The following is a 56,750-nucleotide window of genomic DNA, read 5'->3' on the forward strand; positions in this document are numbered from 1 at the left end:
TGAAGGCATTCTGCGTTGTCCAATGATAGCTAGTAAAATTCCGTCAAGCTTTAGGGACCAAAACAAGGGAGGGGATGGCATTTTCTTGGGGAGATATAAACTCTCAAATGGTAAAGAGATTGACGCTACGCTCATAGGTGAGTCAAAGATATGGGAGGAATTTTCTAGCGCATTAAAAGATTCGTTAGAGTCTATAAATAGATTCAACTATTGTAAGAGCAAAAGCAATTTCATTTTACAAGAACTGATAGTGGCAAAGAAAAATTTGTTCGATAATATCGTTGAGGTGGAATCACTTTATAATTGTCTTACTGTTGGTACACCTGAGTACAATAAAAGGACATTAGTTCATCCAGTTTTGATCATGTATGATACTAGCGCCATAAACAATATCGAGAAAAAAGCATCGGATAATGATGATGCAGAATCAAAAATTACTGATTACATAAAAGAAAGACATGTTAAACATGTTGAATTGATAAATTCGAAATTAAAAGATTATGAAGATCTTGAAAAAGTGTACCTGGATTTTTTTATTATACCAGTTAAGAGTGTAGAACAGTTTAAAAACGCGATGTATTACTGCATACATGGCGTTCAATGGGAAAAGTGAGGTTTTAATGCACAGTTATGCAGAAGTGTATCAGAGTGAAGAGCTTGATAGTTGTATATGCTCATTGTTATATAATTTGTTGTGCAAAAGATATAAGCTGACATTTCAAGAAGTAGAGCTTAAAAGAGTACGTAAATCTGGATGGCTTGCCTCGATTTTGGCAGATAGTTCAGAAGAATCACATAGGCATAAATCGCAAGCCTTTGCAATACTTTTGCACCTGACAGGAAATAATAATCCTGAGTATGATAAGTTGTCCTATGTTATCTTGAGTAGGCTCGGCAATCTCGCAATAACAAGGTTGATTCCGTCTCTTTATTTACCAGATTTGGACAACCAAATCAGATTAGAATTTGGCGATATTTTGAACCTTGAAATAGCTTATGAGCGTTCAAAAAGAACTATAAGTAGTGGTAATTCACAAATATTAACTACCGATTTTCAGCTAAGTCTTTGGCAAAATCTTAAGTCAGATAAAAACATATCTATATCGGCTCCTACCTCATCTGGTAAATCATTCATACTCCAAAGTTATATCAAAGAAGTAATATCACATACTCAAAAATTTCACTGCTTATACATCGTCCCAACAAAAGCCATGTTGTCTGAGGTCAGTAATGACCTCAGAAATGCTCTTGAAGGTGTTAGTGTCAAAACAGCCTACCTTATAGGAGAGGTCATAGAAAATGACTTGGGGGAAAGACTCAATGAATCAGATGATGATAAGATTATTTACATTTTAACACCTGAACGGTGTTTAAAATATCTTGAACATTCCGCAAGTAGCAGTTTTAGGCCAACTATTATTTTTGCTGATGAAATCCAAAATGTAGAAGACGAAAAGGGACGCGGCATTCTCTTTGAATATGTTTATGAGCAATTGGCTCGACAATTCGCAGAGGCTAAGTTTATATCTGCAGGACCTTTTATAGGTGAGGCAAGAACCCTTTTTAATAACATTTTTGGACTTGATTGCACCGTCAGTAAAACACTGCTTGCACCAGTTCTTCAAGTGAAAACAACTGTTAAGAGTACCGCGGACAAAAATGAACTTATTGTATACGCGAAAGAAAGCAAGACTAATACTAGAGCAGTAGTGGCAATGCCAGTTGATTATAATTTGAACTATGAATTGAAACGTAATAAAGGTACAGGTATAGCTAGAGTTATTCATTCATTAGGAAACATCGGCCAAAGTATCGTTTACTGCTCACGCCCTGATTATGCCGAAAGCTGGTGTCTTCGGTATGCGCAATCGGACACTCAAAGTGCTGATTATGATGAAGTATCAGATAACGTGAAGGAACTGATAGAGTATTTGGTAGAAGAAATACATCCCAAGTACCACCTGATAGAATGCTTAAAAAACAAAGCTGCATTTCATCACAGCAAGTTACCAGACGTGGTTCGCAGCGAAATCGAAACATGTTTTAAGCTGGGTCTGATTAACACCATTTATTGTACATCGACATTACTTCAAGGCGTTAATCTACCTGCCAATAATCTTTTTGTTTCATCACCGTATAAAAAGAATATCGCTTTATCCAAGTTCGATTTCGGCAATCTGATAGGAAGGGCTGGTCGAATCCGCGACTCATTGTACGGGACTATATATTGTATAGAGGATAACGAAAACCCTTGGGCTGATTCATATTATGATGTGCCGTATGAAAGGCCTATAAAAAGTGCAACCTTTAAATGCCTAACACACATTGAACCTATAATGAAAAATATTTATTTGGATGCAAATGGAATTAAAGAGAGTAACATCAGGAATATAGTCGTTTATTTGAGACATAAATATATGGAGGAAAGCAGCAATGGTTTTGAACAATTTTTGACTAAAAGAAGTGTTCCTGAAGGTGAGCGTGCTAACATAATTAGTGCTTTGAATGATACTATGTGCGGTATGTGGCTACCAGCTCAAATTTTGAGATTAAATCCTACTGTTGATCCGTTGCTACAGAACAAATTATATAAAGAAATTCTGTCTGATGGTATTGAAAAGTGGGTTGTAAATATAAATAGTAATTTTTATAAAATAATTGGAAAAACAGAATTACATAATTACAAATATGAAGAATACAGCTTTTACTGGCAATTTAACTCGATATGTACAAAATTGGACCTTATATTTGATATTAGTAAAGAGTCATTTTTTAAACATGACATTTCATTGACCATAGAAAGTATTGCATATTATTCTTATAGGTGGCTTCAAAATCGTACTTTAAAAGAAATTATTGACAGTACACTAGACTTCGAATGTTACAAGAAAAGATGTATAAATATAGACAACGATGATGAAATTAACAAATCCATAAACAAAGTAATAAGCATCCACTCCAAAATTGTCACTTATTTGTTGGTGAAATATTTTAAATTATTGTGTGACATTCTCAAGTTCGCTATGAATCATGAGCAGCTGGAAAAGTACAAATTTACTTTGTCTTTGCCAGTCATGCTTGAGTTAGGTACCACTGATCCTTTAGCTATTAGACTAATGTCAGCTGGTGTGCCTCGAAGTGTAGCATTGGCAGTTGTTAAATCTTATAAGGCATGCCGTCGCGAAGAAGACATTCTTGATTGGATTAAGCAACCACAGTGTGCTGATAATCTTAAACCTATATATCTAAGGTATCTCAAACATAATAGGTACATGTAAGATGATTTTTTGAAATCTTTGAGGACACAGCATTCCATGAGTTGATCCACAGCACTGGTCATGCAAACAGGGTAGGGAGGAAAGGGGTACTGGAACCTTCTTACTTTGGGAGTCATGAGTATAGCAAGGAAGAATTGGTAGCTGAGATGGGAGCTGCTTTCCTATGTGGTGTAACGGATACAGAAAATAGGACCATTGACAATTCAGCAGCCTATATAGCTGGATGGCTTAAATCTCTCAAGAACGATAGAACGCTAATCGTGATGGCAGCGGCCCAGGCTCAACATACCAAAGATTACATATTTAACAGGAAAGGAGGTGAAGACGACTAAGACTCAGCAGAATAGACCTAGCAAGAATCCCACCTCAGCAGACCAAACTTTTCCATCCACAGTAACATACCTCTCTCTCATTATTCAGAATCATTCGCAGTAATTATCTGTAATCTCACAACTCCTTTTTTAGTTGGACCCCACAGGGATTATTACCCGCCAGAGACATTTGAATCAAGTGCAGCGCCAGAACCATAGAGCCAAGCCACCAAGAGCCTGGCTTTTTCTATTTCCAAGGAGGTAGTCCAATGTCTATGACACCGATCACCCCAACCCTCAAGCTCCACACCCACCAGGACAACGATGGAATTTACATCAACAGCATGATCATGAAGCACAAGGGGAACAATTACCACCTCTACGTTGGAACCAACGACATCATCTACATCTACAGCGAGAGCATTGCCCTGTATGTTCTCACCGTAAACAAAGAGCATGGAATCATCGGGCTAAACGCCTATATGCCACCAGAGCCATTCCCCATCAACAGCTTCTACATACACTCATCAAAGGAGATCAAGGACCTATTTGGCCTACAGTGGGAGCAGCTACCTGCACTCAACATAACCCTGAAACTCATCAACTACCTGATGTAAGGAGGATTACCATGACCATCGACACCTTATTCGGACCAGAAGAAGTACCAGCACCTAAGCCCAGGGTTATCAAGCTCAAGACCATCAAAGCCGTCTACCAGACCATCACCGTCAACGACACCATCACCGAGTACCTCAAGCCCAATACCCGCTATACGTCAGCATCCCAAGTCTTCGACACCTTCAGCTTTCTCAGGCATGAAACGAAAGAGCACTTCATAGCTCTGCATCTTGATGGGAAGAATCGAATCGTGTGCTGCGATATGGTAAGCACTGGCTCCCTTAACCAGAGCATCGTTCATCCTAGGGAAGTTTTCAAGACGGCCCTTCTATCATCGGCAGCAGCAGTAATCCTCATACACAACCATCCGACAGGAGACTCGACACCCTCTACGGAGGACTTTGAGATAACTAAACGGCTGAGAGAAGCAGGAGACATGATCGGAGTTCGTGTTTTGGACCACATCATCATCGGTGACAGCCATTACTCATTTACAGAAAGGGGGCATATATGAAATGCGAGTATTGCGGGAGGACACTAAGGTATGGGGATACGATTCATGGCATCAAGTATGGGACGTTGACCACTACCGGATTCAAGGCAGCATCAGACTCAGCGGTAACGGTGATATGCGGACCATGCGGGAACAAGGTTTACCAGTATGTGTACTCCTCACTTGACACCAAAGCATTGAGCTACCCAACTATCTTCAAAATGGTAACCGAGCTTACCTCCCTTATGAAGAACGGATATAAGCTGATCCAGCACATAGCTAACCTTCCAGCAGCAGACCAAAGAGCCCTTAATCACCTCGTTTCTACCTGTCAGCAAATCAAGTAGCCCCTCCACCAGTAATCCTTCCAAAGTAAGCTTTTGCTAATCCCGCTAGTAAAACCCATATCCATCTGCCTCTAAGTCTAAACACCCGCCACTAGTCAAATTTGGAAGCCGAGTAGCCATTCACACCACTCAGTAATCCCACCACTAATAAGCATCACAACAACTAAGGGCCATAGGCTCTTTTTATGTACCTAAGATCAAAGGAGGTATCACCATGGCAGTCTACAAACGAGGAGCTAAAGCAGTGTACTACATGAACTTTATTGTTGATGGAGTCAGAGTCAGCAGGAGTACCGGCAAGTTCAGTAAGAAGGATGCCAGATTAGTTGAAGCGGTCGAGAAGAAGAGGATGATGGTAGACGGTGCATTGTCTCCGAGGGAGAGAGCAGCAAGGATGCTCTTGAGTGTTGCAATCCAGAGGACCTACGATGAGAGGTGGAAGGACAACAAGGACGGACTCAAGGCTAAGCGATTAGCTGAACGTGCAATAGACCTGATAGGAGACATCCCCCTCAGCAAAATCGAGGACGAGACCATCAAGCGTCTGGTGAAGAAGTTGGAGGACTCAGGTGTCAAAGGAGCCACCATCAACCGATACCTTGCAACGATAAAGACCCTGTTACGCCATCACCAACAACCTTGGGAACATATCAAGCTTAAGAAGGAGAGCAAGGGCAGGATTCGGGTACTGTCCAAGGAAGAGGAGGTGACGGTGGTATCTCTGCTACGGGATAGTGATCACGGAAAGAATAGGAGCTATTACCCGGAAGCGGCTGACTTGGTAGAGGTCCTGGTGGATACAGGATGCAGGTTGAGCGAGATCTTGAACCTCAAATACGAGGACATCAACTGGGATACCAACCTCATCAGCATCTGGATCAACAAGGGAGACAACCCCAGGAGTATCCCGATGACCAAGCGGGTAAGGGGGATACTGCTGGCAAGGCAGGGACGTAGTTCTGTTAAGCCCTTCACGCTCGACATTGACCAAGCACAGAAGGCATGGAGTTGGGCAAGGAAGAGGATGATGCTCGGTGGCGACAAGGAGTTTGTCATGCATGCCCTGAGGCATACCACGGCGACTAGACTCCTTGCCAAGGGTATCGACATCTACACGGTAAAGAGTTATCTTGGCCATTCCACCATTCAGGTGACGGAGCGGTACGCACATTTGTCCCCTGGTAAATTGGCAAATGCAGCTGAAATACTGGATGAGTTTTGATCGCTAAGGCTGGAGGGGCAATCCCCCTTGCCCCTCCAGTCACATCAACATCTATGGAGTTGTATGAACTTACCATCAGAGCAATTTGAAGTCTTAGCCAACTCTCTCCGTATTTTTCCTGAGCGAATATTGCAGTTGGGGTATTACGTAAATGAGGTGCGAGACCCAGAGGAAGGTATTGCTAATATTGAAGCTGCCTTTAGAGATGTACTGAACCAGTTCTATGGAATGATGGGAACCCTTAAAGATTCAGGCGCAACGCAGTCATTGTATGAACATACAGCAATTACTACGTTGCTTTGTCTTAGGCATTCAGTCCAGCACCATTCTGGTAATGTAAGGAATATGTTCCGAGATGTAATTTTAAATCGCATGGATATCAAACTTGTTCAAATAGAGTATGGAGCCTCTGATAAGGATAGAGGCCGGTGTCCTTTTCCTGTTAGTATTACTTGGTATGAAGATTCAGTAATGCATAGTAATTATGCAAAGAAATGGGCAGAAATTGCAAGGTTTCTTAACTTAATAGAACTACAGCGCCAAGCACGTAACCAATCTATTCCGTGGGATAACATATATGTGGATGCAACCTCGATAATTACAGAGGCAGTTGCAACTCTGTGTAAATTGTATAGTGGGCACTTTTCTCCTTCAGGGTATGACAGTAGAGTGTATTATGGTCATTTTATAAATGTCGAACCACTTAATATGTCTGATGTAACATTTATCTGAGGACACCTTCCTACTTGTAATAACTTAGCTATTATTTTTAAAAATCTGCTACTTGTGCTGTTTTTTAAACAGATACTATGCATCCCGCTTCAATCAGAGGACAAATAATGGATTTCAAAATATTAAATGATAAGTTTCTGAGGGCAATCAATCAAGTCCTAGAAATGGATAGTCATCTCTTGGTACACGATATTAACGAGCCATGCATTTCTCACAGATTGGCCATGTACTTGGCTAATGAATTCCCGGATTTCGACGTTGATTGTGAATACAATGGTGATGTAGATGCTGAAAAAGGAAGAAAATACATAAAATTATTGCGCAGTACAGCAGAGGTTCTTGGTCTTGTAGAAGATGCAGGGCAAGCCGGCGAGGTTGTCAACAGATGCATATATCCCGATATTGTCGTTCACAAAAGAGGTAAAAATGGTCCTCATAACAACCTGCTCGTCATTGAGGTTAAGAAAACTTCAAATCCTATCACTGGGGATTGGGACGCAGAAAAACTGAGACGGTTTACATCTGGGGAGTATGAAAACCACTTTGAGTATATGTACGGTGCGTTTGTGAAGTTCACGGTAGGGGGAGATATTGGTTTTGAGCTTAACTGGTTTTCTGGTGGTGAACGTTGGGAGGGGAAATGACCATTGATCGCAGCATCATCCAAGTATGCTCACCCTGAGACCTGGTAACGAGGTTGATACTGCACTTACAGTTGGGAGTTGATGTGTCACCCTTTTTTTACTATATCTATAATGTCAACGTCATAGGAATGTATATCTGATGAAGTGGTTACCAACACAATTGACATAGAAATAGCAACAGAGAAAGTCTCATACTTATGACAAAATAAGCCATCTATTTTACGTCCGAGATATGACCTAACACTGTCATGGTTGTGGTAGTCAATTGAGTTGATGTCAATTCTAGATTTAATATTACTTTCAAAAGAAACTGATAAGAAGAATTCACCAGAGGACAGTATAGCCGATTTGTTAATGTTAAAGTTGTTGATGTTGTCAACTTTGCTGATTGATACGGAATTGATGTTGATTGGAAGTCCTAAATATTCAAGGATGACTTGTTTTTTTGTACTTTTGGTCAGAGCTGTTGCTAAATTGTTATGCAGCCACAAAGGCAGTGGATGCTGATCGAACCCTATGTCAGACAACTTGGCATCTATACTTTTAACACTGGCTAGTTTCGGATAGATAAAAGCTTCATTGAAGTCCTTCACTGACCTGAAAAGGGTGACGCTATGTCGATCATGCAATTCTTCCTTTAATTCAGCAGCAATACCTTCATTGTCACCAAAGTCAGTGACGTTATCGGTGATAAAGGCAACATCATTGTGTCCCATTACCGCCAACTCAGTCGTGACCAAAGCTTCTTTGATTGTTTCCCATATCAGACAGTCACGATATCCTGTCCCCTTTGGTTTGAATGGAAGCTTTCGAGCAAGGTCTCTCTGGACTACTATGTGGTGAGCTATGGTAGGGTAGGGAAGTTTTTTTATTTTGTGCTTCCGGAAGGTGTTGACAAGAGATGTGTTATACTTATCTCTATAGTGTTGCAGAGCCTGGGCGTCGATGTCGTTTGATATAGGTGCTTCTAACATTTCATCAAGTTCAGACATTGCCTTAGAGATGATGTTTAGCCTCGAAGAAACCTCTTCGGTAAATTTGTTAACCACTTCATCAAAAACTACCTGAGGCACGCAAACTATTGACTTTATGAGGGCGATATTGTCTAGCATCACCGAAGTCTGAGGCTTTGTCAGGTAAAAGTCTTTAAAGAAGATATTGGTATCAAGGACTATTGGCATTGAATAATGTCTCCATCTCGCCTGTAGCTTGTTCGCAAGGTATCATATTGAGCTCTGCGAGACAACAGGCCAACGTTGATCACAGCAGATTCAGGTAACAGAGCGGTATGCTCACCTGAGACCCGACATATTGGTTACAGCTGCGGAAGCTCTGGAAATGTGACTTCGTAAGTAAGTGCTTGTTGTCCTATTGAAAATAAGATAGAAATCTGGTTACACTTTTGGTTACACAACACCCACTAAAAGCAGGGTGAAGGTCTTGTGAGTATCTTTGATTTTAGCTAGGTAGCTAGAAGTATCAAGCGGTTACGGTGATCCCGTCATTCCCAGGTTCGATCCCTGGCGCCCCAGCCAATAAAAAGAAGGGCCAGCTTGCAGAGCTGGCCCTTTTGTCGTGTCGACGCCCTGTGTGCTTTGATGGAATTCATAAGAGCGTTTGCGCGTCACCTCAAGCCCCTCCACTCTCTGCGGCATCCCTTTGCTGACACTCTCAAGCCGCTACACGTACCATAGACGTTGATAGCTGACTGATGGGACACGCAAAAACAGCATGACAAAAGGGAGGTATGGCAACATTGGATCCCTTTCAGCGTCCCCCGTAGCTTCCTCTGTAGAGGACCATCGCCCCCCCGCCTAAAAATGGCCCGTCACCTTCGTTAATCAGGTACTAGGTCTCTCCGATAAAATAAATGTCGCTTATTACGGTGTAATCATAGACCGCGGCTGAGTCGGTTTTTTGTGTGTAGAAAAATGGATGCAGATTATTAGCACTGGACGCGAAACCGTCGAGTGGAACTGTGGCGTCTGGTGATTTAGAGTGTGAATATAAACCCTTTACATCGGAAATATAGACTCTCAAATCCCCAGGACGAAAGTCCATTGCATGTATTCTGCGTTGACCTATTGCCTGGGTTAATTGGCCATTATTGTTCACCAATACATCGATAACTTTTAAACCGTTAATCTTTCTTACAGTCCAATTACCAGCTGAACCATTGTCAGCTCTGTATAGACCAATGGATTTAGTACCAACTGCGGGAGTAAATGGATCAGCAGGGTTGTTAGTTAAACCGAAATACACAGTCTTGCCGCCAAAACTCGGAGTAGATCTCGTAGAAGTCTCTTGAAAATAAAAATACAATTTACAATAAGAGCCACCTTGCATAAATATGTTTGGCGTCGTTATCGTATGAGATGAATTAAAGGATGTTTGCGCGAGCGTCAACTGATTGCGGCCACCGCCAGTTGAGAATGAAGCGGGGTTTGTTCCCCCACCAACTGTGACCTCCTTGATATATTGCTGCGTGTTAGCGGCCAATGATGCTGTAACCGAAGTGGTGTCTCTCCAGTCTATATGGACATGAGGCTGAAACAGGTTTAAAGGGGTCTTGAACATGTTAGTATACTGTGCCTCTTGCGGACCCCATACAATATCCTGTTCAGGGCCAACCTGGATAAGAGTGTTCAGTGCCTTATCGTACGGCTGGACACCCCACAAGATAGGTTGAACTGGATTATGCCCATCGTTGGCGCCCCGCAAAAAGACATTTTTATCCAAATACAGATCATTGCCGATGATTTGCACAGGTGCCGCTATTGCAGGCAGTGCGGTTATGGTAATTACAAGTAAGGCAAGAAGGGTGTCATTCATAGCCGTTCTCCTTAAAGTGTCTGCCACGTAGTTCCTTCTTTCAGTATTAGAGTACGGTCGCCTGGATTTAAGTCAACGCCGGCTAAAGCAATATGGGGGCATTTTTTTGAGTTTCACGCGTCCGAATGGCGTGCCAGTCGCCTGCGGTTGCGCCGCTCCCCTGCAAACCGGTTTCCCTCAAAACATCGGCTCTCCGCGCGCCGTCCCGGCAGGCCGACAGCCGGCACCCTAAAAGTCTGGAAGGACCGGCCGCAGACACGGTGAAGCATCTTTGACTACATCGAGCCGTTCTACAACCGGAAACGGATTCATTCCTCGCTGGGTATAGGATCCCAAACTCCCCGTTATCGCCTTGACCTTCTGCCTGCCGCTTCGCCCTCGGATTGGTGCCCGTGCTAAAGTTCTATAATGTGACGTCGATACGTTAAGTGCCTGAAATGACGCCTGCATGGATGGCCGGAACGTGGCTGGAACCAAGATCGCGGTCCGTATCGGCCGGGATCACGGTCGAATATTTTGCGCACCAGGTGCCGTCAAGGGAGAACCAATGGACATTTACATGCAGTCAGCCATCGAAGAGGCAAAAAAAGGACTCGCGGAAGGCGGCATTCCAATCGGATCGCTGCTTGTGCACAAGGGGATCATCCTTGAGCGAGGACACAACCGGCGTGTGCAAAAGGGGAGCTCGATTCTTCACGGAGAAATGGATGCACTGGAGAATGCCGGACGGCAGTCTGCACAGGTCTACCGGGAATCGGTGCTCTATACGACCCTGTCCCCCTGCTCCATGTGCAGTGGAGCAATCCTTTTGTACGGTATCCCGCGGGTTGTTATCGGCGAAAACAGCACGTTTATGGGAGATGAAGAGCTGCTCCGCTCCCGCGGCGTGCATGTGGATGTGCTGCAGGATCAGGAATGCGTCGCTATGATGCGTGCGTATATCAAGGAAAAACCTGCACTGTGGAACGAGGATATCGGGGTGTAGCTGGATAACTGCTAGCCTGACCACCTTGCGACAGCAACTGACCACGTCTGCCACTTACACGGTACTCCCCTCGCCGGTGACGCAACCACGCCTTATAGGTCCGGAAGGCAGGGATAGTCAGGAAACAATAAGAGCCGGCTCGCAGAGCTGGCTCTTATTGTTTGTCGCGTCTGTTGTGCCCCCTTAGATGGCCATCATGCTTATGAAGTTGGACCAGGGCCCCGTGGCGTGCGAGCTTACCGCCCTGATCCTGAAGTAGTACAATCTGCCGGGCGTCAGGTCAGTCATTTCAATGCGGTTGACGCAACCTGAGGTGATATGGTGCCTCCAGTTGCTTTCCGTGAGAGGATCACCCTCGCAGATCCAAATCTCATAGCTCTTGGCCCCTTTGACCGCAGAGCCCCGCGCAACGATTATTTGTCCCTCGTAGACCAGTCTAAAGTTTTCCGTTGCGCCAAGGCCTGCATTGGCTCCAAGTTTAGTGATGGGTTGTTGCTGCACTAGATCAAGTTTCTGCGGGATGTTTGAGTCGTATTTTCCGGTCAGCAACGCCACGCCGTGCAACAAGTTGATGATGTTGAGAGCGTAGTTACGCGCCGACGCGAGTTCCTCCTCCTTCTCAGAGGCACCACCCAACACCTCGCTGAATATGCTGCGGTGTCGCTCGTGAGCCTGCTGAATCTTTTCGAGATCCGGCATCAAGGTGTTAATGCTTTCCAGGATGGACGGATCCTTGGCCAAGTTAGTAGCGAGTTCTCCGGTCTCACGGATCACGTCCTCGCCGCTTCCGCAGTCCTGTTGTCTGTAGTCTGGTCCTCACCTTTTCACTGGTGAGGCCCCAACCCGATGCCATGTTTTGGACTTCGGGAAGTTTCATCTTATGATTTGAATCTTATTTTTACTCCTAGTGTTCCGTACTTTCCATAGCGGATAAGAGCCGGATGTACTGGGTATCTGCACGATGATCGACGGGGCTGCTTGTGGCGGGGCTGTGTAGTGCTGGAGCGGATATGGACGGTCGATGGAGGCAGGGACGCGGTCTGGACATGTTCGAGTCGTTCGCCGGGGGCAGTCGATGAAGCAATGCGAGCATCTCAAGTTGCAGCGGTCCGCGGGGGCATGGAAGCGTTGGATACCGATCGAATGAAGTTTCCACAGTGGCATTGCCGATGGCCATACTCGTTCCTCTATAAACTGCTAACCATGTCGCAGCGTAACCGGGAGTCAAGCTGTGGCGAGTTGTTCGGGCAGAAGTTGATAAGGGAGGCGTGAATACCTAAAAGAGGGAAAATGCGAGGAGGAGTGGAGAACGGCTGCCCCCACGTGCGGAGGGCAGCCGAAGCGGTTAAAGCTGTTGCAGGAGTTCGCTCACCTCAGGGGTGCGCTTGCCTCCCTGGCCGGACAGTATGCTCTTGGGGGTGATGTCTTTGCCGTAGAAGGAGGCATTGGCTTCGTCGTCGATCATGAGGGCTGCGCCGTTAAGGGCGATGCCGGCGAAGAGCCCGCGGCTCCTCGAGTAGGAAAGGATCTCGGCCTTCAGGGTGACGTCGGTGGCCCCTTCGGCACTGCGGCCTACCGGACCTGCCGCCACGGACGCGTCGGCGCCCAGGGTGAATTTACCTTTCAGAGCGCCCTCCACGCTCTTTTTGGTCTTGAAGACAAGGATGAGGTCGGTGGATTCCGCCCCGATTTGCCACCCGAGGCTTCCGCCCGCAATCTTGATGAAGACCGGATCGGTCCAGTTTCCTTTTTCATCACGGACCGTCAGCACTCCCGTGCCGTACCTGCCGCCGACCACGAACCCTACCTTGATCACTCCTGGAATCACCATGACCCCCTGGGCGTTCTGGAGGAGCGCGGGTGGGATGCTTTGCTCAGGGATGGCCTTGATCGCCTTGACTACTTCGATGCAGTCCTCGATCTTCCGCGTCTCACCGGCAGCGAAGGCCGGCGTGATGCTCGTCCCCAACAGCAGGGTAACGATCGCCGCGGTAATCAGTCTTATCGTTCTCATGGATGATATCCTCCTTTGTTGTCACTCAAATACTACAGGTAAATGATACGCCTCCACCCAACTTCGGGCGCGGCTTTTAATTCAGGCATAAAAAAGCCGGGTGCGATATCCTGAATCGCAACCCGGCTGTCTCGTTAGTGACTGGCTCTCTGCCCGTTTATGAGCCGTGTTCAGGTTCGTCGTGGCTGGGAATCGAGAAATCTGCCGAACTCCGCGTCGCTCTCGCGCATGTGGTTGGTGACCCAAGAGCACAAAAACCAGAGCAGGTCAACGCACCCCCTTGTATCCAATCCGCTTCTTTTTTTCAGCAGGGCTATCTCGGTTTGGAAGTGCCGATGCTCTTCCTTGTGAGCGGCGAGTTTCGGATAGAGAGTTCGCTGCATCCAGCGTTCCTCGCAGTTGAACTGCTGAATCGAAAAATCGATCAGGATCTCCAGTACCCCGGGTTCTAACGTGTTGTTTTCGCGGAAATGGTCGTAGCTTTTGTTGAGATACTGCACCAGGTGACGGTGGTACTGGTCGATCTCTTGTATGCCAACCAAATAACAGTCCTTCCATTCAATAATAGGCATACAGCCTGTTCTCCTGTTCTAGAAGTCGTGCCCGGTCGTCCCCCCGCGAGGGACGGACCGGGCACATAAGGATCACTGGTTGGGTGTCAGGGTGATCTCACCCAGAGATGTTTCGTGGCCGGCGGTGACCGATACCGCAGCCGACGAGTACAGGGCGAAGCCGTTCGCGCTTATGAAGGCCTTGTAGCGGTCAGTCTCGCTGGTGCTGGCTGGAACGAAGGCGGAGAAAGGCGCCTGCCACTTGCCGCTTGTATAGGTCGCGAAGATCTGGCCGGCAGCGATGGGGTTGATGTCGTTGGTGGTCCCGCGGTGCTTGACGGAGACGGTGGCGCTGCTCCAGTTGACGGACGGGTTACTGACGTTGCCTGCGATGGAGCCGAAGCTTTCCAGCATCTCCTGCATCTGTATGAGCCTTATCCCGGTGGGCTTGAAGTTGTATTGTCCGCTGTTGCCGCGCTTGACTACGGCCGTGTTGGGGTCGAAGTCGATCATGACGGCGTTGATGACGCCCGGCTTGACCTCGATTGGTCCGAGGATCTTGAGCCCTGATTGCTGTCCACTTGGCGTGGTTAGCGGGATCTTCGTGTTGGGATCACTCGCCAGGACGAGGTAGTTGACCGGATCCTGGTTGCCGCCCGGGTTCGGATCAAGAATGAGGCGAATCTGGCTGTAGGTGCCAGCGGGGAGGGTGAGGTCGCCCAAGGTTTCCTGGCTGAAGCGCAACTGCATCACGTCCACCGACCTGGCGGTGGTGTAGCTTGCGAATACGGGGAGGGCAGGGTCGTTGTCGGCGGCGTTTTCATGCCCCGCGGGAACGAGCCTTATCTCACGGATGGATATGAAGAGGTTCTGGAATTCTTCGCTTTGACGGTCGGTGATGGCAAGCTTGAGTGTTCCCTTGCTGGTGCTGCTGCTGCCGCCTCCGCCGCATCCTCCCAGGTACAAGAGGGCTGCGGTGACGGTGCAAAGGGCGATGAGCAGGTAACGGTAGGAAACAAAGATCTTTCGCATGGTGATGTCCTCCTTTTGTTTGGAGATCCGCTGTTAGTCACGATGATGCTTTTTGTGTCCTTTCTTCTTACCGTGGTCGTGGTGGTCCTTCTCCTTTTTCTTCAGGTAAACCCGCTGGTGGTCCTCTACGTAATAAGGGCGCCCGGAGTCGTAGTAGATGTGTACTCCCGGGGGGGCGGGGATGTAGCCGTTTAGCTGGATGTTGACGCCGACGGTTCCTGAGTGGCCTGTCGTCGGGGTTGCCAGCATGAAGCAGGTGAGAGCTAGGGCAGCTAGTGAGGTTGAGGGTGGTTTCATGCGCATGTCGGATTCCTTTCGGGATGGTATTTGCCCCGTCTTTTGTATCCCGAGTTCAAGCAGGGAATTCTCAGTCTCTGTCTCAAACTCCGCGCAATAAAAAAGCCGGGGCCTAATATCTATTGATATTTCGGCGACCCGGCTGTCTCTGTGAGACCCTGTAGGCTTTCCGTCCCATCCTCGCGGATGGTTTAGTATTGTCGTCTATCGGTGCTGTTGCGGTTTTCGCAGGAACGATAACGCAAGGCCTGTACCCTGTCAAGCGAGCTTTTGCTTGTCTCGGCTGTTTCCTACTGATCACAAGCAGATAGGGGTGAAAAAGACTAAAGTTTCCCGGAGCACTGCCGAACTTTTAATACTGTAAGTGATGCCTTTTGTTGTTCTGTTTATTCCAGTGTAGTACGAGGGGGGAGTATGGTGAGAAGTATCCTTGATATCGGCAACGCCAAGTACAAGATAGACAGGCTCGCGCTATGCCGTTTCAGGGAGGAAGCACGTCGCAACGCCGATGCCGGTGCGGATGAGAGAAAAGGCGAGCCGTGCGACGTACGCCCATCCATTGAGGAATCTCTCGACTACGTCTTCATGGAAGTTATGCAGTTGTACAACGAGTATGCACGTACGGAGAGCCTGGACGTTCTCGTCCGGCTGAAGGACAAACTGGAACAGGTTTCGTTGATGTACAAAAGCGTGGCGCTTGCCGAGGAGGTGCTGAACATCAACAGTTGTCTTCCCTATGAGAGACGGGTTCCCTCCTCTACGCGTTCGGACGACTTCGGCGGCCACTAGCATATAAAGAGTAGCCCTGACTTCTTCAGTTGCAGTGAGCGACAGCAGGTTCGGCTACGGTCTGCTGGTTGCATCCCGCCTTTTCCTGCTGGATGCTTTCCCATTCCTGCGCGAGCTTATCCGGTTCGGTCGTGATCCTTCTGATCAGTTCCAGAAGGGTCTGCTCCGCATTCCCCTCGAAGGCGATGAACTTCACCCCCATCATCGAGAAGAAACAGTGCACCACGCCGACCGTCACAACCATGGGGGCTTGCCCGGGCGCGACCTCAATGGAAAGGGTGCAGGATTCGTTGAGCGGGACCATCAGGCACTCGTCCGCACTGATGAGCGCGCCGCGCAGCGATATGTTTTCAATGCGGCAACGATATTTCATATCATGATGCTTCAGTTCGCCGGGTGCCGTGTGTTTGACCCGGTGAAAACGCCGCTGGTTCATGGGTGAAGCCCTCCTCGCATGCTATGGGATGTTCGGCAGGTTCCTTATCGACCATGATCCATACAAACTGTAGCCGATTTTGTCAACATACAGTTCTGCAACAAGTTTTTTGTGCGGCTCCCGCACGGGACGGGGCGGAGGGCGTTGCTCGCAGGCGAAGTGTGTCGGCATGAAGATGGCTTCGGTGGCGGCAGGTTTTCCGTTGACTTCACAAGGCAAGTATTGTATTAAGTAGCGTTTCCTGGATTTGGGATGCGGATTCCTGAGGTTTCGGCTGGTACACACGCAGCTAATTTATAAAGAAAAGAAGCAGAGAGGGCCGGTGCGTTAATGGAAAACAAGATCAGGGTGTTCAGCGGTAACTCGAATCCGGTTCTGGCGGAGAAGATCTGTGACTGCCTCAAGGTGCCCCTTGGCAAGGCCAAGGTGAGAACCTTTTCCGATGGCGAGATCATGGTCGAAATCGGCGAGAACGTTCGTGGGCGGGATATTTACGTGGTGCAGTCGACCTGCTGCCCGACCAACAACAATCTGATGGAACTGCTCATCATGATCGATGCGCTGAAGAGGGCTTCGGCCTCCACCATCACCGCGGTCATGCCGTACTACGGCTATGCGCGGCAGGACAGGAAGGCCGCCCCGAGGACGCCGATCAGTTCCAAACTCGTAGCCGACCTGATCACGACGGCGGGCGCCCACAGGGTAGTCACCATCGACCTGCATGCCGGTCAGATTCAGGGCTTTTTCAACATCCCGGTGGACAACCTCTACGCCGCGCCGGTGCTTCTCGCCCACCTGAAGAGCCGTTTCGCCGACGATCTGGACAACCTGGTCATGGTTTCTCCCGATGCAGGCGGTACGGAGCGCGCAAGGGCCTTCGCCAAGAGGCTTGGCTGCACTCTCGCCGTGATCGACAAGCGCCGCACCGGTCCGAACGTCATGGAGGTCATGCACCTGATCGGTGACGTGAAGGGGAAGAACGCCATCATCCTCGACGACATGATCGACACCGCAGGGACCCTGACCCAGGCAGCCCTCGCTCTGAAGGAGCACGGCGCTGCCAACGTATATGCCTGCGCCACCCACGGCGTCCTTTCCGGGCCGGCAATCGAGAGGATCAATAACTCCGTCATCGAGAAGGTGGTCATCACGGACACAGTCCCGCTGGGAGAGAAGGCTGAACAGACCGAGAAACTGAGAGTGTTGTCCGTGGCCGACCTTCTGGCTGAGGCGATCCGCCGCATCCACGAGGACGAATCCGTCAGCTCCCTTTTCGTGTAGTACCAAATATAAAACTGTCATTGGAAGATCAAATACCAAGATTGACATCGGAGGATGTATGAGTAAGCAGGTGCTGAACGTTGAACTGAGAGAAAAAACCGGCAAGGGTATCTGCCGTCGTCTTCGCGCTGCCGGCCGCGTTCCGGCCGTCGTGTACGGTAAAGGTTTCGAGCCGGTCTGCATCTCCCTCGGCCAGAAAGAGCTTTCCGAAGCCATCGCAGGCGAGGGCGGCCGCAACCACATCCTGACCCTGCAGGGCGTTCCCGCGCTGGAAGGCGCCAACGTCATCGTGGCTGACCTGCTGCGCGACTCCCTGAAAAACACCCCGCGTCACGTAGACCTGCACAAGATCAACCTCGCCGACAAGGTGAAGGTGCACGTGAAGCTGAACCTCGTTGGCACCCCGGCCGGCGTCAAGGCGGGCGGCTTCCTCGATTTCGCCATGCACGAAGTTGAGGTCGAGTGCCTTCCGGTTCACATCCCGTCGCACATCAACGTCGACGTCCTCGAACTCGCCATCGGCCACTCCATCCACGTGGGCGAGATCAAGGCTCCGGTGGGCACCGCCATCCTGAGCGATCCGAAGGCTCCGGTGGTCAGCATCCTCGGCCGTAAAGCTGCCGCTGAGGAAGAGACTGCCGCCTAACCAGGACCGCTATGGCTGCAAAACTGATCGTAGGGCTCGGCAACCCCGGGCCCAAGTACACATGGACCCGCCACAACGCGGGTTTCATGGTTTTAGACCGTCTCTCCAGCCAGTCCGGTATCTCCGTCACCAGGAAGGCCTTCTCAGGGCTTTCCGGTGACGGGAACTGGGCGGGTGAGCGTGTCTATCTCCTCAAGCCGCAGACCTTCATGAACCTCTCCGGTCGCTCGGTCGCCGAGGCGCTCCGCTTCTACAAGTTGTCCCTCTCTGATCTCATCGTGATCCACGACGACCTGGACATCCCTTTCGGCAAGGTGCGGCTCAAGGAAGGTGGCGGACATGGCGGGCACAACGGGCTTCGCTCGCTGGCCCAGGAATTAGGTTCCACTTCCTTCGCCCGTGTGCGTGTCGGTATCGGACGGCCGCTGCACGGCGACGTGGTGAACTTCGTGCTCACGAACTTCGCCAAGGAAGAGATGAACGAACTGCTTGAAGTGCTGGACACCTCCCTGGACGCCATCGAGATGGCGATGAAGGAAGGGATGCCGAAGGCGATGAGCATCTTCAACGCCAAGTAACGACTCAAAAGGATAAATCATGGGCTTTAACTGCGGCATCGTAGGTCTCCCCAACGTCGGGAAGTCGACCATCTTCAACGCACTCACCTCGGCAGGCGCCGAGTCCGCCAACTACCCGTTTTGCACCATCGACCCCAACGTCGGCATCGTGTCCGTTCCCGATCCGCGCATGGACAAGCTCGCCGAGATCGTGCACCCCGAGCGCATCCTGCCCACCACCATCGAATTCCTCGATATTGCCGGGCTGGTGAAGGGCGCAAGCCAGGGCGAGGGGCTTGGTAACAAGTTTCTCGGACACATCCGTTCCGTCGACGCGATCCTGCACGTGGTGCGCTGTTTCGAGAACGAGAACGTGGTACACGTGAGCGGAAGCGTTTCCCCGGTGCGTGACATCGAGGTGATTCAGACCGAGCTTGCCCTGGCCGATCTGGATACGGTGGAAAAGCGCATGCTGCGCACCGAAAAGCAGGCGAGAAGCGGCGACAAGAAGGCGAAGGAAGACGTGGAGTTCTGCCAGAAGGTGAAGGCGACCCTGGAAAAGGGACTTTCACCGCGCAATCTCGCGGAGAACGAGGACGAGAGGCTGATCCTGCGCGACATGCACCTGATGACCGCAAAGCCCGTTCTTTACGTTGCCAACGTGGCCGAGGACGACCTGGAAGGGAAACACCCCTACGTCGAGGAGGTGCGCCAACTCGCGGCCAAGGAAGGCAACGGCGTCGTGTTCATCTGCGGCTCCATCGAGGCGGAAATTTCCGAACTGGAGGGCGAGGAGAAGCAGGCCTTTCTCGAGGAGATGGGTCTTGCCGAATCCGGCCTGGACCGTCTGATCCGCTCGGGCTACGAACTGCTAGGCCTCATCACCTATTTCACCGCTGGGGTGAAGGAAGTGCGTGCCTGGACCATCACCCGCGGGACCAAGGCTCCCGGGGCGGCCGGCGTGATCCACTCGGACTTCGAAAAAGGGTTCATCCGCGCTGAAGTTATCGCCTACAAGGACTTCATAGCCTCCGGTGGTGAGTCAGGCGCCAAGGAGAAGGGACTGATGCGTCTTGAGGGGAAAGAGTACGTGGTGCAGGACGGTGACGTCATGCACTTCAGGTTCAACGTGTAATTGTGCGCGGGGGAGGGCGGATGATCATTCGCCCCTACGAACCCCTCGGGTAGGTCATGGCGACTGTAGGGGTGAATAATTATTCGCCCGCTTTTGCCATTTTGCTTGTCAAAGTTTGAAAACTGTAGTAATAAGCAGCGTTCACCAGAACGGCCCATGGCCGTATCTCCTTGCTCCGGGTCGGACCGGGGCTAAATTAACCGTGAGGAGGCTTAACAATGAGCAGGATGTACGAGACGATTTACATCGTCCAGCCGGACCTCGGTGATGAAGAGATCAAAGCTCTTTCCACCAAGGTACAGGACGTCATCGCCAGCATGAACGGCGATTTCAAGAGGCTTGAGGACTGGGGCACCAGGAAGCTGGCCTACCCGATCAACAAGAACCCGCGTGGCCGTTACTTTTACCTCCGTTTTGACGCCGATGCCCCGTTGATCGCAGAGCTTGAGCGTCGTCTGCGTCTTGACGACAAGGTGATCAGGTACCAGAGCGTGAAACTCGAGCAGGAAGTGGTTGCCCCGGCAGCCGCTCCGGTTAAGAGCGCCGAGGAAGGGACCGAGGAAGTGGCAGCCGCCGCTACCGAGGCTCCGGCCGAAACGACTACTACGGTGGAGGAATAAAAGATGGCTGACGAAAGAGCACCCCAGAGAACCAGCAGCGGGCCGAGGAAGAAGCGTCCGTTCCAGCGTCGCAAGGTCTGCCGTTTCTGCGCAGACAAGCAGGTTAGCATCGATTACAAGGATCCCCGTACCCTTCGTTACTTCGTGTCCGAGCGCGGCAAGATCATCCCGCGTCGTATCTCCGGTAACTGCTCCAAGCACCAGAGGGAAATCACCGAGGCGATCAAGCGCGCCAGGAACATCGCGCTGCTCCCGATCGCAGGCAGCCACGCGACCGCGTAAATGCCGCTACCGGTGAACCCTCCGCAGGGTAAGGTTTTTGATGTGATCAAGGGGAGCGTTGCCACGGTAACGCTCTTCCTTGCTTTCGTCTACCTCCCCGTGGTCGGCACGATCCCCGGGCTTTTCGCCTCCGCCCCAGCCGTTTTCTACACTTTGAAGCGGGGGAGGGGAACTGGTCTCGGTGTCGTCCTCGGAAGCTGCGCGCTTCTTTTGGCGATTGCCGATCCGGCGGCCACCGCGATCTACCTTTTGCAGGCCGGCGTGCTTTCCATGGCGCTTCCCGAGTTCCTCGCCCGCGGTAAAGGCGGGGCCCGCTCGGTGATCTACGCGGTGGCGGTCAACGTCTCCGTGTTGCTGGCTGCAGCCGTCGTCTACGGTCTTGCTACCGGCGCAGACCTGCAGGCGAAGATCACCAAGGGAGTGCAAAACAGCATCAACCAGACCGCGCTTCTTTACGAGAAAGCGGGAGTCAAGGGCGATGATCTGAAAGCGCTCAATGACTCGATGCACCAGGCGGGGCAGTTGGTGGTAACCATCTACCCGGCCATGGTCACCGTGGCCTACGGTGTCATCGCATGCATGAACCTTTTGCTCGTTGCGGGCATCGTTTCGCGCATGGGGATGCCGCTGCAGGTTGGTGACTTCAAGAAGTACAAGAATCCGGAGCCGCTCGTCTGGCTGCTTATCGCGGCCGGGTTTTGCGCGCTGGTCCCTGAGAACATAGTGCACCTCTCGGCCTTGAACGTACTGATCGTTCTGGGTGCGTTGTACTCGACCCAGGGGCTCGCCATCATCAGCTTCTTCTTTCAGAAGCTGGCGGTACCGGTCTTCATCAGATTGTTGGCAACCCTGCTCCTCGTTTTCCAGCCCATGATGGTGCTGGCAATCGCGGCGCTTGGGATATTCGATCTCTGGGCGGACTTCAGGTCCCCCAATAAACAGGAAAACCTGTAACTAATCAGGCTAGGAGGCAACACATGAAGTTGATTCTCAAGGAAAACGTTGAAAATCTCGGTCACATCGGCGACATCGTCAAGGTAGCCCCGGGCTACGCAAGGAACTACCTGCTCCCGAAAGGGTTCGCCATCGAGGCTACCGAGAAGAACGCCAAGGCGCTCGAGCACGCCAAGCGTCACCTCGAATACAAGAAAAACAAGGTTCTCGAAGCTGCCAAGCAGCTTGGCGCCAAGATCGAGGCAATCACCCTCAACCTGGCACACCAGGCCGGTGCGGACGACAAGCTTTTCGGCGCAGTCACCAACATGGAACTCGCCGAGCAGCTGATGGCGAAGGGCGTGGAAATCGATCGCAAGCGCATCGTGCTTGACGAGCCGATCAAGCATCTGGGCGAGTTCACCGCCATCGTTAAGCTGCACCCGGAAGTTGCAGCCAACCTGAAGGTCGTGGTCACCAAGGCCTAGGACCGCTGCAAAGCCGAACCTATCTGTAATAATAAAGGGCCGCCTCCTGTGAGAGCGGCCCTTTTTATTTTGAAGATAGCCGTATGGGCGCGCTACGGGAGATAATCGCCCGCCCGTACCTGCGCTGCACATTGGGGGACCCGTGAATATCGAGAAACATCACAAACAGGAGATCGCGTTGCGTCAGTTGGAGACGGCGTTGCTTCTGTACTTCGCCAAGAAGGATCTCTTCAGTGTCATCACCCTGGCTGGTGCCGCAGAGGAGATTCTTGGGCAGTTGTTGCAGGTCGGTGCCGGCGAAAAAGAAACTCCTTTCCGCTCTGTGCTGAATCTCTTCCGGCCGGCACGGGCCTCGGTCCGCGGGGAAAGTCGTCCAGCGCATGAGACCGACCTCTTCGTGCACATGGATGTGCGCAACGAGGCGGAATTTCTACTGGGACGGGCGATAGACGACTATCATGCCTTGACCGGAGAGTTGAGCGGCAACATGCAGAAGTTCAACGAAGAAGTGAGAAGCAGGCGAGGGTAGGGGATGGGAACATCCCTTCTCCCCCTTCGCGGGCCGAAGCGCTACGGCGCTCAGGTTCGGTGGGAGAAGGGATGTCTTGCCGGTAATTACTTTTTCAGCGTCGCGTCCTGAATCAGGACCTTGTAACGGTAGCCCGAACCGAAGTCGAGGTTGTTGTAGAGGGTGCCGGTAATGGTCACCACATCTCCCACTTTTGGCAGTTCTTTCGAAGTCACCACGAGGTTGTCGGTTTTCTTGGCCTTAGAGCCGGTGCCGTCCTCCAGGTGAATCCAGTTCTTCTTCATGATCCTCTCCGCGACATTCACGACGCGGCCTTTGATCACCACCTGTTTTTTTTCGAGTTTCTTACTCTTGGCGAACACTTCGGCGATGGTGTACGCATTGGCGCCCTTTGCCTTGGTGACTTTCTGGCTCTTGGGAGCTGGTTTAGCTGCCTGGGCGGTTGCTTTTTCTTTAGTCGCTTGCTCCTGCTGCCCACCGGGCGCACCGGGAACGCCCTGGTGCAGCGCCTTTATGGCGGACGGGCTCAGTTGCATCTTCTTCGCATCGCTCGGCCCCGCCGAGAAGATGACCTGGTCGAACTTGCGGTTCAGCGCCTTGCTGCTGAAGTTCTTCATGGCGAAGCCCGGGGTGAGGGTAAGCTGCTGTCCCACGGTGATCTTGCTGAGCGGTATCGCCACCCACACCCTTTCCGGTCCGTTTTGCAACAGCAGGTAGGTGTATCCCCCGCCGTCCATGGTCTCCAGGACCTTGCCGGAAAGGGGGATCTCTTTCCGGGCGGTGTCCGACGCGCCGGCCTGATGAGCGGTCAAGACGGCGAACATAAGCAGCAGGAAGAGGTGTTTCAGTACTTGGTTCATGTAATGACTCCTTAGAGGGATCCTTTTGCTCCCGGCAGACTACTTTTTTCCTTTCTGAATAACAAGTCTTTTTCTGGGGCCTCCCCTCTAGTGCAGACCGCACCATGGGTCTTGTTTCGGCTCTGCTTGCACAGGCTGATTATCCAGTTATATTTGTTTGCGACAATTAGCTTTTGCTTATGTGTTTAGCGTGGGACGAGGGCAGCAAACTTCTAGGCTACAGGAGGCGAACATGGATAAGAAGCTCGGCGTATTGCTTGTGCATGGAATGGGGACGATGTCCGACGATTTTGCGCACGATACGGTACAGGAGCTGCGCGAACGGATTGCGGGACGCGGCCTGAATCGTGAAGAGATAGCCTGGCATGGGGTGTATTGGGCACCGCTGCTCTCGGCGCGGGAACACCAACTCTGGGTGGACCTTGCCGCGAACAACGACCTGAACTGGGCCAAGTTGCGCAAGTTCTTCCTGAGCGCCTTCGGTACCGTGAGCGCCTACCACAGCCAAAGCGGCAGGCCGGGCGGGTTTTACGACACGATTCATGGCCTTATCCATGATGCGGTTAAACAGCTGCGCGTGAAGCTTGGCGACGACGACAAACCGCTTGTCGTGGTTGCCCACTCCCTCGGATCACTGTTCATGAGCGACTATATCTGGGACCGGCAGATGGGGTATGGACGGGAGCGCTACGGAGCCACGCCGTTCGAGCGGATGGAGACGCTTTCCGGCATGGTTACTTTGGGGAGTACCATTCCGCTTTTCTGTGTCGCACACGAGAATCCCGCCTGCATCGAGTTCCCGCCGCCGACCCTTCCTGAGCCGCTTAGAAAAAAAGCGAAGTGGTTGAACCTCTACGATTCCGACGACGTGCTCGGCTGGCCGCTGAAGCCCCTCGGCACGGGCTATGCCGCGGCGGTGAAGGAGGACATCGAGGTGAGCGTAGGCAACATCCTCACCTCCTGGAACCCGGGCAACCATGCCGCCTACTGGAGCGACGAGACCGTCATCAAACCGATGGTCTACCTGCTGAGTACCCTGCTTGAGGCGGTGCATGCGCCCCCCAAGATAACCGGGGTCTGATAGGAGGGCGATGTTTCTGTGCGCAATAAAAAAGGCGCTCCATATGGAGCGCCTTTTCTTATCTGAGGCGGTGATCTCTTAAACGATCTTCTGCATGCCGGTCATGGCTGCGCGCAGTTCGGCGCCGACTTCCTCGACGAGGTGGTTGCGGATTTCAGCGTTCACCGCGACCAGAAGCTGGTTGTCGACGCTGTTGTCCTTCACGTCGAGACCTTTGCCGATCACGTCGGTGCCGACCTTAGCCATGAACGGCTTCAGAAGCGGTACGCAGGCGTGGGAGAAGAGGTAGCAGCCGTACTCAGCGGTGTCGGAGATGACGCGGTTCATCTCGTACAGCTTCTTCCTTGCGATGGTGTTGGCGATGAGCGGGGTCTCGTGCAGCGACTCGTAGTAGGCGCTCTCCGGCTCGATGCCGGTCTCGACCATGGTCTCGAAGGCGAGCTCGACGCCTGCCTTCACCATGGCGACCATGAGGATCGCCTTGTCGAAGTATTCCTGCTCGGAAATCTCGCCGGCAGCCTCGGTCTGCTCGAAGGTGGTCTTCCCGGTCTCTTCGCGCCAGGTGAGGAGCTTCACGTCGTCGTTGGCCCAGTCCTGCATCATGGTGCTGGAGAACTCGCCGCTCATGATGTCGTCCATGTGTTTCTGGAACAGCGGACGCATGATGTCCTTAAGTTCGCTGGCGAGCTTGAAGGCAACGAGTTTTGCCGGGTTGGAGAGGCGATCCATCATGTTGGTGATGCCGCCGTGCTTCAGTGCCTCGGTGATGGTCTCCCAGCCGAACTGGATGAGCTTTACGGCGTAAGGGGCGCCGATGCCGTTTCCGACCATCTTGTCGAAGCAGAGGAGCGCGCCCGCCTGCAGCATGCCGCAGAGGATGGTCTGCTCACCCATGAGGTCCGACTTCACTTCGGCGACGAAGGAGGACTCGAGTACGCCGGCACGGTCGCCGCCCTGTGCGGAGGCGATGGCCTTTGCGATTTCGAGGCCGTCACCCTTGGGGTCGTTCTCGCCGTGCACCGCGATGAGGGTCGGAACGCCGAAGCCGCGTTTGTACTCGGCGCGCACCTCGGAGCCCGGGCACTTCGGTGCTACCATGACGACGGTCAGGTCCTTGCGGATCTGGGTGCCTTCCTCGACGATGTTGAAGCCGTGGGCGTAGCTGAACACGGCGCCTTGCTTCATAAAGGGGATGACGGTCTCCACCACCTTGGTGTGCTGCTTGTCAGGGGTGAGGTTCATGACGATGTCGGCGGTGGGGAGGAGTTCCTCGTAGGTGCCGACCTTGAAGCCGTTGTCCGAGGCGTTTATGTAGGACTGGCGCTTTTGCTCGATGGCGTCTTTCCTGAGGGCGTAGGAGACGTCAAGCCCGCTGTCGCGCATGTTGAGGCCCTGGTTGAGACCCTGTGCGCCGCAACCGACGATGACGATCTTCTTGCCTTTCACGTACTCGCAGCCATTGGCGAATTCGGATGCGTCCATGAAGCGGCAGGTCCCCAGTTCCTGCAGCTGACGGCGCAGCGGCAGGGTGTTGAAATAGTTCTGTCCCATCGTTTTCTCCTCCTGATTATATTGCTGGTGTGGTTACAAGTCTGAAAGTGTGCTGACTGTATACTATATTTAACATTGCGTAAATTGATTTGTTGTGCATATTGTGTTGCGTGTGACGCAATGAAGACGCGTGGTGATGGACCTTGTGTGCCTTGCGGACGCCGTGGATGGAGAAGAAGAAGGAGACTTTTATGGATCTGCGGGAGCTCGAAATATTTCTTACCCTGGCGGAGCTGAAGCATTTTGGCCGCGCGAGCCAGGCGTGCAACTTGAGCCCCTCGGCGCTTACTCGCACCATCCAGCGCATGGAGGAAAAGCTGGAACAGCCGCTCTTCTTGCGTGATAACCGCACGGTCACCTTGTCGCCTGCGGGGGAGCGCCTGAAGGCTTACGCGCGTCTTTGCCTCAACGAATGGCAAAGTCTCCGCTCGTCGATCCGCAATGAGCAGGCTGTCACCGGCTCCCTTTCCATATACGCTTCCATCACCGCTGTCTACAGTCTCCTCCCTGAACTACTGGAATCTTTCAGGGAGCGGTACCCGGAGGTGCAGCTTGAGTTGAGGACTGGCGCCGCGGAACAGGCTGTGGCCCAGGTGCAAAGCGGGGAAATCGACCTCGCTGTGGCGGCGTTCCCGGATGGAACACGCCCAAACATCGAGTTCCTCCCCATCGTTACCATCCCGCTTATCTTCATCGCCCCACGTGTTGCGGGAGCGGCCGAGGTGCCGGTACCCGGCGATCGGCTCGACCTTTCCCGCGCTCCGCTCGTGCTGCCGCAAACCGGCCTCTCGCGTCGACGTTTGGATCAGTGGCTAAAGGAGCATCGCATCACCCCCAATATCACCTCGGAGGTCTCCGGGAACGAGGCGATCATCGCCATGGTACGTCTTGGCTGCGGCGTGGGCATCGTCCCGCAGCTCGTGCTTGAGCGCAGTCCCTTCCGCGATGAGGTAGTGGTGCTCCAGGACGCACCTGTGTTGAAGCCGTACCAGGTTGGGCTTTGCACCAGCAAAAGAAACCTGCAGCGGGCAAGCGTGAAGGCTTTCTGGCAACTGGCTGAGGAGCGGTCGATGTCGGTTTAAAAATTAAACACTCAACGCTTTTCCCTGTTGTACCTGACTCTGGTTTTGCCTGGCTTCTGTCTGTAGCTCTTTGCGACTCTGCAGCTTTGCGTGACATGGTTTTGGTCTTGCCTTCATTTCTCCCCTGTGCTATATAAGTTCGCTGTTCAAAATTCACACGCCATCACAGTCGTGTCGGTGGTGCCCGCTCGCGGGTTCCGGCATTAACTGGTGGCGGAGGGAAAACCAAAAGGAGAGTGTAAAAATGTCGAACATCACCATGAAAGAACTGCTCGAAGCCGGCGTCCACTTCGGACACCAGACCAAGAGGTGGAACCCGAAAATGAAGCCGTACATCTTCGGCGCTCGTAACGGGATCTACATCATCGACCTGCAGAAGACCGTCAGGCTCTTCAAAAACGCTTACAGCTTCGTGACCGAAATGGCGCAGGCTGGCGAGACCGTCCTCTTCGTCGGCACCAAGAAGCAGGCTCAGGATTCCGTGGCTGAAGAGGCACAGCGTTGCGGGCAGTTCTTCGTCAACGACCGCTGGCTCGGCGGCATGCTCACCAACTTCTCCACCGTGAAGCAGAGCATCGACCGTCTCAAGCGTCTTGACAGCATGATCGCCGACGGCACCATCGAGGCGTACACCAAGAAAGAGCAGCTGAAGCTCGGCAAAGAGCGCGAGAAGCTCGAGAAGACCCTGGGCGGCATCAAGGGTATGGGCAGGACCCCGGGCATGCTCTTCGTGGTTGACCCGAAAAACGAGGAGATCGCCGTATCCGAGGCGAAGAAGCTGGGCATCCCGGTCGTCGCCATCGTCGACACCAACTGCGATCCGGACAACATCGACTACGTCATCCCGGGCAACGACGACGCAATCCGCGCCATTCGTCTGCTGACCAGCAAGATGGCTGACGCCGTCCTCGAAGGTGCCCAGGCTCGCAACGCCCGTCTCCAGACCGGCGCCGAGGAAGAAGTGGCCTTCACCGAGGGCGAGGTTGCCGAGGAAACTCCCGCAGAAGCCTAAGGCTCCTTCGGTCACCGTACCGGCATCACCTTTTTAAAAAATCTACATCACTAAGAAGCCCGCGCCGAAACCGGTGCGGGCTACTGTGGAGGATAACGTGAGCATTACAGCTGCACAGGTAAACGAACTGAGGAAAGCAACCGGCGCAGGCCTCATGGACTGCAAGAAAGCTCTGACCGAGACCGACGGCGATCACGAGAAGGCGATCGACTACCTGCGTACCAAGGGCCTGGCCGCCGCATCCAAGAAGGCCGGCCGCGCAGCGACCGAGGGCATGGTTGGTTCCTACATCCACGCAGGCGGCAAGATCGGCGTCCTGGTTGAGGTCAACTGCGAGACCGACTTCGTCGCCAAGAACGACAACTTCCAGAACTTCGTGAAGGACATCGCGATGCACATCGCAGCGGCCTCCCCGCTTTACGTGCGTCGTGAGGAAGTGCCCGAAGAGCTGATCGAGCGCGAGAAGGCGATCTACCGCGAGAAGGCCAAAGAGAGCGGCAAGCCGGCGGCCATCATCGAGAAGATCCTCGAAGGCCAGATCAACAAGTTCTACGGCGACATCTGTCTCCTCGAGCAGGCCTACGTGAAGGACCCGGATAAGACCATCCAGACCTTCCTGAACGAGACCATCGCTTCCATCGGCGAGAACATGAGCATCCGCCGCTTCACCAAGTTCGTACTTGGCGAAGGGCTCGCCAAGAAGGAGAGCGACTTCGCGGCAGAGGTCGCCGCGGCGGCCGGCGTGTAACACGTCCCAAAGGGAGCCGGCCATGAAAATGGGCGGCTCTTTTTTTATCTGCAGCAAGGCAAAAAGCCCTGCGCGGGCGGCGTCAAGCCCCGGCAGGCGAACGGGCTCTGCCCGAACCTGTTCTGCGTGAAGGCTTTTTGCCGTCTAAAAAAGGCAAGGTGACTACGATGGCAGAACCCTATTACAAAAGAGTACTTCTCAAGCTTTCCGGCGAGGCCCTCGGCGGCGACCAGGGGTACGGTATCGATCCCAACACCATCACCGCGATCGCCCGCGAGGTGAAGCAGGTGGTTGAACTGGGCGTCGAGCTGTGCCTCGTCATCGGCGGCGGCAACATCTTCCGCGGCGTGGCGGCCTCCTCCAAAGGGATGGATCGCGCGAGCGCCGATTACATGGGGATGCTCGCCACCATGATCAACTCGCTGGCCATGCAGGACGCCCTCGAGAAGGTCGGCGTCGACACCCGCGTCCAGTCCGCCATCGCCATGGCCGAGGTTGCCGAGCCCTACATCCGCAGGCGCGCCATCAGGCACCTGGAAAAGGGAAGGGTGGTCATCTTCGGAGCCGGCACCGGCAACCCCTACTTCACCACCGATACTGCGGCGAGCCTCAGGGCGATGGAGATCGGCGCCGACGTGATCCTCAAGGGGACCAAGGTCGACGGCGTCTACTCCGCAGACCCCGCCAAGGACAAAAATGCCACCAAGTACGGTACGCTCAGCTACCTGGAGGTCCTGAGAAAAGGGCTTCAGGTCATGGACGCGACCGCCATCTCGCTGTGCATGGACAACAGCCTTCCGATCATCGTCTTCGACGTGACGACCGACGGCAATGTCGTGCGGGTTGTCACGGGCGAGCCGATCGGCACTCTCGTGAAAGAAGGAGAATAGCATGATCAAGGATGTCATTGCCGACATGAACGTCCATATGGACAAGAGCATAGATTCCCTCAGGAAGGACTACCAGAAGGTCCGCACCGGGCGCGCCAGCACCTCGCTTCTGGAGGACGTCAAGGTGGACTCCTACGGGATGCTCTCCCCGCTCAACCAGGTGGCGACTCTTTCCGTCCCCGAGGCCAGGACCATCACGATCCAGCCGTGGGACAACAAGATGATCGGTCCCATCGAGAAGGCGATCATGAACGCGAACCTCGGGCTCACCCCAGCCAACGACGGCAAGGTGATCCGCCTCTGCCTTCCGCCCCTCACCGAGGAGCGCCGCAAGGACATCGTGAAGCAGCTGAAGCGCGACGCCGAGGAAGCCAAGGTGGCGCTCAGGAACATCCGCCGCGACGCCATCGACAAGCTGAAGAAGCTCGAGAAGGACAAGCAGATCTCCGAGGACGACCTGAAGCGCGCCGAAAAGGATGTCCAGGACGGGACCAACAAGTACGTTTCCAAGGTCGAAGAAGTGCTGGCTCACAAGGAAAAAGAGGTGATGGAGGTCTAACGGACCGAGGCGCGAGGGGGAGGTAACTCCCTTTCGCGCTGCCGCCCGGCCTTCGCGTTCACAGGCAAACCCCCTATTCAAGGGGCTTTTTTGTTTTCAGGATGCTCATGGACAAACGCTTAGACCCGAAGAAACTCCCGCAGCACCTCGCAGTCATCATGGACGGCAACGGCCGGTGGGCCAAGCAGCGCATGCTGCGCAGGATCGTTGGACACCAAAAAGGAGTGGAGACGGTGCGGGTCATCGTCGAGGAGTGCTCGCGTCTGGGCATCGGTTACCTCACCCTCTTCGCCTTCTCCGCCGAGAACTGGCTGAGGCCGAAGGCCGAGGTCAAGGCGCTCATGACGCTTTTGAAGCAGTACATCCGCGCCGAGACCGGCCGCATGATGCAGAACGACATCCGCTTCAACGTGATCGGCAACCGGGGCGATCTGCCGCCGGATATCGATCGGGAAATCCAGTCGACCATCGACAAGACCTCCGGCAACAAGGGGATGCTCCTCACCCTGGCCCTTTCCTACGGCAGCCGCCAGGAGATGGTGTCCGCCGCCAGGAAGCTCGCGACCGAGGCCGCCGCCGGCAGACTCGATCCTGCGAGCATCGACGAGCGAGCCTTCGGCGCATCGCTCTTCACCGTCGGGATTCCGGATCCGGACCTTCTCATCAGAACCAGCGGGGAGATGCGCATCAGTAACTTCCTGCTTTGGCAGTTGGCCTACGCCGAGCTTTACTTCACCGACGTTAACTGGCCCGATTTCGACAGAGAAGAACTCATGCGCGCGTTCCGCGACTTCCAGTCCCGCGAGCGCAGGTTCGGCATGACCAGCGAGCAGCTGGGCCAGCTGCCTGCATAAAAAGGCTAAAGCCTTGCAGGGGCAGGTGCCCCGAAGGAGTCCGCCATCAAACGACTAATCACCGCAGCCGTCCTGCTGCCCCTCGTGATCCTCTTCATCCTCAAGGCGACGGTGTTCCAGTTCTCGCTGCTGGTATTCCTGCTCTCCCTTTTGGGGCTCGACGAGTTCTACCGCATGGCGCTGCCGCATCGCCGCGCCGAAGGCCGGGGTGCCGCCTTGACCGGTGCCGCTTCCGTCTTCGTCATCTTCTCCGGCAGCCCCGTTGTCCCGCTTCTGACCCTTACCGCGCTGGTGCTCGCCTTCTCGCTCGTGGCGCTTTTCCGGCTGAAGGAGATCAGACAGGCGGCTCCCGACGTGGCGCTTATCCTCACCGGCTTTCTCTACGTGCCGCTTCTTCTGGCGCACCTCGTGCTCGTGCGTGCGCTGCCGCACGGGATCTCCTGGCTGTTCCTCATCATGGTGATCGTCATGGCCGGGGACAGCTTTGCCTACTACGTCGGCTCCAGTATCGGTAAAACCCCGCTCTACCCGGCGGTGAGTCCGAAAAAGAGCGTCGAGGGGGCCCTGGGGGGGCTGGCCGGCAGCGTGAGTGGTGCGGTCATCGCAAAGTTCACCTTTTTCCCTGAGCTTTCCATCGTCCACTGCTTCGGGGCCGCGCTCGTTTTGGGCGTGCTCGGGCAACTGGGCGACCTGTTTGAATCGCTCATCAAAAGGAGCTGCGGCGTGAAGGATTCCGGCTCCATCATACCCGGTCACGGCGGCGTTCTCGACCGGATCGATTCCATCTTGTTTGCGGCACCTGCGGCGTACTACTACGCCTACTTCCTGTTCTAAACGGCGTCAGAAGGCCCGGCCGCTCGCCCGATTTTTCACGCGGGCGTGCGTAATCCGGCATCGGCGTCGGTTGACTTGAGACGTCTGCGAGGGAAAATGAAAAATCTTACGATTTTGGGCTCGACAGGGTCGATCGGGGTCAGCACCCTCGAAGTGGTGGCGGCCCACCCCGACAAGTTCCGCGTGGTGGCACTCACCGCGGGCTCCAACCTTGAACTTCTTCAGCAGCAGATCGAGGCCTTCAAGCCGGACCTGGTCTCGGTGCTCACCGCCGAAAAGGCGAAAACGCTCAGCAGATCCTTGAGCGGGAAGAAACCCCAGATCATGTACGGAGTCGAAGGGCTCATCGCGGCGGCCACCGCCGCCGAGAGCAACATGGTCGTTGCGGCCATCGTCGGTGCGGCCGGCCTCATTCCGACCGCCGCCGCCATCATGGCGGGCAAGGACGTTGCCCTCGCCAACAAGGAGACCCTGGTCACCGCGGGTCACCTGATCATGAAGATGGTGCGTGACAAAGGGGTGCGCCTCTACCCGGTGGACAGCGAACACTGCGCCGTCTTCCAGTCCATGGCGGGACACCGCTGCGAGGACATCGCCCGCGTCATCCTCACCGCCTCGGGCGGGCCGTTTCTCCACTGGGGGCTGGAGCAGCTTAGAAACGCCACCGTAACCGACGCGCTGAACCACCCGAACTGGAGCATGGGGAAGAAGATCACCGTCGACTCCGCCACGATGATGAACAAGGGACTCGAGGTGATCGAGGCCCGCTGGCTCTTCGACATCCCGGTGGAACGCATCGCCGTCAACGTTCACCCGCAGAGCATCGTGCACTCCATGGTGGAATACATCGACGGCAGCGTGATGGCTCAATTGGGGGTGCCGGACATGAAGGGGCCGATCGCTTACGCGCTTACCTACCCATGCCGGGTCGCCTCCGGGGTGAAAGCGCTCGATCTGACCGCCCTCTCCGGGCTGACCTTTCTCAAACCGGACACGGACCGGTTCCCGGCGTTAAGACTCGCCTACGAGGCTTCCAACGCGGGTGAGAGCATGCCCGCCGTGATGAACGCCGCCAACGAGATCGCCGTGGAGTCCTTCCTCGCAGGAAAGATCGGTTTCATGGCCATCGCCGAGGCGATCGAGAAGGTCATGAACCTGCACACCCCCCACGCCCTGCACTCCATCGAAGAGGTGCTGGAGGCAGATCGCTGGGGAAGAAGAACCGCCAGGGAAGTCCTTGGGGTGTCGGAATAACTCAAACCACCGCCGATCCGCACGCATGACGTGCCAAAGGGGCGGTGACGGCAGGGTGCCGCCCGCCGAAAAAAGGGACGACGATGAGCATACTTTTCGCAATCATAGCCCTCGGGGCGCTGATCTTCATTCACGAGCTTGGTCATTTCCTCTTCGCCAAGGCCTTCAAGGTCGGTGTCGAGAAGTTTTCCCTCGGGTTCGGCCCGAAGATCTTCGGCAAGCAGGTGGGGGAGACCGAATACCTCGTCTCGGCGTTTCCGCTGGGCGGGTACGTGAAGATGGTGGGGGAGGGGGAGGAGGCTGAACTCTCCGAGGAGGACAAAAAACGCTCCTTCGCCGACAAGCCGGTGCTGCAGCGCATCGTCATCGTCGCCGCCGGCCCCGTCTTCAACCTCCTTTTCGCCTACCTGATCTTCATCGTCCTTTTCATGGTCGGTGTGCCGTCGCTGACCACCAAGGTCGGCGAGGTGATGCCGGACAAGCCCGCCGCGCGGGCGGGGATCAAAACCGGCGACGCGATCCGGACCGTGAACGGCAGACCGGTGACGCGCTGGGACGAGTTCGCCAAGGTGATCGCCGAGGGGAAAGGGGCGCCGGTGCAGGTCGAGGTCGAGCGCGGCCAGTCACGCCTAAACTTCAACATGGTCCCGGAGAAGCGCGTTGCGAAGAACGTCCTGGGCGAGACCGTCACCCAGCCGATCATCGGCGTCGTCGCCGCCGGGGAAACCGTAATCGATCACTTCCCTCCGGGCGAGGCCATCGTCAAGGGGAGCGCCCAGTGCTGGAACGTGATCGAGCTCACCGTGCTTTCGCTTGTGCGCCTCGTGGAGCGGGCCATCCCGCTGGACAACATCGGCGGACCGATCATGATCGTCAAGATGGCGGGCGAACAGGCCGCCGCCGGCGGGGTGAGCTTCCTCGCCTTCGTAGCGCTTCTCTCCGTGAACCTCGGTGTGCTTAACCTCCTGCCGGTACCGATCCTGGACGGCGGGCACTTGGCCTTCTTCGTGATCGAGCTGGTGCTTGGCAGGCCGGTCAGCAAGCGAACCCGCGAGATCGCGCAGCAGGTAGGACTCGTCCTTCTCATAAGCCTCATGATGCTCGCCTTCTACAACGACATCGCGCGCATGTTCGCCAGCAAGGCCTGATCGATGAAGATACTCACCATCGACACCTCCAGCAACTGCTCCTCGGTTGCGCTCTCCGACGATGCGACCCTACTCGGCGAGTGCATCCTAGGCGAAGACCGCTGCAACTCGGGCCGCCTCATGGACTCGGTTTCCGAACTCCTGAAGGCGGCGCGCCTCGCCCCGGAAGGGGTGGATGCCTTCGCCGTCTCGCTCGGACCCGGCTCCTTCACCGGGGTGCGCGTCGGGATCGCAACGGTCAAGGGGCTTGCCATCGCGACCGGCAGGCCCGCGGTCGGCTTCTCCTCCCTCGCCATGCTCGCCATGAACCTCCCTTACTGCTCGGCCCAGGTGGCGCCCATGTTCGATGCGCGCAAGGCCGAGGTCTACGCCGCCCTTTACCGTTGCGGTTCGTTCCCCGAAGCCGTCTTTGCCGATGCGGTCCTCCCCCCGCAGGACTTTCTTTCCCGTATCACGCAGCCGACCGTCTTCATTGGGGACGGCGCGGTGCGCTACCGCGACCTGATCGCGGCTACGGTCGGTGAGCTTGCCATCTTCCCTCCCTGGCACGCGAACCTGCCGCGCGCGAGCGCCGGAGCGGTGCTGGCACGTGAAGCGGCCCGGGCCGGTAAGTTCACCCCGCTTGCCCAGCTAAACCCCGTCTACCTGCGCGCCTCCGAGGCGGAGATCGCGAAGCGAAAGCGCGAGTCCCTTTAACACCGTTTTAGTCTGTTGACAGCCCCGTTTTAATGTATTATGGTGACCCTTCCTACCAATTCTCGGTAACTGTTCTCAACTACACAGTTTTTGGCAATATCAACTGCCGGTTTGGCCTCCTCGAACAGGGGTGTCGCCGGCGTCACGGGAGAACTGCATGCGTAGCGACATGATCACCCAAGGGCTGGAGCGCACCCCGCACCGCGCCCTTTTGAAAGGAACCGGCCTCCCGCAGAGCGAGATGGGGAAACCCTTCATCGGCATCGCCACAAGCTTCACCGATCTCATCCCCGGCCACGTCGGGATGCGCGACCTCGAGCGCTTCATCGAGAAGGGGGTGCACACCGGCGGCGGCTACTCCTTCTTCTTCGGGATTCCCGGCGTCTGCGACGGCATCTCCATGGGGCACAAGGGGATGCACTACTCGCTGCCGACCCGCGAGCTGATTGCTGACATGGTCGAGTCGGTCGCTGAGGCGCACCGCCTGGACGGCCTCGTCCTTTTGACCAACTGCGACAAGATCACCCCGGGTATGCTCATGGCGGCGGCCCGTCTCGACATCCCCTGCATCGTGGTCACCGCGGGGCCCATGATGAGCGGCCGTGGCGACGCCGGTAGGAAGTACTCCTTCGTCACCGACACCTTCGAGGCGATGGCCCGCTACAAGGCCGGCGTCATCGACGACCAGGAACTTGCCCGCTGCGAGGAGAACGCCTGCCCCGGCATGGGTTCCTGCCAGGGGCTCTTCACCGCGAACACCATGGCTATCCTCACCGAGACCATGGGGATGAGCCTGCCGCGCTGCGGCACCGCACTCGCCGTCTCGGCGCTCAAGCGCCGCATCGCTTTTGCCTCGGGCGAGCGCATCGTCGACCTCGTGCGCGAGAACATCACCCCGCGCTCCATCCTGACCCGCGAGGCGTTCGAGAACGCGATCCGCGTTGATCTGGCGCTTGGCGGCTCCTCGAACACCGTGCTGCACCTCCTTGCCATCGCCCACGAGGCAGGTGTGGATCTGCCGCTCAACACCTTCGATATCCTCTCCAAAGAGACCCCGCAGATCGCGTCGATGAACCCGGCTGGCGAGCACTTCATGGAAGACCTCGACGCGGCGGGCGGTGTCGCCGGTGTCATGAAGCAGCTGGGGGACAAGATCCACGACTGCCCGACCCTCATGGGCCTCTCCACGAAGGAGATCGCGGCGAGCCTAAAAGCGGTGGACGACAGCGTGATCCGCCCGGTCGACGCGCCGGTCAAGAAGGAAGGGGGGATCGCGGTCCTCTTCGGCAACATCGCCCCAGAGGGTGCCGTGGTCAAGCAGTCCGGCGTTGGCGAGAAGATGATGCAGTTCACCGGCACCGCACGCTGCTTCGACTCCGAGGACCTCGCCATGGCCGCCATCATGGAAGGGAGGATCAAGAGCGGCGACATGGTGGTGATCCGTTACGAGGGACCCAAGGGGGGGCCGGGGATGCGCGAGATGCTCGCGCCGACCGCCGCCATCATGGGGCTGGGCCTTGGCGACTCCGTGGCGCTCATCACCGACGGCCGCTTCTCCGGCGGGACCCGCGGCCCCTGCGTGGGCCACATCTCGCCGGAAGCCGCGGTGGGCGGCCCCATCGCCCTCGTTGAAGACGGCGACAAGATCGAACTCGATATCCCGTCCCGTTCCCTGAAGCTCCTCGTGAGCGACGAGGAACTGGCGGCAAGGCGCGCCCGCTGGGTCGCCCCGGAGCCGAAGATCAAGAAGGGTTGGCTCGCCCGCTATGCGAAGGTGGTTACCTCGGCCCATACCGGCGCCATCACCACCGCTGAATAAAACCTCGACCCCCTCTACCATGAGGGGCAGGGGCAGGTCCCTTCCTTACCGGGACGGATCGGCCCCAGGGGAAACTCATTACTAGTGATTCCGTGCTTACCAGGCGTGGGATCGATCAATACGCAGGCAGGCGAACTGCCGCGGCAAGGGGGACATCGCATGAAGATGAACGGTGCACGTATTCTATTGGAGTGTCTCAAGCGGGAGGGGGTCGACACGATCTTCGGCTATCCCGGCGGGACGGTCATCAACCTCTACGACGAGCTCTTCTCGTTCAAGGAGATCAGGCACATACTGCCTAGGCACGAGCAGGCAGGTGTTCACGCGGCCGACGGCTACGCCCGCGCCACCGGCAAGGTAGGTGTCGCCATCGCCACCTCGGGCCCCGGCGCCACCAACACCATCACCGGTATCGCAACCGCCTACATGGACTCCATCCCGATGGTGATCATCACCGGACAGGTGCCGACCGCCCTCATCGGCAACGACGCCTTCCAGGAGGCGGACATCATCGGCATCACCCGCCCATGCACGAAGCACAACTTCCTTGTGAAGGACGTGAAGGATCTCGCGACCATCATGAAGAAGGCGTTCTACATCGCCCGCACCGGCCGCCCCGGCCCGGTCGTGGTCGACCTCCCGAAGGACGTCCAGGTCGCCCAGACCGAGTTCAAGTACCCCGATACCGTGGAAATCCGCGGCTACAAGCCGACCGTCGAGGGTCACCCGAAGCAGATCGAGAAGGCGGTCGCCGCGATCATGCAGGCGAAGAAGCCGGTGATCTACGTGGGGGGCGGCGTCATCCTCGGCAACGCCTCGGCCGAACTCGTGGCGCTCGCGAAACGCCTCGCCATCCCGGTCACCACCACCCTCATGGGCCTTGGCTCCTTCCCCGAGAACGATCCGCTGTCGCTGGGGCTTTTAGGCATGCACGGCACCTACTACGCGAACATGGCGGTTTCCAACTGCGACATGCTGATTGCGATCGGGGCCCGTTTCGATGACCGCGTCACCGGCAAGATCGCCTCCTTCGCGCCGCACGCGAAGATCGTCCATGTCGACGTCGATCCCACCTCGATCAAGAAGAATGTGCGCGTCGATCTCCCCATCGTAGGCGACGTGCGCGACGTGCTTACGAAGATGCTGAAGATCGTAGACGAAATCGGCCCGGACGCCGAAGGGTGCCGCCAGGCGGTCGCCACCTGGAGCGCCGAAATCGACGAGTGGAAGGAAAAGCACCCGATGTCCTACAAGCAGACCACCTCCACCATCAAGCCGCAGTACGTGATCCAGAGGCTGCGGGCGCTCTCCGACCCGGACGCCATCGTGGCCACCGACGTCGGGCAGCACCAGATGTGGACGGCTCAGTTTTTTGGCTTCACCGCACCGAGGACGCTCCTTTCCTCCGGCGGCCTCGGCACCATGGGCTTCGGCCTCCCGGCGGCCATGGGGGCGCAGGCCGGCTTCCCCGAGCGTCAGGTCATGGTGATCTGCGGCGACGGCGGCTTCCAGATGAACATGCAGGAACTCGCCACCATCGTGCAGAATCGTCTCAACGTAAAGATCGTCATCCTGAACAACAACTTCCTGGGCATGGTACGCCAGTGGCAGGAGCTCTTCTTCGACAAGCGCTACTCCTCGACCTGCATGGAACTTCCCATCGACTTCATCAAGCTCGCCGAGGCCTTCGGCGCCACCGGTCTGCAGGCGACCAAGGTGGACGAGGTGGACGACGTGATCAAGAAAGGGTTCTCCATCAAGGGCCCCGTTCTGATGGAGTTCAAGGTCGCACGCGAGGAGAAGGTGCTCCCGATGGTCCCGGCCGGCGCTTCGCTGACCGAGATGGTTCTTGCTAGCTAACTGCCTGCCCATGGAGGATACGATGAAACATACGATAGCTGTGCTCGTGGAGAACGAATTCGGCGTTCTCTCCCGCGTGGTCGGTCTCTTTTCCGGCCGCGGCTTCAACATAGATTCCCTTACCGTGGCGCCCACCAACGACGAGGCGCTTTCCCGCATCACCCTGGTCACCCGCGGTGACGAACAGATCATCGAGCAGATCACCAAGCAGCTCAACAAGCTGATTGACGTGATCAAGGTCATCGACTTCGAGGCGGAGAACGCCATCGAGCGCGAGATGGTGCTCGTGAAGGTCGCCGCCGAGGACCAAAGCCGCGCCGAGGTCCTGAGGATCGCTGACATCTTCCGCGCCAAGGTCATCGACGTGACGCCCAAGTCCTACACGCTCGAGGCAACCGGTACCCCCGCCAAGGTGGGTGCCATGATCGAGCTCCTGCGCCCCTTGGGGCTCAAGGAACTGGTCAGCACCGGCCCCGTGGTGATCGGCCGCGGCGCCAAGGGGTGGAAGGGGTAATAGCTTCTTTTCATTGCATGATGGGCCGTTTTCGGGCTATACTCCCGCTTTGCTGCGCGGACGCCCGGAAACGGCCTTTTTGTTGTCCGCGACAATCACTCAACCAGAGGTACTAGATGCGCAATACCAATACCCCGATCGCCGTCGAGGGGTACCCGTTCATAGCAGGCTTCGCCGCTGTGGCCGCGGTCTTCGCGGTCATGGGGCAGTTCCTGCACTGCGGCTTCTTCTTCCCGGCAGCCCTCTTTGCGCTGCTCGCCCTGTTCTCCGTCTTCTTCTTCAGAAACCCCGAACGTGCCACCCCTGCCGGTGAGAACAAGGTGATCGCACCGGCCGACGGCGAGGTGATCTTCCTCGGCAAGGTGATCGAGCCGCACACCTCGACCGAGATGGAGAAGATCAGCATCTTCATGTCCGTCTTCAACGTCCACGTGAACCGCGCGCCCTTGACCGCGAAGGTGGTGGACGGCTTCTATAACAAGGGTAAGTTCTACGACGTGCGCGACGAGCGCGCGAGCTTCGAGAACGAACAGCAGGGGCTCGTCCTAGAGACCGCCTCCGGGCTCAAGATGGTGGTGGTGCAGGTGGCCGGGCTCATCGCAAGGCGCATCGTCTGCTACGCTAAGCCCGGGGACCAGCTGACCCGCGGCCGCAGGTACGGCTTGATCCGTTTCGGTTCGCGGCTCGACGTCTACCTGCCGCTCGGCACTAAGATCGACGTGGTCATGGGACAGAAAACGGTCGCCGGTGCGACCGTACTGGGGATACTGCCGTGAGTGAAGAGAAACCAAAAGTAGAAAGGGAAGGGATGCGCAAGGGGATCTACGTCCTTCCCAACCTGTTCACCGCCGGGAGCCTCTTCGCCGGCTTTTACTGCATGGTTTCCACCGTGAACGGCGACTACCGCACCGCCGCCCTCTGGATCCTCGCCTCGTCGATCTTCGACGGCCTGGACGGCAAGGTGGCCCGCCTCACCGGGACCGCCAGCAAGTTCGGCGTGGAGTTCGACTCGCTTGCCGACGTGGTCTCCTTCGGCGCCGCTCCGGGGCTTCTCATGTACTGCTGGGCTTTGAAACCCTTCGGGCGCCTTGGCTGGCTCGCCGGTTTCCTGTTCCTCGCCTGCGCGGCACTGAGGCTTGCGCGCTTCAACGTCCAGGTGGAGACGGTGGAGAGCAAGCGTTTCGTGGGGCTGCCGACCCCTGCCGCGGCGAGCATGGTATCCGCTATGGTGCTCTTCTTCTACCACATGGGGTGGCCCGCCTCGTACAACAAGCTCGCCATCCTGGTGCTCATCTACTTCCTCGCGCTCCTCATGGTCTCGAACGTCAAATACTACTCGTTCAAGGACCCGAGCCTGATCAAGAGGCAGCCCTTCGCCATCCTGGTGCTCGCCGTGCTGCTCCTCATCGTGATCGCGGCGGAGCCGGTGGTGATGCTTTTCACCATCTTCATCTGCTACATCCTCTCCGGCCCGATCGGTTTCGTCATCGGTTACCCGCGCAGGCGCAGGCTGGAACGCGCCATGCACCGGGTCTACGAGGGGAAGAAGAACCTGTAAACCCGTTCAACGTTCTGCGTTCAAGGTTCTACGTTGATGACCGTAGGACGGGACGGCACTCCGGCGGCTCGATGGTAAAAACACGGCGTTGTCCACTATGGGCAACGCCGTTTTAGTAGGGTGGTGTCGGAAAATAAAACAAAAAGGCTTGACACGGGTTCGAGCGTTTTCTATTATCTCCCGTAATGTAAAGGCAATGACGAGGAGTAGTAGCCTATACCTTCCCCTACAGAGAGCCGGTGGTTGGTGCAAACCGGTGAGGAAGCAGGTGAACTCGCCTTCGAGCCGTCGTGGTGAAGAACACCCGTTCTACTGAGAACGCGTCGCTCCTAGCCATGGCCGAAACCCCGCGTAAAGGGGACAACGAGGTCCGCCGCAGGGCGGATGAATGAGGGTGGTACCGCGGAAGCTTTTAGAGCCTTCGCCCCTTACTGGGGCGGAGGCTTTTTCATTTTCGGCCTGTCGGTTTTTGAAAGGGAGAGCAGGCTAACGAGGCAGCACAACCACTAAGAGGGGGAGCGCAAGTGAACAACACGGAACCGAAAACCATCAAGATCTTTGACACGACACTCAGAGACGGGGAGCAGTCCCCGGGCGCCAGCATGAACATCGAGGAGAAACTCCGCCTTGCCAGGCAGCTTCAGAAACTGAACGTCGACGTCATCGAGGCGGGCTTCCCGATCGCCTCGGAAGGGGATTTTGAGGCGGTGCAAAAGGTGGCCCAGACCATCAAGGGGCCGGAGATCGCCGGTCTTTGCCGCGCCGGTTTCAAGGACATAGATCGCGCCTGGGAGGCCCTGAAGTACGCCGAGGAGAAGGGTCGCATCCACACCTTCATCGCCACCTCCGACATCCACATGAAGTACAAGCTGCAGATGACCCCCGCCCAGGTGCTGGACGCGGCGGTCAAGGGGGTGAAAAGGGCGCGTTCCTACACCGCAAACGTGGAGTTCTCCTGTGAGGACGCGGTGCGCACCGACCTCAAATTCCTCGCCGAAGTGGTGGGTGCGGTCATCGACGCAGGCGCCACCACGGTCAACATCCCCGATACGGTCGGCTACACCATCCCCTTCGAGTACTTCAACATCATCAAGTACCTGAAGGACAACGTGAAGAACATCGACGACGCGGTCATCTCCGTTCACTGCCACAACGACCTGGGCCTTTCCGTGGCCAACTCCATCGCCGCCGTGCAGGCGGGCGCGGGACAGGTCGAGTGCACCATCAACGGCATCGGCGAGCGCGCCGGCAACTGCTCGCTCGAGGAGTTCGTCATGGCGATCAGGACGCGCGGCGACATCCTCCCCTTCAAGACCAACGTGGTCACCGAGCAACTCACCCCGGCCTCCCGCCTGCTCACCCAGGTGACCGGCATTGCGGTGCAGCAGAATAAAGCCATCGTCGGCGCGAACGCCTTCGCCCACGAGGCGGGGATCCACCAGCACGGCATGTTGATGGACAAGTCGACCTACGAGATCATGACGCCTGAGTCGGTCGGCCTCAAGGCGAGCGCGCTCGTTCTCGGCAAGCACTCCGGGCGCCACGCGTTCAAGAAGAGGCTCGAGGAACTCGGACACGAACTGGACGATGACGCGCTGAACAAGGCGTTCACCCGGTTCAAGGCGCTTGCGGACCTGAAGAAGGAGGTCTTCGACGAGGATCTGGACGCCATCGTCGCCGACCAGGCGAAGAAGATCGACGAGAAGTACAAGCTCTCCCACATCACCGTCACCTGTGGCTCGTTTGCTGTCGCCACGGCAACGGTCCAGATGGAGATCGACGGCATGCAGGTGAGAACGGCCGAGCTCGGCGACGGCCCGGTAGACGCAACGCTCAAGGCGATCAAGAAACTCGCCAAGCGCGACGCGCAGCTGCTTCAGTACAACGTGGGCTCGATCACCGGCGGCACCGACGCGCTCGGCGAGGTCACCGTCCGCATCACCGAGGGGGAGCGCAACCCGGTCGTCGGGCGCGGTTCCTCCACCGACATCATCGAGGCCTCGGCAAAGGCGTACATCGATGCGCTGAACCGGCTCTACTTCGCTACCGATCGCGAAATAGAATCTCTCTAGTCGTTCCGCAACACACTCTGAACCGCAGTACAGGAAGAGGAAGCCGCCTGGCTTCCTTTTCCTGTCTTTACATTTTTTTACTGTAATTCTGCTGCCGCCTCGTGTAATGCTATCAGCATTTCCCTTCATGTTTTTCGCTTCCCATCCGATCAGTATCAAGGTGATTCACATGCACGGTCTCAGACGTCTAGCTCTTGTTGCTTTGACAGTAGCCCTTACCGCTTTGACTGCGCATGCCTTCGCCAAGCGCCCTTCCGAACTCTGGTCCTTCTTCCATTTCGACGGCAAGGGGTTCGCCGCCGGCAAAGCGGGAGAGCCTTTCGTCCCCTTCGTGGCGGTGCGCGCCGGGTTCCGTCCCGTGGTGGAGACCAACGAGGAGAGGATCCGTGAGGTGGCGCTGACCGAAGGCACCGGGGCGATCGCGGGGGTCTGCTTCGTGCAGTCGTACGGTGGAAAGCTGCGCCCCGCCGCTGGGTACCATGCGGTGCCGCTGCTTCCGGTTCCCATCGCTGCCGGGGATAAGCTGGTGACGACGGTGGATACCGACGGTAACGGCTTTTATGTGGCGGTACTCCCGGTCGGCACCTACCGGGTAGGCAACCAGGGAGTCGAGGTGAAGGTTGAGGTGGGCGCAACAAAACTGGTCCCGCTTCGAGTGGGCAAAAGGATGGTGGACTAGTGGTAAAAAGACTCTTTGCATCTGCGCTTTGCGCGGCACTGCTCTTTCCGGCCTTCGCTTCTGCGGCGGCTCTCGACGACTATTACCTTGCCAGGTTCGGCCATGAGGCGAGTGTCGCCAAGGCGCTGAGCTCGGTCCAGTCCCAGACGACGCACGCTGAAAGGTGCCGTACCGGGTTCTTCAGACAGCTGAAAAAGGACTGGAGCCGGCTCGAGGCCCCCACCCAGAAGGTGCTGGCCAAGTACCTCGCTCGCCCCTCGCTCAGCAAGGAGAAGACCTGCACCCCGGTCGGCGGGCACTTCACCATCCACTACACGACGAGCGGCGGTGACGCCGTCGACACCACCGACAACAACGGCAACGGCGTGCCCGACTGGGTCGAGACGGTTGCCGGTGTGTTCGAATACGTCTACAGCGTCGAAGTGGAGAAGATGGGGTACCATCCCCCCCCCGACGCGAGTTACGATGTCTACCTGCAGGACCTGGCAACGGACGGGGTCTACGGCTACACCCAGAACGACTCGGCGCCGGTTACCGGCAGCTCGGTCTCCTATTCTAGCTGGATCCAGATAGACCGCTCCTTCGCATCGCCCATATTCAGTCCCTACACCCCGATCACGAGCCTTAGGATCACAGCGGCCCACGAGTTCCACCACGCGATCCAGTTCGGGTACAACGCCTATTTCGATACCGCCTTCGCCGAGATGACCTCCACGTGGATGGAGGACGAGGTGTACGATTCCGGCAACCAGCTCTACGACTACCTTTGGGCCTACATGTCGAGCGTGGGGACCGTTGCGGTCAACGCCGGGGTAAGGGGGGGCACCGAGTATGGGCGCTGGATCTTCAACCGTTACCTAACCGAGCTGCAGCAAAGCCGCACCGTGATCAGGGCGGTCTGGACCGATCTCGCGGCGCAGCCCCGGCCGAACAACACGAGTTCACCCGATCTAGGCATTGAGATCCCCTTTATCCCGTCGCTTGACACCGCCCTTCAGGGCAACATCGGCAACAACTTCGTCGGCTTCGCGAAGCGGATGCTCATGCACGACTGGGAAAGTCACCTGATCGATCTGCAGCTTATCCCGACGGTCCCGCCGGCCCAGATCAATACGGTCGACGGCACGATACCCGCGCCCGCCATCTCCTTGCCGACCCCATACACCTTCCAGGTCTACAAGTACCTGCCTGCGAATCCAGGCGGCACCCTGAAGATCACCTTCACGAGCCTGCCCGCCTCGGTGGTGGTGGCAGCTGAAAAGATCGGGACCTCGGGTATCACCGAGTACCCTTACAACGCCTCGACCCAGAGCATAACGGTCCCGCTTTTCGAGGCGGGCGATGTCGTATATCTGATCGCCTGCAACAACGGCAACGGCGACTTGAGCGATCCTGTGGCGGTCTCCCCGGCTTTCCCGGCGGACAACGTCACGGTGACCGACGGGACCGGACTTGGCAACGACGGACTGGTGCTGGATGCCAACCGTCTCACCATCCCGGCCCAAAGCGGTGGTGGCGGTGGCGGAGGCGGGGGTGGGTGCTTCATCGCGACGGCGGCCTACGGCAGTTACCTCCATCCGAAAGTCGCCGAACTGCGGGCCTTCCGCGATCACTGGCTCATGACCAACGCGCCCGGCAGGCTCTTCGTCTCGGCGTACTGCCGCCTGAGCCCGCCGATCGCCGATGTGATCGCCGGCCACGAATGGATGAAAAGCGGGGTGCGTGGGATGCTGCTCCCCTTGATCTTCGCCGTCGAGCACCCGATGGCCGCATTGATGCTGCTGCTCTTTATGTCCGCGGCGGTAATGCGGCAGGGGGCAAGACGCTTGAGGGCGGTTTCTTTGAGGGGACGGTCTAACGCTGCTCTTGGGAGGTAGAAGGCGGTTGCAGACGGCAAGGTGCACGGGCGAATAATCATTCGCCCCTAGAGGTCGCGGCTGTCTTATCCAACTGTTGTCTCTGGGCAGCAAACAAAAAAAGGCCCCGCCGGTATCCCGGCGGGGCCTTCTACGTTCGATGCTTTAAGCCTTAGCCCAGCTTCTTAACGTTTGCAGCCTGCAGACCTTTCGGCCCGTTGGTTACGTCGAAGGAGACCGCCTCCCCTTCAGCCAGGGATTTGAAGCCGTCCCCGGTGATGGCAGAGAAGTGCACGAATACGTCCTCGCCGTTCTCCTGCTCGATGAAACCGAACCCTTTCGCGTCGTTGAACCATTTAACCTTGCCCTGTGCCATTTTCCTGCCTCCTTTTTCTAACCTCCGGGTCTCTGCCGGATCTACGTTTGATGCTGCAATTTCCGGAAGGTTCTTTGGCTGGAAATGGCTCAAAGTGTTGATAACCCTTTGGCTTTTCGGCGCGGCAAACTTCCAGAACTAGCTGCTGGGATAAAAATTAACATCGTGTAATAACCTTGTCAAGCAAATATTTCAAAACAATTGTTTCTTATTTGCCCGACTAAAAGGTGTTCAAGCGCCTAATGAAGGCGATCAGCAGACCGTAGTGCTGGTGGTGGAATCGGAAGGCGATCCTCGGCAGCTCGAGCAGGTCCGGCTCGTCGGCCTCCTCGGGTCGCGCGCTAATGAGCTCGATGCGGCTGCCGTCTAACCTCAATTCGGGGAACTCGTTCTCCAGCATCTCGATCTGTTCGAGGGTGAGGACCTTGGTCAGACGGATAATGAGCTCGCCGTTCACGAAGCGAATAGAATGATAGTTGGTATAGAACTCGTCGATGACCTGGACCGCCTCTTCACAGCTCTTGGTGATGGTGAAGATGGAGAAATCCTCGGCGGAGATGAACCCCTTAACCAGCAATCTTTCTTTGATGAAACGGAAGAAGTGTTCCCAGTAACCTTCCTCGTCGTCGACCAGAACCAGGGGTTTGGGGGAGGTTTTACCGGTCTGAACCAGGGTGAAGACCTCCATCGCCTCGTCCAGCGTTCCAAACCCGCCCGGGAACACCGCGATGGCGTCGGATTCCTTCACGAAGGCGACCTTGCGGTTGAAGAAGTACTTGTAGGTGATGAGCCTGGGGTTCTTCAGCATGATCGGGTTGGCGCTCTGCTCGAAGGGGAGCTTGATGTTCGCCGCAAAGGAGCACTCGCTTCCCGCCCCCTCGTTGCCTGCCTGCATTATGCCTCCACCGCCGCCGGTGATGATCATGTACCCCTTGTCCGCCAGCAGGCGGCTGAAGCAGATGCACTTTTTGTACATCTCCTCTTCGGGGAGCGTTCTGGCCGAGCCGAAGATGGTTACCTTCTTCTTCTGCCGGTAGGGTGCGAAGACCGTCGTTGTATAACGCATCTCCTTCATGGTGTTGCTCAATAGCTTCAGGTCCGCAAGGTAGCTCGTGTCCTGTCCCGCTTTGAGCGCGGCGATGATCATCTCGCGCGTCTGCTCGGGGTGGTGCACCCCGCCCGCCTTCTCCATCAGATCATCAATCATCTTGTCGATTTCGCTGTTTGTCCTGTTGAAACGAAGTTGCATACGCGGCTCCCTGTTGGATTGAGGCGGCCATTATAGCATGGCTATACGAGCAGGCAAATGTTTAATAACATTGAACAATTATTAGTTTGATTTGTTGCTCTTATTTTATTATCTTGGCGACTGGTAAAAACACTTCAAACTCAAAAGGAAGCGCTATTTATGGGTATGACAACGGCTCAAAAGATATTCGCGGCCCATCTGGTTGATGAGCCTTTTGCAGGAACCAAAGTGCTTGGCATCGACGTGGTCATGTGCCACGAAATCACCACGCCGATCGCGATCGCCGACCTCATGGCGCGCGGTAAGGACCGGGTCTTCGACACCACGAAGATCAAGGCGGTCATCGATCACGTGACGCCCAGCAAGGACTCCAAGACCGCCACCCAGGCCAAGATGCTCAGGGACTGGGCGCGCCGCCACGACATCAAGGACTTCTTCGATATCGGCGCGAACGGCGTCTGCCACGCCATCTTCCCCGAAAAAGGGTTCATCCGCCCCGGCAACACCGTCATCATGGGTGACTCCCACACCTGCACCCATGGCGCGTTTGGCGCCTTCGCGGCCGGGGTCGGCACCACCGACCTCGAAGTCGGCATCCTGAAAGGGGTCTGCGCCTTCCGCGAGCCGAAGACCATCAGGATCAACCTGAACGGCACCCTGCCCAAGGGGGTCTACGCTAAGGACGCCATCCTGCGCGTCATCAGCGAACTGACCGTGAACGGCGCCACCGACCGCGTCATCGAGTTCGGCGGCCCGATCGTTGACGCCATGACCATGGAATCCAGGATGACCCTGTGCAACATGGCCATCGAGGCTGGCGGCACCTCCGGCATCTGCGCACCGGACCGCGTCACCGTGGACTACCTCTGGCCTTTCATCTCCGACACCTTCGCCTCCAAGGAAGCGGCCGTCGCCGAGTACGCCAAGTGGGCTTCCGACGCCGATGCCGAGTACGACAAGGTGATCGACCTCGACCTCTCCAATCTCACCCCGCTCTGCACCTTCGGCTACAAGCCGGACCAGGTGAAGAGCATCGAAGAGATGGCCGGGACCCCGGTGGACCAGGTTTACGTCGGTTCCTGCACCAACGGCCGCATCGAGGATCTCAGGGTTGCCGCCCAGATCCTCAAGGGGAAGAAGATTGCCCCGACGGTGCGCGGCATCCTTTCCCCGGCTACCCCGCAGATCTACAAGGAAGCGGTCGCCGAGGGGCTGATCCAGATCTTCATGGACGCCGGCTTCTGCGTCACCAACCCGACCTGCGGTGCCTGCCTCGGCATGAGCAACGGCGTTCTCGCCGAGGGCGAGGTGTGCGCTTCCACCACGAACCGCAACTTCATGGGCAGGATGGGGAAGGGTGGCATGGTGCACCTGCTTTCGCCGGCTACCGCCGCCGCCTCCGCCATCGAAGGGAAACTTGCCGACCCGCGCAAGTATCTGTAATCAATTGACGATTGACAATTGACAACGAATCGCGGGGTGTGCCCGCTTACAGGAGACTGACATGAAAAAATTTGGTGGCCCGGCCCTCTTCCTGGACCGCAGCGACATAAATACCGATGAAATCATCCCGGCCAAGTATCTCACCGAGATCACCAAGGAGGACCTGAAGCCTTACCTCCTCGAGGACCTGAAGCTCCCGGGCTTCGACCCGAAGAGCGACAAAACCTTCGGCGCCGGCGCCGTGGTGACCCGCGCCAACTTCGGTTGCGGCTCCTCCCGCGAACATGCACCGTGGGTCTTCGAGGTGAACGGCATCCACGTGGTCATCGCCGAGTCCTTTGCCAGGATCTTCCGCCAGAACATGTTCAACTGCGGCATGGCCGCCATCGAGCTTGCGCCGGGGCAGATCGACCGACTCTTCACCTTCGCAGACGCCGCAGACGCCACCATAGAGGTAGACGTTGCCAACACCTCGCTCACTATCAAAGGGGGGGGACGTGAGGAGTCGATGCAGTTCGAGATCTCTCCCTTTGACAAGGCGCTTGTTCTCGCCGGCGGATGGGTCGACTACGCTGACAGCAAGTACTGATCAAGCATAAGCTACATTCAGAGAGACTTGCCGAGGCAGGAGACAGACAGTTTCCTGCCTCGCTCTTTTTGCCGGATGACTGGACATTTTCAACGTGAGTGGCATAACTTTGACGGTGAGTCGAGCGATGTGAAGCCCTTGTGTCACTTGAAGTAATTGTCTTTCGGCGCCACTACTGTAACGTACTCAATAGTACATTTTGATTGACTCAGCGTAATTGCAGCAGTTACTATCCGACCTTGTATCTTCAATCGAGGTGGTCCCAAGAGGTTCATGACACGCTCCGTCACGTCCATAACTGCGTTGTTGGCCTTGCTGCTGTTCTCAGCGCCAGGGCACGCCGAGCAGGAAGCTAAGCAGGAAGCTAAGCAGGAAGCTAAGCAGGAGGCTAAGCAGGAGGCTAAGCAGGAGGCTAAGCAGGAGGAAGGGACCATCTTCACCCTGTGGCCCTTGGTGGACTACCGCGAGAGCCCCCGCGAGCGTTACAGCAACCTCTCGATTCTCGGACCACTTTTCAAGTACCAGAAAAGCGGGGACAACCGCGACCTGGCCCTGAGGCCGCTGTTCTACCGGACCAGCAATACCAGGGAGAAGGCAAGTTCCACGTACTACCTCTATCCCGTGGCGTCGAGTGAGAATACACCTGAGACCGGGAACGCCGAGGTGCTGCAGCTCTTCAGGACCTCCACCTTCCGGAAAGAGGAAGCGGAACCGCAGCGCGAATCGTCGACCATGCTGTTTCCGTTCTACGTCTCCGGGGAGTCTGAGAAGTACGGACCGTACCGCGCCCTGTTCCCGATTTACGGCGACATCTACGAGCGTTTCTGGCGTGACGAGTATCACTTCGTCCTTTTCCCGCTTTACGGCAGCACCGTGAAGAAGGGGACCACGACGAGGCACTACCTCTGGCCCATCTTCGCAACCACTTCCGGCGAGAACGAGTCGGGCTTCGACGTCTTCCCGCTTTACGGGCAGTCGCACAAGACCGGGGTGTACGAGAAGCGCTTCGTGCTCTGGCCCTTTTACACCTCCGAAAAGACCGGGCTCAACACCGACAACCCGACCGAGAAGAAGTTCATCTTCCCGCTGTACGCCTCGACCGACTCTCCCAAGAGGACCTCGCGCAGCTATCTGTGGCCCTTCTTCGGCTACACCGAGGACCGCGGTAAGAAGGTCGAGGAAGTGGATTACTTCTGGCCCTTCTTCACCAAGGTACGTGGCGAGAAGAAAAACGGTGACTCCTTCCTGCCCTTCTACTCCCATGAGAGCTACCCGGAAGGGGATAAGACCTGGTACATGTGGCCGCTGTACAAGCACGAGGAACTGAAATCGGACATCTTCGGCCAGGAGCAGGACCGGGTGCTCTTTTTCCTGTACCGTGACAACCGCGAGTACTGGCCCAAGGACGGAAATCAGCGGCGCCGTACCACACTGTGGCCCCTTTATCTTTACCGGAAGAACACCGACGGCGTCTCCTCGTTCTCGTTCCCCGCTCTGCTCGAGCCGATCCTCGACAAGGACGGGATCGAAAAGGAATGGGCACCGCTTTGGCGCCTTTATCAAAGGCGGTGGGACGAGGCGGGTAACTCCACCTCCAGTCTTTTGTGGAACCTGTTCTGGCACGAGCGGCGCGGCGACGATCTCGCATACGAGCTCTTCCCGCTGATCTCCTACCGCAGGACGGACAAGGGGCGCGAGCTGAAACTTCTGAAGGGACTGATCAGCCTGAAGCGCGACGGTGGTCAGGAGGGGGTGAATCTCTTCTGGCTTCCCTTCGGACCCAAATGGGGTGATAAGTGACGCAAGTTTTCGAACGCTTAGGCAAGAAGGTCCTCTACTTTCACCAGGTGCTGGGGGAGATGGCCATCCTCCAGGGGAAGATCATCTACTTCGTGCGGGAGGCGCCCCGCAACATCCCGAGCATCCTGACGCAGATGGCGGTGATCGGCTGGGACACTCTCCCGGTGGCGTCGGTAATGGCCTTCTTCGTGGGTATGGTGCTCGCGCTGCAGACCGGCGTCGAATTGCAGAAGTACGGCGGGCAGAACATCATCGGCGCCATCGTCGGGCACTCCATGGTGCGTGAACTCGGCCCGGTCATGACGAGCTTCCTGGTCGCCGGGCGCTGTGGTTCCGCCATGGCAGCGGAACTAGGCGTCATGACGGTGTACGAGGAGATCGATGCGCTGAAGACGCTCGACATCGACCCGGTGCGCTACCTCGCCATGCCGCGCTTCATCGCCTGCATCATCTGCGTTCCTGCGCTGGTTTTATACGGCGACCTGATCGGCATCGTCGGCGGTGCGCTCATCAGCAACCTGCACCCGCAGATCTTCGTCTCGTACGCCACCTACTACGACAGCCTGACCGCTGCCCTGAAGATGAAGGAGATCGGCATCGGCCTCACCAAGTCCATGGTCTTCGGCGCGATCATCGCGCTGGTCTGCTGCTACGTAGGCTTCGCCACCTCCGGTGGCGCGCGGGGGATCGGTCAGGCCACCACGCGGTCCGTCGTTCTTTCTTTCATGCTGATCCTGGTCGCCGACTATGTCCTGACCAGGCTCCTTATGTAACTGTTTTTTCCTTTGTTCCGGAGGTAGAGATATATGGCTCTGTCAGTCGAGAAAAAGGTCGGCATGTTCTTCGTGTTCGGTCTCATCATCCTGGGCGTGCTCCTGGAGGTGGGGGAGAAGTGGAACCCGTTCGAGAAGAACGTCAAGTACAAGACCTACCTCACCAGCATCACCGGCCTCAAGGTGGGTGACCCGGTCCGCCTGGCGGGTGTGGACGTCGGCCGCATCAAGGACATCGTGGTGCTGAACGACAAGATCGAGATCGATTTCGAGGTGAAACCCGGTACCCGCATCAAGACCGACACCGTCGCAGGCTTGAGGCTCACGAACCTTCTGGGGGGCCAGTTCCTCGGTCTCTCTTTCGGTTCCCCGAACGCGCCACTGCTCCCGGAGGGGGGGACGGTGAGAGGAAAGGACGTCGCTAACATCGACATCATCGTCGACGACCTTTCCGCCGTCATCAAGGACACCAAGGTCCTGGTCAACAACCTGAACAAGAACCAGGACGAGGTGATGCAAAAGATCAGCGGCATCCTGGACGACAACCGCGGCAACCTGAAGGAGACGATCGCCAACATCAGCAGCATCACCGGCAAGATGGATCGCGGCGAAGGGTCGCTCGCCATGCTTTTGAACGACCGCAAGCTCTTCGACGACGCGAGCAGCGCCGTGTCCAGCCTGAAGGTGGTCGCTGGCAAGATCGAGCGTGGCGAGGGGACCTTGGGCAAGCTCGTCAACGACGACACCGTGTACACCGACGCCTCCGCCCTCATCAAGGATCTCAGAAGCGGCACCCAGGACCTGAACGCGAGCATGAAGGACGTCCGGGAGATCACCGCGAAGATCAACAAGGGCGAAGGGACCATGGGCAAACTGGTGCACGACGACTCCCTCTACAACGACCTGCGCGACGCGTCGAAAAACGTGAAGGAGATCGCCCAGAAGATCAACTCCGGCCAGGGGACCATCGGGAAGCTTGTCAACGAGGACCAACTCTACCGCGACACCACGGCAACGCTCAAGAAGGCGGAACGCGCCATGGAAGGGCTCGGCGACACCGGCCCCATCTCTGTCTTAGGCACCATCGTCGGGACGCTTTTCTAAAGGTGTAACGCTTTAGCTCCATCTACAGCCCCCTCCCCCTCCACGCGTGTTTCGACCCGCAGGCGGGGGAGGGGGCGATGCTTTTTCGCTGTCCGTATCGCAGCTTCAAGATCGCTACTACATCGGAGACCCGCCGGTATGACCCACATCCTCGACATCGCGGTGGGGACCTTCACCATGCGTCCCTACGTCTTCGCCTTTTTCGCCGTCTACCTCGTCACCGCCGTGCTGCACCTAGGGTGGAAGAAGACGGCGTGGTTCACCGTCTGCGGCTACCTGGTCGCCTTCGCCTCCGAGTACTCCTCGATCAACACGGGCTTTCCCTACGGCTGGTATTACTACGTGGACGTGACGCGCGACCGTGAGCTCTGGATTGCGGGCGTCCCCTTCTTCGACTCGCTCTCCTACGTTTTCCTCACCTACTGCAGCTACGCCACGGCACTTCTGGTCCTTGGGCCGGTAAAGCGCTTAAAGGGAGACCTCGTGCTCCTCGAGACGGCACGCCTGCGCCGCTCCTTCCCGGTGCTGCTTTTAGGCTCGCTGTTTCAGGTCTTTTTGGACATCATCACCGACCCGGTGGCGTTGCAGGGGAGCCGCTGGTTTCTGGGGAGGATCTACGGGTATCGCGAGGTGGGGACCCATTTCGGCATCCCGATGTCCAACTACTGGGGATGGTGGCTCGTGAGTGCCGCCCTCATCTTCGTCCTGCAGCGGATCGACCGTGTGGGGAGCGCGAAGCGGCGCCCGGCAGGCGTTGCCGCCGCCCCGTTCCGCTCGCTTTACGGGCCGTTTCTCTACCTTTGCGTGATCCTCTTCAACCTTGGTGTCACCTTCTATATCGGTGAGAACCTGATGGGGCTGACCGGGATCTTCATCTTCACCCTGCCTGTCGTGATGGCCCTAGTGCTCCTGGCTCAGAAGGTTGATCGCTATCACAAGGACGAGCTTGCCGACCACCTGGCGGATTATCCCTGGTCACCCGCCGCATCGGGCACTTCCAGCCGGACCGTCTTCCCGTTAACTTAATTTAATACAACCTTTGATAGCATCGCCACGGCGTGGTATCTCTTTAGGGCCCGCGCTCGGACCTCGATGTCTGAAAACGGACCAACTTTCTCATCAATCGGAGGCACGACAATGAAAAAAATGATTTCTTTGCTGGCTCTTGCCGCCCTGGTAGGCGTAACAGGCGCTGCCTTTGCCGCTGAACAGGGGACCCTTCCCAGGAACTACGAGAACTGGGAGAAAAGCAAGGCGAGGGTGATCACCGACAAGAAGTCCATGTTCTACGGCATCCACTACATCTACGTGAACAAAAAGGCGATGCCTGCCTACAAGTCGGGAGCAGCCAACTACCCCGACGGCAGCCGTTTCGTCGCCGTCAACTACTCCATAAAGGAGGAAGGAGGCAAGCAGGTGCCGGGCAAGAAGACCATGATCGTCATGATGCAGCGTGACAAGAAGGCCAAGGAGACCGGCGGCTGGCGTTTCGTGGGCTTCACTCCCGACGGCAAGCCTTCCGGGCTCGACGGCAAGCGCGACTGCTTCGGCTGCCACGAAAAGGACGCGAAGGATCGTGCCTTCGTCCTCTCGCGCTACGCCGAGTTCAAGTAGTCCATCAGAAGGTTTTAAACGCAGCACAGGCGCCTGTCGTTTCATCGGCAGGCGTCTTTTTTTTGTCCATCTGTTTTCCCGACAACCTGCGTGTTATAATTGCTGCCAGCGAAAACCAAATATTCCGCAAGCTTAAGGAGCCTTTATGTTTACCCTTTCGACCGCCCCCAAGCTTCAACTCACCACGCTTCCCAACGGCATACGCGTGGTCACGCAGCAGATACAGGGTATGCAGAGCGCCGCCGTCGGCATCCGGATCGACTCCAGCACCAGAAATGAAGAACCGGAGACCGGAGGCGCCTCGCACTTCATAGAGCACCTGCTCTTCAAAGGGACCCCGAGCCGCGACGCGGACCGCATCACCGACGAGTTCAACAGCATCGGCGCCCGAGCCAACGCCTACACGAGCCAGGAGGAGGTCTTCTACTACGCCGTTTCCCTCGCCTCCATCATCCCGGCGACCTTCGACATCCTGGCCGACATGTTCGTCAACTCCTGGCTCCCCGGGGATGAGGTGGAGAAGGAGCGCGGCGTCGTGCTGCAGGAAATCCTGATGAACCAGGACAACCCGGGTCGCTTCATCTACAACCAGTTCCACCAGGGGTTCTGGCAGGGACACCCGCTCGGGACGCCTATCCTCGGGACAGCGGAGACCATCGGGAACATCTCGCGGGAACGCCTGATGGAGCATAAACTCGGGAATTATCTGAGCAACGCGACCCTCGTTTCCGTCGCAGGAAACGTGGAGCACGAGCAGGTCGTGGAGCAGGCCGCGCGTCTTCTGGCGGAGCTTCCGACCGGTACCCCGAAAGGGAGGAAGCCTTCGGAAGGGTACCGCGTCGCCGTCGGGCAGAACGTGCACTACCAGCGCGCCATGGAGCAGACCCATTTCTACATGGGGTACCCGCTTCCTCCGGCCGGCAACGAGCATCGTCACAAGCTTGCCGTCCTGAACCAGATCCTTGGCAGCGGCATGAACTCGCGCCTATTCCGCGAGGTGCGCGAACGCAGGGGGCTTGCCTACACGGTTTATTCCATGATGTCGTCCTACACCGACTCGGCCGGCCTCATGATCTACGCGGGGACCGGTCCGGAGCGGGCCCAGGAGGCGGTGGACGTCTGCCATGGCGAGGTGCTGCGCTTTTGCGACGAAAAGGTGAGCGAGGAAATGCTGGCGGCCGCCAAGGAGCAGATCCGCTGCGCGCGGCTCATGGCGCTTGACGACTGCGAGACCCAGGTGCGCAGGATCTCCAACACAACCTCCCTTTTGGGGGCGCCGGAACCGATCGAACTCTCTTTGGAAGCGATCTCGGCGGTAACTGCGGAGGAGGTGCAGGAGGTGGCAGGGCTGCTTTTCCAAGGGGTGGTGCCGCGGGTGGAATCTGTTGGGCCGGGAGAAGGGCCGGGTTTGCCGCGCTGAACAAGAAAGCGCATATGATGGGACAGACGGCAGGGGCGATATTTCGCCCCTGTCTTTTTTTGCCCTCAGCTCATATCGTCGGTATCGCCGCTTAGGTGAGGGAAGTGTTCGTGATGCATCTCGTGTTTGAGATCGGGAATCGTGCCGCAGGAGGCGCAGAGATATTTCTCGCTGTCATTTGAGTAGACGTTGCGTTGACAGGACGGACTCCAGACCCTGACATCGCATGCGTGATCGTCGATCTCGACACCTGTCTTAGTCGTTTTTTCTGCCATGTTGGTGTCCTCCTTCTCGGTTTTCAAAGCCGGATGAGCATCTGGCTTAACTTAAATATACCCCTTGCGAAGGAACCAAGCTCCGATTTTGTGAAGCTCTCGAAGATGAACTCGTTGTCGACCGGTTG

59 protein-coding genes, 1 pseudogene, 1 riboswitch and 1 other annotated feature (2 of these 62 running past the window's edge) are annotated in these 56,750 nt (G+C 56.3%); of the genes and pseudogenes, 46 read left to right on the forward strand and 14 right to left on the reverse strand.

Going from position 1 to position 56,750, the window contains the following annotated elements:
- From E4633_RS15075 to E4633_RS15115, 8 genes and pseudogenes are all read left to right on the forward strand, one after another.
- Positions 1–613, forward strand: partial view of a Hachiman antiphage defense system protein HamA gene (locus E4633_RS15075; RefSeq protein ID WP_135871392.1) — the 3' portion only. It extends 359 nt beyond the left edge of the window; only the last 613 of its 972 coding nucleotides appear in the window; its start codon lies off the left edge, out of view; its stop codon occupies positions 611–613.
- Positions 614–620: 7 nt separating this feature from the next.
- The gene (locus tag E4633_RS15080; RefSeq protein ID WP_162605005.1) at positions 621–3,278 is read left to right on the forward strand and encodes a DEAD/DEAH box helicase; all 2,658 of its coding nucleotides are present in this window, start codon (positions 621–623) and stop codon (positions 3,276–3,278) included.
- Between the two features lie 14 nt (positions 3,279–3,292).
- Positions 3,293–3,610: a zincin-like metallopeptidase domain-containing protein gene (locus E4633_RS15085; protein WP_162605010.1), complete on the forward strand. Its 318-nt coding sequence runs from the start codon at positions 3,293–3,295 to the stop codon at positions 3,608–3,610.
- 254 nt (positions 3,611–3,864) lie between these two features.
- Positions 3,865–4,206, forward strand: coding sequence for a hypothetical protein (locus tag E4633_RS15090; protein ID WP_246038161.1), 342 nt, complete (start codon positions 3,865–3,867; stop codon positions 4,204–4,206).
- 149 nt (positions 4,207–4,355) lie between these two features.
- Positions 4,356–4,721 (forward strand): annotated as a pseudogene (locus E4633_RS15095) (JAB domain-containing protein); the annotation flags it as partial.
- A 540-nt stretch (positions 4,722–5,261) separates the two neighbouring features.
- Entirely contained in the window at positions 5,262–6,269 is a 1,008-nt protein-coding gene (locus E4633_RS15105; RefSeq protein WP_135871401.1) for a tyrosine-type recombinase/integrase, read from the forward strand.
- Positions 6,270–6,332: 63 nt separating this feature from the next.
- On the forward strand, positions 6,333–7,001 hold the full coding sequence (locus E4633_RS15110) for a hypothetical protein (RefSeq protein WP_135871403.1): 669 nt from the start codon (positions 6,333–6,335) through the stop codon (positions 6,999–7,001).
- Positions 7,002–7,108: 107 nt separating this feature from the next.
- The gene (locus tag E4633_RS15115) at positions 7,109–7,645 is read left to right on the forward strand and encodes a hypothetical protein (protein WP_135871405.1); all 537 of its coding nucleotides are present in this window, start codon (positions 7,109–7,111) and stop codon (positions 7,643–7,645) included.
- 86 nt (positions 7,646–7,731) lie between these two features.
- On the opposite strand, the gene E4633_RS15120 is transcribed toward E4633_RS15115, so the two are convergent.
- Both E4633_RS15120 and E4633_RS15125 read right to left on the reverse strand, forming a co-directional pair.
- On the reverse strand, positions 7,732–8,826 hold the full coding sequence (locus tag E4633_RS15120) for a PIN domain-containing protein (protein ID WP_135871406.1): 1,095 nt from the start codon (positions 8,824–8,826) through the stop codon (positions 7,732–7,734).
- A gap of 667 nt (positions 8,827–9,493) precedes the next feature.
- The gene (locus tag E4633_RS15125) at positions 9,494–10,477 is read right to left on the reverse strand and encodes a hypothetical protein (RefSeq protein ID WP_135871408.1); all 984 of its coding nucleotides are present in this window, start codon (positions 10,475–10,477) and stop codon (positions 9,494–9,496) included.
- Positions 10,478–11,024: 547 nt separating this feature from the next.
- Here E4633_RS15125 and E4633_RS15130 point away from each other — a divergent pair.
- The gene (locus E4633_RS15130; protein WP_135871410.1) at positions 11,025–11,462 is read left to right on the forward strand and encodes a nucleoside deaminase; all 438 of its coding nucleotides are present in this window, start codon (positions 11,025–11,027) and stop codon (positions 11,460–11,462) included.
- A gap of 183 nt (positions 11,463–11,645) precedes the next feature.
- On the opposite strand, the gene E4633_RS15135 is transcribed toward E4633_RS15130, so the two are convergent.
- The 5 genes from E4633_RS15135 to E4633_RS15155 form a co-directional block, all read right to left on the reverse strand.
- Positions 11,646–12,236, reverse strand: a complete 591-nt coding sequence (locus tag E4633_RS15135; RefSeq protein WP_246038163.1) for a fibronectin type III domain-containing protein — start codon at positions 12,234–12,236, stop codon at positions 11,646–11,648.
- A gap of 571 nt (positions 12,237–12,807) precedes the next feature.
- On the reverse strand, positions 12,808–13,476 hold the full coding sequence (locus E4633_RS15140; RefSeq protein WP_135871412.1) for a lipid-binding SYLF domain-containing protein: 669 nt from the start codon (positions 13,474–13,476) through the stop codon (positions 12,808–12,810).
- Between the two features lie 170 nt (positions 13,477–13,646).
- Positions 13,647–14,048, reverse strand: a complete 402-nt coding sequence (locus E4633_RS15145; RefSeq protein WP_135871414.1) for a bacteriohemerythrin — start codon at positions 14,046–14,048, stop codon at positions 13,647–13,649.
- A 72-nt stretch (positions 14,049–14,120) separates the two neighbouring features.
- Positions 14,121–15,059 carry a DUF4382 domain-containing protein gene (locus E4633_RS15150; RefSeq protein WP_135871416.1) on the reverse strand — a complete coding sequence of 313 codons (939 nt, stop codon included), beginning with the start codon at positions 15,057–15,059 and terminating at the stop codon, positions 14,121–14,123.
- Positions 15,060–15,092: 33 nt separating this feature from the next.
- On the reverse strand, positions 15,093–15,362 hold the full coding sequence (locus tag E4633_RS15155) for a hypothetical protein (RefSeq protein ID WP_246038165.1): 270 nt from the start codon (positions 15,360–15,362) through the stop codon (positions 15,093–15,095).
- 123 nt (positions 15,363–15,485) lie between these two features.
- Positions 15,486–15,562: riboswitch (cyclic di-GMP riboswitch) on the reverse strand.
- A 208-nt stretch (positions 15,563–15,770) separates the two neighbouring features.
- Between E4633_RS15155 and E4633_RS15160 the strand changes: the two genes are divergently transcribed.
- The gene (locus E4633_RS15160; protein ID WP_135871418.1) at positions 15,771–16,145 is read left to right on the forward strand and encodes a hypothetical protein; all 375 of its coding nucleotides are present in this window, start codon (positions 15,771–15,773) and stop codon (positions 16,143–16,145) included.
- 25 nt (positions 16,146–16,170) lie between these two features.
- Here E4633_RS15160 and E4633_RS15165 read toward each other — a convergent pair whose 3' ends face one another.
- Positions 16,171–16,581 carry a PilZ domain-containing protein gene (locus tag E4633_RS15165; protein WP_135871420.1) on the reverse strand — a complete coding sequence of 137 codons (411 nt, stop codon included), beginning with the start codon at positions 16,579–16,581 and terminating at the stop codon, positions 16,171–16,173.
- Positions 16,582–16,911: 330 nt separating this feature from the next.
- On the opposite strand from E4633_RS15165, the gene E4633_RS15170 reads away from it, so the two are divergent.
- From E4633_RS15170 to E4633_RS15210, 9 genes are all read left to right on the forward strand, one after another.
- Positions 16,912–17,862: a ribose-phosphate pyrophosphokinase gene (locus tag E4633_RS15170; RefSeq protein ID WP_129126388.1), complete on the forward strand. Its 951-nt coding sequence runs from the start codon at positions 16,912–16,914 to the stop codon at positions 17,860–17,862.
- A gap of 58 nt (positions 17,863–17,920) precedes the next feature.
- Positions 17,921–18,508, forward strand: a complete 588-nt coding sequence (locus E4633_RS15175) for a 50S ribosomal protein L25 (RefSeq protein ID WP_135871422.1) — start codon at positions 17,921–17,923, stop codon at positions 18,506–18,508.
- A gap of 11 nt (positions 18,509–18,519) precedes the next feature.
- The gene (gene pth / locus E4633_RS15180; protein WP_129126386.1) at positions 18,520–19,086 is read left to right on the forward strand and encodes an aminoacyl-tRNA hydrolase; all 567 of its coding nucleotides are present in this window, start codon (positions 18,520–18,522) and stop codon (positions 19,084–19,086) included.
- Positions 19,087–19,105: 19 nt separating this feature from the next.
- A complete protein-coding gene (gene ychF / locus E4633_RS15185) occupies positions 19,106–20,200 on the forward strand; it encodes a redox-regulated ATPase YchF (protein WP_135871424.1) in 1,095 nt (364 codons plus the stop codon).
- A gap of 218 nt (positions 20,201–20,418) precedes the next feature.
- Complete coding sequence (rpsF, locus tag E4633_RS15190; RefSeq protein ID WP_015720931.1) at positions 20,419–20,820, forward strand: 30S ribosomal protein S6; 402 nt, start codon at positions 20,419–20,421, stop codon at positions 20,818–20,820.
- Positions 20,821–20,823: 3 nt separating this feature from the next.
- A complete protein-coding gene (rpsR, locus tag E4633_RS15195) occupies positions 20,824–21,102 on the forward strand; it encodes a 30S ribosomal protein S18 (RefSeq protein ID WP_135871425.1) in 279 nt (92 codons plus the stop codon).
- Positions 21,103–22,056: a YybS family protein gene (locus tag E4633_RS15200; RefSeq protein WP_198419454.1), complete on the forward strand. Its 954-nt coding sequence runs from the start codon at positions 21,103–21,105 to the stop codon at positions 22,054–22,056.
- A gap of 23 nt (positions 22,057–22,079) precedes the next feature.
- Positions 22,080–22,523 (forward strand): 50S ribosomal protein L9, encoded by a 444-nt coding sequence (rplI, locus tag E4633_RS15205; RefSeq protein WP_135871427.1) that lies wholly within the window; start codon positions 22,080–22,082, stop codon positions 22,521–22,523.
- 142 nt (positions 22,524–22,665) lie between these two features.
- Positions 22,666–23,052 carry a hypothetical protein gene (locus tag E4633_RS15210; RefSeq protein WP_135871429.1) on the forward strand — a complete coding sequence of 129 codons (387 nt, stop codon included), beginning with the start codon at positions 22,666–22,668 and terminating at the stop codon, positions 23,050–23,052.
- An 86-nt stretch (positions 23,053–23,138) separates the two neighbouring features.
- Here the strand turns inward: E4633_RS15210 and E4633_RS15215 are convergent, their stop codons facing one another.
- Complete coding sequence (locus E4633_RS15215) at positions 23,139–23,912, reverse strand: OB-fold nucleic acid binding domain-containing protein (protein WP_135871431.1); 774 nt, start codon at positions 23,910–23,912, stop codon at positions 23,139–23,141.
- 232 nt (positions 23,913–24,144) lie between these two features.
- On the opposite strand from E4633_RS15215, the gene E4633_RS15220 reads away from it, so the two are divergent.
- Entirely contained in the window at positions 24,145–24,993 is an 849-nt protein-coding gene (locus tag E4633_RS15220) for a hypothetical protein (protein WP_135871433.1), read from the forward strand.
- Between the two features lie 78 nt (positions 24,994–25,071).
- Here E4633_RS15220 and ilvC read toward each other — a convergent pair whose 3' ends face one another.
- Entirely contained in the window at positions 25,072–26,544 is a 1,473-nt protein-coding gene (ilvC, locus tag E4633_RS15225; RefSeq protein ID WP_135871435.1) for a ketol-acid reductoisomerase, read from the reverse strand.
- 191 nt (positions 26,545–26,735) lie between these two features.
- Here ilvC and ilvY point away from each other — a divergent pair, with 191 nt between their 5' ends.
- The 18 genes from ilvY (at position 26,736) to E4633_RS15315 (ending at position 46,000) form a co-directional block, all read left to right on the forward strand.
- On the forward strand, positions 26,736–27,626 hold the full coding sequence (ilvY, locus tag E4633_RS15230) for an HTH-type transcriptional activator IlvY (protein WP_135871437.1): 891 nt from the start codon (positions 26,736–26,738) through the stop codon (positions 27,624–27,626).
- A gap of 244 nt (positions 27,627–27,870) precedes the next feature.
- Positions 27,871–28,638, forward strand: coding sequence for a 30S ribosomal protein S2 (gene rpsB, locus E4633_RS15235; RefSeq protein ID WP_135871439.1), 768 nt, complete (start codon positions 27,871–27,873; stop codon positions 28,636–28,638).
- Between the two features lie 97 nt (positions 28,639–28,735).
- Entirely contained in the window at positions 28,736–29,386 is a 651-nt protein-coding gene (gene tsf / locus E4633_RS15240) for a translation elongation factor Ts (protein WP_135871441.1), read from the forward strand.
- A gap of 167 nt (positions 29,387–29,553) precedes the next feature.
- Entirely contained in the window at positions 29,554–30,276 is a 723-nt protein-coding gene (pyrH, locus tag E4633_RS15245) for a UMP kinase (RefSeq protein WP_135871443.1), read from the forward strand.
- A 1-nt stretch (position 30,277) separates the two neighbouring features.
- Positions 30,278–30,835: a ribosome recycling factor gene (frr, locus tag E4633_RS15250; RefSeq protein WP_135871445.1), complete on the forward strand. Its 558-nt coding sequence runs from the start codon at positions 30,278–30,280 to the stop codon at positions 30,833–30,835.
- 107 nt (positions 30,836–30,942) lie between these two features.
- Complete coding sequence (locus tag E4633_RS15255) at positions 30,943–31,689, forward strand: isoprenyl transferase (RefSeq protein WP_135871447.1); 747 nt, start codon at positions 30,943–30,945, stop codon at positions 31,687–31,689.
- Positions 31,690–31,734: 45 nt separating this feature from the next.
- Positions 31,735–32,523 (forward strand): phosphatidate cytidylyltransferase, encoded by a 789-nt coding sequence (locus E4633_RS15260; protein ID WP_135871449.1) that lies wholly within the window; start codon positions 31,735–31,737, stop codon positions 32,521–32,523.
- A 96-nt stretch (positions 32,524–32,619) separates the two neighbouring features.
- Entirely contained in the window at positions 32,620–33,777 is a 1,158-nt protein-coding gene (locus E4633_RS15265) for a 1-deoxy-D-xylulose-5-phosphate reductoisomerase (protein WP_135871451.1), read from the forward strand.
- 83 nt (positions 33,778–33,860) lie between these two features.
- Entirely contained in the window at positions 33,861–34,925 is a 1,065-nt protein-coding gene (rseP, locus tag E4633_RS15270; RefSeq protein ID WP_135871453.1) for an RIP metalloprotease RseP, read from the forward strand.
- A 3-nt stretch (positions 34,926–34,928) separates the two neighbouring features.
- Positions 34,929–35,621 (forward strand): tRNA (adenosine(37)-N6)-threonylcarbamoyltransferase complex dimerization subunit type 1 TsaB, encoded by a 693-nt coding sequence (tsaB, locus tag E4633_RS15275; protein ID WP_135871455.1) that lies wholly within the window; start codon positions 34,929–34,931, stop codon positions 35,619–35,621.
- Between the two features lie 157 nt (positions 35,622–35,778).
- Positions 35,779–37,440: a dihydroxy-acid dehydratase gene (gene ilvD, locus E4633_RS15280; protein ID WP_135871457.1), complete on the forward strand. Its 1,662-nt coding sequence runs from the start codon at positions 35,779–35,781 to the stop codon at positions 37,438–37,440.
- Positions 37,441–37,599: 159 nt separating this feature from the next.
- The gene (ilvB, locus tag E4633_RS15285) at positions 37,600–39,300 is read left to right on the forward strand and encodes a biosynthetic-type acetolactate synthase large subunit (protein ID WP_135871459.1); all 1,701 of its coding nucleotides are present in this window, start codon (positions 37,600–37,602) and stop codon (positions 39,298–39,300) included.
- Positions 39,301–39,322: 22 nt separating this feature from the next.
- On the forward strand, positions 39,323–39,814 hold the full coding sequence (gene ilvN, locus E4633_RS15290) for an acetolactate synthase small subunit (protein WP_129126365.1): 492 nt from the start codon (positions 39,323–39,325) through the stop codon (positions 39,812–39,814).
- A gap of 116 nt (positions 39,815–39,930) precedes the next feature.
- Positions 39,931–40,590: a phosphatidylserine decarboxylase family protein gene (locus tag E4633_RS15295; RefSeq protein ID WP_135871461.1), complete on the forward strand. Its 660-nt coding sequence runs from the start codon at positions 39,931–39,933 to the stop codon at positions 40,588–40,590.
- 32 nt (positions 40,591–40,622) lie between these two features.
- Positions 40,623–41,372: a CDP-diacylglycerol--serine O-phosphatidyltransferase gene (gene pssA / locus E4633_RS15300; protein WP_162605011.1), complete on the forward strand. Its 750-nt coding sequence runs from the start codon at positions 40,623–40,625 to the stop codon at positions 41,370–41,372.
- Between the two features lie 187 nt (positions 41,373–41,559).
- Positions 41,560–41,804, forward strand: a binding site (T-box leader).
- A 92-nt stretch (positions 41,805–41,896) separates the two neighbouring features.
- The gene (locus tag E4633_RS15305; RefSeq protein WP_135871465.1) at positions 41,897–43,444 is read left to right on the forward strand and encodes a 2-isopropylmalate synthase; all 1,548 of its coding nucleotides are present in this window, start codon (positions 41,897–41,899) and stop codon (positions 43,442–43,444) included.
- 169 nt (positions 43,445–43,613) lie between these two features.
- On the forward strand, positions 43,614–44,123 hold the full coding sequence (locus tag E4633_RS15310) for a hypothetical protein (RefSeq protein ID WP_135871467.1): 510 nt from the start codon (positions 43,614–43,616) through the stop codon (positions 44,121–44,123).
- Entirely contained in the window at positions 44,123–46,000 is a 1,878-nt protein-coding gene (locus E4633_RS15315; RefSeq protein ID WP_135871469.1) for an MXAN_6640 family putative metalloprotease, read from the forward strand. Before E4633_RS15310 ends, E4633_RS15315 begins: the two co-directional genes overlap by 1 nt.
- Before the next feature lie 151 nt (positions 46,001–46,151).
- Here E4633_RS15315 and E4633_RS15320 read toward each other — a convergent pair whose 3' ends face one another.
- Positions 46,152–46,355, reverse strand: a complete 204-nt coding sequence (locus tag E4633_RS15320; RefSeq protein WP_135871471.1) for a cold-shock protein — start codon at positions 46,353–46,355, stop codon at positions 46,152–46,154.
- Positions 46,356–46,575: 220 nt separating this feature from the next.
- Positions 46,576–47,604, reverse strand: a complete 1,029-nt coding sequence (locus E4633_RS15325) for an LOG family protein (protein WP_135871473.1) — start codon at positions 47,602–47,604, stop codon at positions 46,576–46,578.
- A gap of 159 nt (positions 47,605–47,763) precedes the next feature.
- Between E4633_RS15325 and E4633_RS15330 the strand changes: the two genes are divergently transcribed.
- From E4633_RS15330 to E4633_RS15365, 8 genes are all read left to right on the forward strand, one after another.
- Positions 47,764–49,047: a 3-isopropylmalate dehydratase large subunit gene (locus E4633_RS15330; protein ID WP_135871475.1), complete on the forward strand. Its 1,284-nt coding sequence runs from the start codon at positions 47,764–47,766 to the stop codon at positions 49,045–49,047.
- Positions 49,048–49,108: 61 nt separating this feature from the next.
- Positions 49,109–49,636, forward strand: a complete 528-nt coding sequence (locus E4633_RS15335) for a 3-isopropylmalate dehydratase small subunit (protein ID WP_135871477.1) — start codon at positions 49,109–49,111, stop codon at positions 49,634–49,636.
- A 273-nt stretch (positions 49,637–49,909) separates the two neighbouring features.
- Positions 49,910–51,436: a hypothetical protein gene (locus E4633_RS15340; protein WP_135871479.1), complete on the forward strand. Its 1,527-nt coding sequence runs from the start codon at positions 49,910–49,912 to the stop codon at positions 51,434–51,436.
- Positions 51,433–52,209 carry an MlaE family ABC transporter permease gene (locus E4633_RS15345; protein WP_198419455.1) on the forward strand — a complete coding sequence of 259 codons (777 nt, stop codon included), beginning with the start codon at positions 51,433–51,435 and terminating at the stop codon, positions 52,207–52,209. Before E4633_RS15340 ends, E4633_RS15345 begins: the two co-directional genes overlap by 4 nt.
- Positions 52,210–52,242: 33 nt before the next feature.
- Positions 52,243–53,313, forward strand: a complete 1,071-nt coding sequence (locus E4633_RS15350; protein WP_135871481.1) for an MlaD family protein — start codon at positions 52,243–52,245, stop codon at positions 53,311–53,313.
- 138 nt (positions 53,314–53,451) lie between these two features.
- Positions 53,452–54,339 (forward strand): carotenoid biosynthesis protein, encoded by an 888-nt coding sequence (locus E4633_RS15355; RefSeq protein ID WP_135871483.1) that lies wholly within the window; start codon positions 53,452–53,454, stop codon positions 54,337–54,339.
- A gap of 111 nt (positions 54,340–54,450) precedes the next feature.
- A complete protein-coding gene (locus E4633_RS15360; protein ID WP_135871485.1) occupies positions 54,451–54,927 on the forward strand; it encodes a cytochrome P460 family protein in 477 nt (158 codons plus the stop codon).
- A gap of 145 nt (positions 54,928–55,072) precedes the next feature.
- Positions 55,073–56,347: a M16 family metallopeptidase gene (locus E4633_RS15365; protein ID WP_135871487.1), complete on the forward strand. Its 1,275-nt coding sequence runs from the start codon at positions 55,073–55,075 to the stop codon at positions 56,345–56,347.
- 65 nt (positions 56,348–56,412) lie between these two features.
- On the opposite strand, the gene E4633_RS15370 is transcribed toward E4633_RS15365, so the two are convergent.
- Both E4633_RS15370 and E4633_RS15375 read right to left on the reverse strand, forming a co-directional pair.
- Positions 56,413–56,622 carry a hypothetical protein gene (locus E4633_RS15370; RefSeq protein WP_135871489.1) on the reverse strand — a complete coding sequence of 70 codons (210 nt, stop codon included), beginning with the start codon at positions 56,620–56,622 and terminating at the stop codon, positions 56,413–56,415.
- Positions 56,623–56,645: 23 nt separating this feature from the next.
- Positions 56,646–56,750: the 3' end of a phospholipase D-like domain-containing protein gene (locus E4633_RS15375; protein ID WP_135871491.1), read on the reverse strand. 1,428 nt of this gene lie beyond the right edge of the window; 105 of the gene's 1,533 nt are visible here — the last part of the coding sequence; its start codon lies beyond the right edge, outside the window; its stop codon occupies positions 56,646–56,648.

This window comes from Geomonas terrae (genome assembly GCF_004791675.1).
GTDB classification, from domain to species: domain Bacteria; phylum Desulfobacterota; class Desulfuromonadia; order Geobacterales; family Geobacteraceae; genus Geomonas; species Geomonas edaphica.

Bases quoted from the DNA above. Each gene is read 5' to 3' on its own strand.
- E4633_RS15080 (WP_162605005.1), top strand. From the start codon at position 621: ATGCACAGTTATGCAGAAGTGTATCAGAGTGAAGAGCTTGATAGTTGT.
- E4633_RS15090 (WP_246038161.1), top strand. From the start codon at position 3,865: ATGACACCGATCACCCCAACCCTCAAGCTCCACACCCACCAGGACAAC.
- E4633_RS15105 (WP_135871401.1), top strand. From the start codon at position 5,262: ATGGCAGTCTACAAACGAGGAGCTAAAGCAGTGTACTACATGAACTTT.
- E4633_RS15110 (WP_135871403.1), top strand. From the start codon at position 6,333: ATGAACTTACCATCAGAGCAATTTGAAGTCTTAGCCAACTCTCTCCGT.
- E4633_RS15115 (WP_135871405.1), top strand. From the start codon at position 7,109: ATGGATTTCAAAATATTAAATGATAAGTTTCTGAGGGCAATCAATCAA.
- E4633_RS15120 (WP_135871406.1), bottom strand. From the start codon at position 8,826: ATGCCAATAGTCCTTGATACCAATATCTTCTTTAAAGACTTTTACCTG.
- E4633_RS15125 (WP_135871408.1), bottom strand. From the start codon at position 10,477: ATGAATGACACCCTTCTTGCCTTACTTGTAATTACCATAACCGCACTG.
- E4633_RS15130 (WP_135871410.1), top strand. From the start codon at position 11,025: ATGGACATTTACATGCAGTCAGCCATCGAAGAGGCAAAAAAAGGACTC.
- E4633_RS15140 (WP_135871412.1), bottom strand. From the start codon at position 13,476: ATGAGAACGATAAGACTGATTACCGCGGCGATCGTTACCCTGCTGTTG.
- E4633_RS15145 (WP_135871414.1), bottom strand. From the start codon at position 14,048: ATGCCTATTATTGAATGGAAGGACTGTTATTTGGTTGGCATACAAGAG.
- E4633_RS15150 (WP_135871416.1), bottom strand. From the start codon at position 15,059: ATGCGAAAGATCTTTGTTTCCTACCGTTACCTGCTCATCGCCCTTTGC.
- E4633_RS15155 (WP_246038165.1), bottom strand. From the start codon at position 15,362: ATGCGCATGAAACCACCCTCAACCTCACTAGCTGCCCTAGCTCTCACC.
- E4633_RS15160 (WP_135871418.1), top strand. From the start codon at position 15,771: ATGGTGAGAAGTATCCTTGATATCGGCAACGCCAAGTACAAGATAGAC.
- E4633_RS15165 (WP_135871420.1), bottom strand. From the start codon at position 16,581: ATGAACCAGCGGCGTTTTCACCGGGTCAAACACACGGCACCCGGCGAA.
- E4633_RS15170 (WP_129126388.1), top strand. From the start codon at position 16,912: ATGGAAAACAAGATCAGGGTGTTCAGCGGTAACTCGAATCCGGTTCTG.
- E4633_RS15175 (WP_135871422.1), top strand. From the start codon at position 17,921: ATGAGTAAGCAGGTGCTGAACGTTGAACTGAGAGAAAAAACCGGCAAG.
- pth (WP_129126386.1), top strand. From the start codon at position 18,520: ATGGCTGCAAAACTGATCGTAGGGCTCGGCAACCCCGGGCCCAAGTAC.
- ychF (WP_135871424.1), top strand. From the start codon at position 19,106: ATGGGCTTTAACTGCGGCATCGTAGGTCTCCCCAACGTCGGGAAGTCG.
- rpsF (WP_015720931.1), top strand. From the start codon at position 20,419: ATGAGCAGGATGTACGAGACGATTTACATCGTCCAGCCGGACCTCGGT.
- rpsR (WP_135871425.1), top strand. From the start codon at position 20,824: ATGGCTGACGAAAGAGCACCCCAGAGAACCAGCAGCGGGCCGAGGAAG.
- E4633_RS15200 (WP_198419454.1), top strand. From the start codon at position 21,103: ATGCCGCTACCGGTGAACCCTCCGCAGGGTAAGGTTTTTGATGTGATC.
- rplI (WP_135871427.1), top strand. From the start codon at position 22,080: ATGAAGTTGATTCTCAAGGAAAACGTTGAAAATCTCGGTCACATCGGC.
- E4633_RS15215 (WP_135871431.1), bottom strand. From the start codon at position 23,912: ATGAACCAAGTACTGAAACACCTCTTCCTGCTGCTTATGTTCGCCGTC.
- E4633_RS15220 (WP_135871433.1), top strand. From the start codon at position 24,145: ATGGATAAGAAGCTCGGCGTATTGCTTGTGCATGGAATGGGGACGATG.
- ilvC (WP_135871435.1), bottom strand. From the start codon at position 26,544: ATGGGACAGAACTATTTCAACACCCTGCCGCTGCGCCGTCAGCTGCAG.
- ilvY (WP_135871437.1), top strand. From the start codon at position 26,736: ATGGATCTGCGGGAGCTCGAAATATTTCTTACCCTGGCGGAGCTGAAG.
- rpsB (WP_135871439.1), top strand. From the start codon at position 27,871: ATGTCGAACATCACCATGAAAGAACTGCTCGAAGCCGGCGTCCACTTC.
- pyrH (WP_135871443.1), top strand. From the start codon at position 29,554: ATGGCAGAACCCTATTACAAAAGAGTACTTCTCAAGCTTTCCGGCGAG.
- frr (WP_135871445.1), top strand. From the start codon at position 30,278: ATGATCAAGGATGTCATTGCCGACATGAACGTCCATATGGACAAGAGC.
- E4633_RS15255 (WP_135871447.1), top strand. From the start codon at position 30,943: ATGGACAAACGCTTAGACCCGAAGAAACTCCCGCAGCACCTCGCAGTC.
- E4633_RS15265 (WP_135871451.1), top strand. From the start codon at position 32,620: ATGAAAAATCTTACGATTTTGGGCTCGACAGGGTCGATCGGGGTCAGC.
- rseP (WP_135871453.1), top strand. From the start codon at position 33,861: ATGAGCATACTTTTCGCAATCATAGCCCTCGGGGCGCTGATCTTCATT.
- tsaB (WP_135871455.1), top strand. From the start codon at position 34,929: ATGAAGATACTCACCATCGACACCTCCAGCAACTGCTCCTCGGTTGCG.
- ilvD (WP_135871457.1), top strand. From the start codon at position 35,779: ATGCGTAGCGACATGATCACCCAAGGGCTGGAGCGCACCCCGCACCGC.
- ilvB (WP_135871459.1), top strand. From the start codon at position 37,600: ATGAAGATGAACGGTGCACGTATTCTATTGGAGTGTCTCAAGCGGGAG.
- ilvN (WP_129126365.1), top strand. From the start codon at position 39,323: ATGAAACATACGATAGCTGTGCTCGTGGAGAACGAATTCGGCGTTCTC.
- E4633_RS15295 (WP_135871461.1), top strand. From the start codon at position 39,931: ATGCGCAATACCAATACCCCGATCGCCGTCGAGGGGTACCCGTTCATA.
- pssA (WP_162605011.1), top strand. From the start codon at position 40,623: ATGCGCAAGGGGATCTACGTCCTTCCCAACCTGTTCACCGCCGGGAGC.
- E4633_RS15310 (WP_135871467.1), top strand. From the start codon at position 43,614: ATGCACGGTCTCAGACGTCTAGCTCTTGTTGCTTTGACAGTAGCCCTT.
- E4633_RS15320 (WP_135871471.1), bottom strand. From the start codon at position 46,355: ATGGCACAGGGCAAGGTTAAATGGTTCAACGACGCGAAAGGGTTCGGT.
- E4633_RS15325 (WP_135871473.1), bottom strand. From the start codon at position 47,604: ATGCAACTTCGTTTCAACAGGACAAACAGCGAAATCGACAAGATGATT.
- E4633_RS15330 (WP_135871475.1), top strand. From the start codon at position 47,764: ATGGGTATGACAACGGCTCAAAAGATATTCGCGGCCCATCTGGTTGAT.
- E4633_RS15335 (WP_135871477.1), top strand. From the start codon at position 49,109: ATGAAAAAATTTGGTGGCCCGGCCCTCTTCCTGGACCGCAGCGACATA.
- E4633_RS15340 (WP_135871479.1), top strand. From the start codon at position 49,910: ATGACACGCTCCGTCACGTCCATAACTGCGTTGTTGGCCTTGCTGCTG.
- E4633_RS15350 (WP_135871481.1), top strand. From the start codon at position 52,243: ATGGCTCTGTCAGTCGAGAAAAAGGTCGGCATGTTCTTCGTGTTCGGT.
- E4633_RS15355 (WP_135871483.1), top strand. From the start codon at position 53,452: ATGACCCACATCCTCGACATCGCGGTGGGGACCTTCACCATGCGTCCC.
- E4633_RS15360 (WP_135871485.1), top strand. From the start codon at position 54,451: ATGAAAAAAATGATTTCTTTGCTGGCTCTTGCCGCCCTGGTAGGCGTA.
- E4633_RS15365 (WP_135871487.1), top strand. From the start codon at position 55,073: ATGTTTACCCTTTCGACCGCCCCCAAGCTTCAACTCACCACGCTTCCC.
- E4633_RS15370 (WP_135871489.1), bottom strand. From the start codon at position 56,622: ATGGCAGAAAAAACGACTAAGACAGGTGTCGAGATCGACGATCACGCA.